General features: G+C 61.6%; 55 protein-coding genes and 1 pseudogene (1 of these 56 cut by a window edge). 18 read left to right on the forward strand and 38 right to left on the reverse strand.

Annotated elements, in window-relative coordinates:
- The 3 genes from VB734_RS08180 to VB734_RS08185 all read right to left on the reverse strand — a co-directional run.
- Nucleotides 1–269 (reverse strand): hypothetical protein (locus VB734_RS08180; protein WP_323243239.1); only part of this gene is annotated, 269 nt, incomplete at its 3' end.
- A 529-nt stretch (nt 270–798) separates the two neighbouring features.
- On the reverse strand, nt 799–1,002 hold the full coding sequence (locus VB734_RS14650) for a helix-turn-helix domain-containing protein (protein ID WP_261349856.1): 204 nt from the start codon (nt 1,000–1,002) through the stop codon (nt 799–801).
- A 1,398-nt stretch (nt 1,003–2,400) separates the two neighbouring features.
- Nucleotides 2,401–2,964, reverse strand: coding sequence for a pyridoxamine 5'-phosphate oxidase family protein (locus tag VB734_RS08185; protein WP_416223709.1), 564 nt, complete (start codon nt 2,962–2,964; stop codon nt 2,401–2,403).
- Nucleotides 2,965–3,226: 262 nt separating this feature from the next.
- Here VB734_RS08185 and VB734_RS08190 point away from each other — a divergent pair, with 262 nt between their 5' ends.
- Nucleotides 3,227–3,391, forward strand: a complete 165-nt coding sequence (locus VB734_RS08190) for a hypothetical protein (RefSeq protein ID WP_322781886.1) — start codon at nt 3,227–3,229, stop codon at nt 3,389–3,391.
- A gap of 83 nt (nt 3,392–3,474) precedes the next feature.
- Here the strand turns inward: VB734_RS08190 and VB734_RS08195 are convergent, their stop codons facing one another.
- Nucleotides 3,475–3,621, reverse strand: coding sequence for a hypothetical protein (locus VB734_RS08195; RefSeq protein ID WP_323243240.1), 147 nt, complete (start codon nt 3,619–3,621; stop codon nt 3,475–3,477).
- A 258-nt stretch (nt 3,622–3,879) separates the two neighbouring features.
- Here VB734_RS08195 and VB734_RS08200 point away from each other — a divergent pair, with 258 nt between their 5' ends.
- The 3 genes from VB734_RS08200 to VB734_RS08210 all read left to right on the forward strand — a co-directional run bounded on the left by VB734_RS08200 (nt 3,880) and on the right by VB734_RS08210 (nt 6,745).
- A complete protein-coding gene (locus tag VB734_RS08200; protein ID WP_322781885.1) occupies nt 3,880–4,017 on the forward strand; it encodes a hypothetical protein in 138 nt (45 codons plus the stop codon).
- Between the two features lie 331 nt (nt 4,018–4,348).
- Nucleotides 4,349–5,818 carry a hypothetical protein gene (locus VB734_RS08205; RefSeq protein ID WP_322781884.1) on the forward strand — a complete coding sequence of 490 codons (1,470 nt, stop codon included), beginning with the start codon at nt 4,349–4,351 and terminating at the stop codon, nt 5,816–5,818.
- A gap of 3 nt (nt 5,819–5,821) precedes the next feature.
- On the forward strand, nt 5,822–6,745 hold the full coding sequence (locus tag VB734_RS08210; protein WP_322781883.1) for a hypothetical protein: 924 nt from the start codon (nt 5,822–5,824) through the stop codon (nt 6,743–6,745).
- A 92-nt stretch (nt 6,746–6,837) separates the two neighbouring features.
- On the opposite strand, the gene brxL is transcribed toward VB734_RS08210, so the two are convergent.
- The 11 genes from brxL to VB734_RS08265 all read right to left on the reverse strand — a co-directional run bounded on the left by brxL (nt 6,838) and on the right by VB734_RS08265 (nt 24,512).
- Nucleotides 6,838–8,880 (reverse strand): BREX system Lon protease-like protein BrxL, encoded by a 2,043-nt coding sequence (gene brxL / locus VB734_RS08215; RefSeq protein WP_322781882.1) that lies wholly within the window; start codon nt 8,878–8,880, stop codon nt 6,838–6,840.
- A gap of 108 nt (nt 8,881–8,988) precedes the next feature.
- Nucleotides 8,989–10,425 (reverse strand): hypothetical protein, encoded by a 1,437-nt coding sequence (locus VB734_RS08220; RefSeq protein ID WP_322781881.1) that lies wholly within the window; start codon nt 10,423–10,425, stop codon nt 8,989–8,991.
- 15 nt (nt 10,426–10,440) lie between these two features.
- Nucleotides 10,441–12,765, reverse strand: coding sequence for a BREX-1 system phosphatase PglZ type B (pglZ, locus tag VB734_RS08225; RefSeq protein WP_322781880.1), 2,325 nt, complete (start codon nt 12,763–12,765; stop codon nt 10,441–10,443).
- A 3-nt stretch (nt 12,766–12,768) separates the two neighbouring features.
- Nucleotides 12,769–16,284, reverse strand: coding sequence for an Eco57I restriction-modification methylase domain-containing protein (locus VB734_RS08230; protein ID WP_322781879.1), 3,516 nt, complete (start codon nt 16,282–16,284; stop codon nt 12,769–12,771).
- 6 nt (nt 16,285–16,290) lie between these two features.
- Nucleotides 16,291–19,779 carry a BREX system P-loop protein BrxC gene (gene brxC, locus VB734_RS08235; RefSeq protein ID WP_322781878.1) on the reverse strand — a complete coding sequence of 1,163 codons (3,489 nt, stop codon included), beginning with the start codon at nt 19,777–19,779 and terminating at the stop codon, nt 16,291–16,293.
- On the reverse strand, nt 19,779–20,333 hold the full coding sequence (locus VB734_RS08240; RefSeq protein WP_322781877.1) for a BREX protein BrxB domain-containing protein: 555 nt from the start codon (nt 20,331–20,333) through the stop codon (nt 19,779–19,781). The genes brxC and VB734_RS08240 overlap by 1 nt, the downstream gene beginning before the upstream one ends.
- Entirely contained in the window at nt 20,330–21,142 is an 813-nt protein-coding gene (locus VB734_RS08245; protein ID WP_322781876.1) for a hypothetical protein, read from the reverse strand. Before VB734_RS08245 ends, VB734_RS08240 begins: the two co-directional genes overlap by 4 nt.
- A gap of 890 nt (nt 21,143–22,032) precedes the next feature.
- Nucleotides 22,033–23,010, reverse strand: coding sequence for a restriction endonuclease (locus tag VB734_RS08250; protein ID WP_322781875.1), 978 nt, complete (start codon nt 23,008–23,010; stop codon nt 22,033–22,035).
- Nucleotides 23,007–23,207, reverse strand: a complete 201-nt coding sequence (locus tag VB734_RS08255; RefSeq protein ID WP_322781874.1) for a hypothetical protein — start codon at nt 23,205–23,207, stop codon at nt 23,007–23,009. The genes VB734_RS08250 and VB734_RS08255 overlap by 4 nt, the downstream gene beginning before the upstream one ends.
- An 83-nt stretch (nt 23,208–23,290) precedes the next feature.
- Nucleotides 23,291–23,959 (reverse strand): alpha/beta fold hydrolase, encoded by a 669-nt coding sequence (locus tag VB734_RS08260; RefSeq protein WP_322781873.1) that lies wholly within the window; start codon nt 23,957–23,959, stop codon nt 23,291–23,293.
- A gap of 22 nt (nt 23,960–23,981) precedes the next feature.
- A complete protein-coding gene (locus VB734_RS08265; protein ID WP_322781872.1) occupies nt 23,982–24,512 on the reverse strand; it encodes an HD domain-containing protein in 531 nt (176 codons plus the stop codon).
- Nucleotides 24,513–24,693: 181 nt separating this feature from the next.
- On the opposite strand from VB734_RS08265, the gene VB734_RS08270 reads away from it, so the two are divergent.
- On the forward strand, nt 24,694–24,951 hold the full coding sequence (locus VB734_RS08270; protein WP_322781871.1) for a hypothetical protein: 258 nt from the start codon (nt 24,694–24,696) through the stop codon (nt 24,949–24,951).
- A 25-nt stretch (nt 24,952–24,976) separates the two neighbouring features.
- On the opposite strand, the gene VB734_RS08275 is transcribed toward VB734_RS08270, so the two are convergent.
- The 5 genes from VB734_RS08275 to VB734_RS08295 form a co-directional block, all read right to left on the reverse strand.
- Nucleotides 24,977–25,180 (reverse strand): hypothetical protein, encoded by a 204-nt coding sequence (locus VB734_RS08275; RefSeq protein ID WP_322781870.1) that lies wholly within the window; start codon nt 25,178–25,180, stop codon nt 24,977–24,979.
- A 212-nt stretch (nt 25,181–25,392) separates the two neighbouring features.
- Entirely contained in the window at nt 25,393–25,677 is a 285-nt protein-coding gene (locus VB734_RS08280) for a DUF167 domain-containing protein (RefSeq protein WP_322781869.1), read from the reverse strand.
- A gap of 203 nt (nt 25,678–25,880) precedes the next feature.
- Nucleotides 25,881–26,084 carry a chlorophyll a/b-binding protein gene (locus VB734_RS08285; protein ID WP_322781868.1) on the reverse strand — a complete coding sequence of 68 codons (204 nt, stop codon included), beginning with the start codon at nt 26,082–26,084 and terminating at the stop codon, nt 25,881–25,883.
- A 121-nt stretch (nt 26,085–26,205) separates the two neighbouring features.
- Nucleotides 26,206–26,412, reverse strand: a complete 207-nt coding sequence (locus VB734_RS08290) for a hypothetical protein (RefSeq protein ID WP_322781867.1) — start codon at nt 26,410–26,412, stop codon at nt 26,206–26,208.
- Nucleotides 26,413–26,807: 395 nt separating this feature from the next.
- Nucleotides 26,808–26,963 carry a hypothetical protein gene (locus tag VB734_RS08295; protein ID WP_322781866.1) on the reverse strand — a complete coding sequence of 52 codons (156 nt, stop codon included), beginning with the start codon at nt 26,961–26,963 and terminating at the stop codon, nt 26,808–26,810.
- 226 nt (nt 26,964–27,189) lie between these two features.
- On the opposite strand from VB734_RS08295, the gene VB734_RS08300 reads away from it, so the two are divergent.
- Nucleotides 27,190–27,369: a hypothetical protein gene (locus tag VB734_RS08300; RefSeq protein WP_322781865.1), complete on the forward strand. Its 180-nt coding sequence runs from the start codon at nt 27,190–27,192 to the stop codon at nt 27,367–27,369.
- Between the two features lie 179 nt (nt 27,370–27,548).
- On the opposite strand, the gene VB734_RS08305 is transcribed toward VB734_RS08300, so the two are convergent.
- From VB734_RS08305 to VB734_RS08325, 5 genes are all read right to left on the reverse strand, one after another.
- Nucleotides 27,549–28,073, reverse strand: a complete 525-nt coding sequence (locus VB734_RS08305; RefSeq protein ID WP_323243247.1) for a GNAT family N-acetyltransferase — start codon at nt 28,071–28,073, stop codon at nt 27,549–27,551.
- A gap of 505 nt (nt 28,074–28,578) precedes the next feature.
- A complete protein-coding gene (locus VB734_RS08310; protein WP_323243241.1) occupies nt 28,579–29,157 on the reverse strand; it encodes a thermonuclease family protein in 579 nt (192 codons plus the stop codon).
- Between the two features lie 59 nt (nt 29,158–29,216).
- Nucleotides 29,217–30,032 (reverse strand): hypothetical protein, encoded by an 816-nt coding sequence (locus VB734_RS08315; protein ID WP_322781862.1) that lies wholly within the window; start codon nt 30,030–30,032, stop codon nt 29,217–29,219.
- A gap of 69 nt (nt 30,033–30,101) precedes the next feature.
- On the reverse strand, nt 30,102–30,374 hold the full coding sequence (locus tag VB734_RS08320; RefSeq protein WP_322781861.1) for a PIN domain-containing protein: 273 nt from the start codon (nt 30,372–30,374) through the stop codon (nt 30,102–30,104).
- 677 nt (nt 30,375–31,051) lie between these two features.
- Nucleotides 31,052–31,249 carry a hypothetical protein gene (locus VB734_RS08325; RefSeq protein ID WP_322781860.1) on the reverse strand — a complete coding sequence of 66 codons (198 nt, stop codon included), beginning with the start codon at nt 31,247–31,249 and terminating at the stop codon, nt 31,052–31,054.
- A gap of 604 nt (nt 31,250–31,853) precedes the next feature.
- Here VB734_RS08325 and VB734_RS08330 point away from each other — a divergent pair.
- Nucleotides 31,854–32,366, forward strand: coding sequence for a hypothetical protein (locus VB734_RS08330; protein WP_322781859.1), 513 nt, complete (start codon nt 31,854–31,856; stop codon nt 32,364–32,366).
- A 9-nt stretch (nt 32,367–32,375) separates the two neighbouring features.
- On the opposite strand, the gene VB734_RS08335 is transcribed toward VB734_RS08330, so the two are convergent.
- Entirely contained in the window at nt 32,376–33,125 is a 750-nt protein-coding gene (locus VB734_RS08335) for a glucose 1-dehydrogenase (protein WP_322781858.1), read from the reverse strand.
- 119 nt (nt 33,126–33,244) lie between these two features.
- On the opposite strand from VB734_RS08335, the gene VB734_RS08340 reads away from it, so the two are divergent.
- On the forward strand, nt 33,245–34,159 hold the full coding sequence (locus VB734_RS08340) for a LysR family transcriptional regulator (protein ID WP_322781857.1): 915 nt from the start codon (nt 33,245–33,247) through the stop codon (nt 34,157–34,159).
- A gap of 261 nt (nt 34,160–34,420) precedes the next feature.
- Here VB734_RS08340 and VB734_RS08345 read toward each other — a convergent pair whose 3' ends face one another.
- From VB734_RS08345 to VB734_RS08360, 4 genes are all read right to left on the reverse strand, one after another.
- Nucleotides 34,421–34,798 carry an AbrB family transcriptional regulator gene (locus VB734_RS08345; protein ID WP_322781856.1) on the reverse strand — a complete coding sequence of 126 codons (378 nt, stop codon included), beginning with the start codon at nt 34,796–34,798 and terminating at the stop codon, nt 34,421–34,423.
- A 79-nt stretch (nt 34,799–34,877) separates the two neighbouring features.
- On the reverse strand, nt 34,878–35,519 hold the full coding sequence (locus tag VB734_RS08350) for a thermonuclease family protein (RefSeq protein ID WP_322781855.1): 642 nt from the start codon (nt 35,517–35,519) through the stop codon (nt 34,878–34,880).
- Between the two features lie 47 nt (nt 35,520–35,566).
- Nucleotides 35,567–36,433 (reverse strand): class I SAM-dependent methyltransferase, encoded by an 867-nt coding sequence (locus VB734_RS08355; RefSeq protein ID WP_323243242.1) that lies wholly within the window; start codon nt 36,431–36,433, stop codon nt 35,567–35,569.
- A 248-nt stretch (nt 36,434–36,681) separates the two neighbouring features.
- Nucleotides 36,682–37,071 carry a hypothetical protein gene (locus tag VB734_RS08360; RefSeq protein ID WP_322781853.1) on the reverse strand — a complete coding sequence of 130 codons (390 nt, stop codon included), beginning with the start codon at nt 37,069–37,071 and terminating at the stop codon, nt 36,682–36,684.
- A gap of 159 nt (nt 37,072–37,230) precedes the next feature.
- Here VB734_RS08360 and VB734_RS08365 point away from each other — a divergent pair, with 159 nt between their 5' ends.
- Together VB734_RS08365 and VB734_RS08370 are read left to right on the forward strand one after the other, a co-directional pair.
- Nucleotides 37,231–37,551, forward strand: a complete 321-nt coding sequence (locus tag VB734_RS08365; RefSeq protein WP_322782693.1) for an MTH1187 family thiamine-binding protein — start codon at nt 37,231–37,233, stop codon at nt 37,549–37,551.
- 180 nt (nt 37,552–37,731) lie between these two features.
- On the forward strand, nt 37,732–37,914 hold the full coding sequence (locus VB734_RS08370) for a metallothionein (RefSeq protein ID WP_322781852.1): 183 nt from the start codon (nt 37,732–37,734) through the stop codon (nt 37,912–37,914).
- A 30-nt stretch (nt 37,915–37,944) separates the two neighbouring features.
- On the opposite strand, the gene VB734_RS08375 is transcribed toward VB734_RS08370, so the two are convergent.
- Nucleotides 37,945–38,265 carry a DUF302 domain-containing protein gene (locus VB734_RS08375; protein WP_323243243.1) on the reverse strand — a complete coding sequence of 107 codons (321 nt, stop codon included), beginning with the start codon at nt 38,263–38,265 and terminating at the stop codon, nt 37,945–37,947.
- Nucleotides 38,266–38,358: 93 nt separating this feature from the next.
- Entirely contained in the window at nt 38,359–39,141 is a 783-nt protein-coding gene (locus tag VB734_RS08380; RefSeq protein ID WP_322781850.1) for a DUF305 domain-containing protein, read from the reverse strand.
- Nucleotides 39,142–39,281: 140 nt separating this feature from the next.
- Here VB734_RS08380 and VB734_RS08385 point away from each other — a divergent pair, with 140 nt between their 5' ends.
- On the forward strand, nt 39,282–39,758 hold the full coding sequence (locus tag VB734_RS08385; protein WP_322781849.1) for a hypothetical protein: 477 nt from the start codon (nt 39,282–39,284) through the stop codon (nt 39,756–39,758).
- 87 nt (nt 39,759–39,845) lie between these two features.
- Nucleotides 39,846–42,059: a heavy metal translocating P-type ATPase gene (locus tag VB734_RS08390; RefSeq protein ID WP_322781848.1), complete on the forward strand. Its 2,214-nt coding sequence runs from the start codon at nt 39,846–39,848 to the stop codon at nt 42,057–42,059.
- A gap of 16 nt (nt 42,060–42,075) precedes the next feature.
- Here VB734_RS08390 and cadR read toward each other — a convergent pair whose 3' ends face one another.
- Nucleotides 42,076–42,492: a Cd(II)/Pb(II)-responsive transcriptional regulator gene (gene cadR, locus VB734_RS08395; protein ID WP_322781847.1), complete on the reverse strand. Its 417-nt coding sequence runs from the start codon at nt 42,490–42,492 to the stop codon at nt 42,076–42,078.
- Nucleotides 42,493–42,714: 222 nt separating this feature from the next.
- Here cadR and VB734_RS08400 point away from each other — a divergent pair, with 222 nt between their 5' ends.
- Genes VB734_RS08400 through VB734_RS08410 form a run of 3 tightly spaced genes read left to right on the forward strand, consistent with a single transcriptional unit; the run spans nt 42,715 to nt 45,803 of the window.
- Entirely contained in the window at nt 42,715–44,025 is a 1,311-nt protein-coding gene (locus VB734_RS08400; protein WP_322781846.1) for an Nramp family divalent metal transporter, read from the forward strand.
- Between the two features lie 29 nt (nt 44,026–44,054).
- Nucleotides 44,055–44,675: a class I SAM-dependent methyltransferase gene (locus VB734_RS08405; RefSeq protein ID WP_322781845.1), complete on the forward strand. Its 621-nt coding sequence runs from the start codon at nt 44,055–44,057 to the stop codon at nt 44,673–44,675.
- 39 nt (nt 44,676–44,714) lie between these two features.
- Nucleotides 44,715–45,803 (forward strand): DMT family transporter, encoded by a 1,089-nt coding sequence (locus VB734_RS08410; RefSeq protein WP_322781844.1) that lies wholly within the window; start codon nt 44,715–44,717, stop codon nt 45,801–45,803.
- Here the strand turns inward: VB734_RS08410 and VB734_RS08415 are convergent.
- Together VB734_RS08415 and VB734_RS08420 are read right to left on the reverse strand one after the other, a co-directional pair.
- Nucleotides 45,772–45,978 (reverse strand): hypothetical protein, encoded by a 207-nt coding sequence (locus VB734_RS08415; RefSeq protein WP_323243244.1) that lies wholly within the window; start codon nt 45,976–45,978, stop codon nt 45,772–45,774. The two genes, VB734_RS08410 and VB734_RS08415, sit on opposite strands and share 32 nt — an antisense overlap.
- Nucleotides 45,975–46,487, reverse strand: a complete 513-nt coding sequence (locus VB734_RS08420) for a hypothetical protein (RefSeq protein WP_322781843.1) — start codon at nt 46,485–46,487, stop codon at nt 45,975–45,977. The genes VB734_RS08415 and VB734_RS08420 overlap by 4 nt, the downstream gene beginning before the upstream one ends.
- A gap of 266 nt (nt 46,488–46,753) precedes the next feature.
- Between VB734_RS08420 and VB734_RS08425 the strand changes: the two genes are divergently transcribed.
- From VB734_RS08425 to VB734_RS08435, 3 genes are all read left to right on the forward strand, one after another.
- Complete coding sequence (locus tag VB734_RS08425; protein ID WP_322781842.1) at nt 46,754–46,939, forward strand: hypothetical protein; 186 nt, start codon at nt 46,754–46,756, stop codon at nt 46,937–46,939.
- A 489-nt stretch (nt 46,940–47,428) separates the two neighbouring features.
- Nucleotides 47,429–48,376 (forward strand): hypothetical protein, encoded by a 948-nt coding sequence (locus VB734_RS08430; RefSeq protein ID WP_322781841.1) that lies wholly within the window; start codon nt 47,429–47,431, stop codon nt 48,374–48,376.
- A 391-nt stretch (nt 48,377–48,767) separates the two neighbouring features.
- Complete coding sequence (locus VB734_RS08435; protein WP_322781840.1) at nt 48,768–54,722, forward strand: DUF4011 domain-containing protein; 5,955 nt, start codon at nt 48,768–48,770, stop codon at nt 54,720–54,722.
- Here the strand turns inward: VB734_RS08435 and VB734_RS08440 are convergent.
- The 3 genes and pseudogenes from VB734_RS08440 to VB734_RS08445 form a co-directional block, all read right to left on the reverse strand.
- Nucleotides 54,719–55,524: pseudogene (locus tag VB734_RS08440) on the reverse strand (IS1595 family transposase); the annotation flags it as partial. The gene VB734_RS08435 and the pseudogene VB734_RS08440 overlap by 4 nt on opposite strands.
- A gap of 84 nt (nt 55,525–55,608) precedes the next feature.
- Entirely contained in the window at nt 55,609–55,920 is a 312-nt protein-coding gene (locus VB734_RS14655; RefSeq protein WP_416238048.1) for an IS66 family transposase, read from the reverse strand.
- A 91-nt stretch (nt 55,921–56,011) separates the two neighbouring features.
- Nucleotides 56,012–56,104 carry the 3' end of a galactose oxidase gene (locus tag VB734_RS08445; RefSeq protein WP_323243245.1) on the reverse strand. 186 nt of this gene lie beyond the right edge of the window, so 93 of the gene's 279 nt are visible here — the last part of the coding sequence; its start codon lies off the right edge, out of view; the stop codon is at nt 56,012–56,014.

The raw sequence follows: 56,104 nt of genomic DNA on the forward strand, positions 1-56,104 counted from the left end.
GGCGTGGGCGGCGCCAGCCGTCGCGCGAGGTCGGCCTCGGCCTCGGCGATCGAGGCGCCCATGACGGCGGCGTTCAGCGTGACGGGGTTCTGGGGCCCGCAGTTGGAGCAGATGACGAGACCGTGCAGCGCGTAGGCGGCGGGCGAGGGCTCCAGGGTGCCGGCGTTGCAGCACGGGCAGGGGCCGCAGTCCTGGGGGGCGATGCCTAGGACCTGGGGGTAGAGCTGAGCCCAGTGGCCCTTAGTGGAGGCGCGGAGGCGTTCATTCATGACCACACCTCCCCGGTGCGGCCCGTGCCAGCACGCAACGGACGCGCTACGGTGTTGTCATTCATGACCCACCTCCCCGGTGAGGTTGTGGGCTTGGCCCTCGGGCCTGGCTATCCTGTGCACAACAGGTTTCGTCATCAGTCAATCAATCCGGTGTCAGCCGGTGCGAGTTGTTTCTGAACCGCTCCCCGATGTGGCGTCGGGAGAGCGGTTTTTTTGCTGTCAGGCCCCTGGCGCCCTCTTGCTGTACCGGCGGTGGGAGGATCGAACCGGGGCGGCATCGCCCAGGCCGACGCCCTGGGCCACCAGTCCGGCGCGGATCAGTCCACTGACGGTGGTGGCTTGGCTGGCGGCGGCGCCAGTCGCTGGCGTTGCCCCCATTGCGTTGTGGCACCGGGAGCTGCCACTGGGGTGGTTCTTTGGACTCGTCCCGGGGCGCAGCTGCGCTCGGTGGTCTGGTCTTTTCCACTATTCACTCGCAGCGTTGCTTCTGTCCCTGTTGCACTGGACGGCGGAGGGGGCTCTCTCCTCAGGACAAGACGCGCCGCGAGCGCTTCGCCAGCGTTTCTTCAACGCTCTCGCGGTTCCAGAGCAAAGGAGGACGCTGCGTCCCGATCCCAATGGCTCGGTAATGAATGCCGGCTCGTAGGACACCGCTTTGACGAAGACGCCGCAGGGTGGCATCACTGACGCGCAGCAATTCCGCCACCTCTCGCGTGGTTGAAGTAAACATCCTGATTGGAAGAAACAGCTGGGCGGGCCAGATCGACCTGCCACGAATTAACTGTACCCCAATCAATGCACCTGCAAGCAGCAAACAATGGACGAGTTTCTCGGATTTTGACTATTTCGTTTCCATTAATGTCTTCCGACGAGGTCTTGTACTTTCGATTGCAGGCGTAGGCCGTCCAGCCGCCTTCCGCGCACCTGCAGGTGGGTAGTTGGGCTTTGGCCCGACAGCTCGCCCGCTTCTCTCGGGCTCAGCTGCAGTTCCAGCCCGAGTCTGAGGGCCAAGGCATGGCGCAATCCGTAGAGCCGCAGGTCAGCCGGCAACTCAGCGGTTACAGGCGCTGAATGATGCGCTCACAGAACAGAGAGTTTTCGCGTGGCCTGGACCCACGGCGCCCTGGCTGGAAGGTGGAAGGTCCAGCTATCGAGCCCAGCCCAAGCAGGTGTTAGGGCCGGCGGCGTACGGGTGTTGCCTGCCCCCTGGCGGTCTGGTGGCCGTGGGTCGAACACCGCGAGGCAAACGAAGGCCACCAGCTTGTGAGGGGGTTGCTGGCGCCAGACCGCACGGCAGAGGTCATGAAGCTTGAGCCGCGCGGCGCTCTGCGGTGGGTAGCTCTATCTCAAAGAGCGCTGGCAACCGGAGCCACGCTGCAGAAGAAAGGACCCGAAGCACCCCTCTTCACATTGGGGGAAATCCGGGGAAAGGCCTGCAGGGTGCTTTGGTGGACCCGGCCGATCTCGGTAGCCTTTGGGGAGATTGTGTCGGATCCATCGTGCAGGTAAGTGTTTCCGATCTAGAGCTGTGCGAGCGCTGCAAAGCAGCTGGGATGCCTGAACCCTCGCCGCAGGTCCATTCGTCCCACATCAGGGATCGGCTGACACCCGTTACTGACGAGCAGCTACTAACCCCGAGGGATCTTGGCGGGCATGGAGGTCTGATCCCCGGTTACTCTGAGAAACGCATCCGACAGTGTGCGGGCTGGTCAGTCGAGCATCACGCCCCACGCCGTGATCCCTTTCTGATCCTTCGGCACGACAGCGAGAAAGAGGGGCATCCCTACCTCTACATCGACGGCCCAGGTCCCAAGAAGTATTGGGACCTGGTGGAGATCGTGAGCCACCCGCCGCTTGGATCACTTGGGCGCCCTCACAGGGCTGCGGAATGGCGGTTCCGAAGGCTGCGACAGGTTCTCGAAGTCTGCTGAGTTTGGCTGGATTCAGCGGGAGAACCAGCTGAGAAGTCCACAGCCCGAAGTCGCTGGGGGGGATCGGATTGGCTTGCTGTAACGATGGCTGGGGAGCTTCAAGAACCCCATGCTCCGGGCATCTCACCTCCTTCGGCGGGCCGGTTTTCAACGCCCTTGCGCGGCCACGCACGCAGGGGACACCTGCTGGCATCCCCTCAGGGATTCAGACACTCCTCGCTCCAACGGCCTTCCCGGCGCCATCGACGGCGCTGATGTGGATGACCGCCGAGCTCCAGCAACTCAACCTGCTCGAGACCGATCCGCAGCAGATGGAAATGCTCCGGCAGCGCAGTGTCGTCCACGAGCTCAGCCGGGAAAGACGCTGCGGCATCAAACGGTGCTCCGGGTTCGGGCCAACCCCAGAGAGCACGACCTTCGGGGGAGAGCCGTTGCCGCTCGTCCAACTCCACTTCAGTGGGCAAGTTCAGAACCGCACCGCGCAGGCGGAATTGACAGCGGGCCTTGGGCAGCAGCCAGCACAGCTCCACGGCGGGCTGCTGCCGGAGCTCGACCAGTTTGGCGCTGCGGCCGTCAGTGAGCAGATCCAACGCAGCGCCATCGGCCCAGCCACGGAACACCAGGGTGCGCACCCGTGGTGTTCCATCAGCGGCGACGGTGGCGAGCTGCAACCACCGCGCCGCTGGCGAGCGGCCTTCCCGTTCGCGGGCAGCGCGCAAAAGGGGCCGCCATGGCGGCAGCGCCGTCACGCCGTCTGCGATTGGCGGCGGTTCAGGGCCAAGGCCAGGCCACCGATGGCCGCCAGGCCCAGGGCGCCAGAGGCGGCCAGAAACACGAGCGTTTGCAGGGCCAGCAGGAACAATCCCAGCGCGGAAGCAGCCTTGATCTCTCCCCCGTCGCATCGGCGAGATCGATGCCGCCCTCTAGGCCCAGATGCAGCACCCAGGGCCGGTGCTGCAGGAGCTTGAAGGCCTGCTCGCGCAGCACCACTGATGGCAAAGGAGGGTGAGCCACATCGCGCCCATGCCCAGCAAGCGGACCAGCACCAGGGCCACCAGCAAGGCGAAGACCAAGCCCGCCGCCAAGGCCAAACCCAGCCGCCGCAAGGCCAGGGGCAAGGCCGCGGCGACCGCTGAGCTGCCAATCCCCTCGGCCGACACCCTCAGCCGTCAGCAACGCAAGGAGTAGGCCCGCTGGCAGGCCGAAGACGACCTCCGGACCCTCCGCCACGCTGAGGAGATCCGCGCCCAGCCCTCACGCCTCAAGGGCGCTCAGCAGCTCGCCACCATCGAGATGCAGGCGCTCCAGCGGATCAAGAGGCCGCTCTGAGCCGGGATCGCCTGCCCAGCGACGGCCGATAGCGCGAGCGGATCCGCCGAGCCGCCCGCCGCCTTCTGCGCTGGCGCGAAGCCGGGCAAGGGCCAGCCACACCCAATGGCGGAGCGCAGCGGAGCCCTACGAACAGCCCGACTGGATGGTGCAACCCTTGCCAAGGCGCGGAGCATGGCAGGGCCTGCGGCATCGACCCCACAGCGCAGCCAATCGCCCGGGGAAGACCACCGCTGGTGCGATCGATGGCCGCGGTTATGCCATTGGTTGCCCGCCGCTGTCGCTTTAGTTGATGGCTGATCGGGCCGGTCAGATCAGGCTGGTGGCAAGCGATTTCAGCCACTGCCGTGCTCCGTATCCACGGCGACCGTGACAGCCTGCTGGCAGCCCTGGCCGCCCACTGGACCGACCGGCAGCTTTACATTCCGTCGATGCTCAAGCCCGTGGTGCGACCGATTCGCCGTCGGCTGCGACCTCAGCGCTGAACCGCCTGTCGCAGTTGATGGCCTATGGCTCAGCCCAGCCCCACCAGCTGCCGTGGAAGGGTGGTGAAAACCTTCATCTGGACACCTTGTATGCCGTCAGGCTGAACTACATCTGCGTCGGGGGAGCGCTGAGAGAAAGGCTCTAGAGGTCGTTGAGCCGCGATGCCATCTCAGGCTCGAATCACATTCCAGTGCTGGAGCGGGCTGGGCACGGGTTGGGCGTGGGGACGATGTGACCCCTGATGCCCACAGTATGACGCAAGGCTGAGACCTCATGGCCAAAAGCCTCCCAGGCAGGCCAACATGGATCGAGCACGTCGCCGCGCGCGAGATGGCCTACCTCGTTAGCAAGGGCTTTCTGGATGCAACCCAGGACTGCTTCGAGAACGCCATCACTACTGGGATCCTGCAGCTTGCAAATTCACACCCTGACCTTGACCGATTCAGTGGTCATGCCTTCCTAGACAAGAAGAAGCTTTGGACCAGAACCAACAAGGGCTTCTGCGTCCGCTTTTCACCGCAGTTCACATGCATGACATCGGCTCTTGTCCGAGGAGACGCCGAGATCCCGGATTGGCTGCTACAGCGACTTCGCCAGATCTGTCAGACAAGTATTCAGATTGCGTTGCAGTTTCAGAGGACTTGCCTGGCTCAACACCTCTACAATGCCACAGAGGTAGACGAAGACTCCCTAGAGATCCTCGACGGTCATCAGCTGAGCCTGGAGAGAGGGGTGACCGCAGGCATTGCCTATCGAGCTGGGACAGAAGCAGTGGAACGATCCAACGATGCAGCGCAAATCCTGAACGACCCATTCTGGAACAGAACACTTGAATCGACTAATGCTCCAGGCAACGGACTGGTCACCAATCTGGGAGAGTTAAGCGGCAATCCAAACTGCCAGGGGTTTGCAGCAGAGTTCCAAGTCATCAATGGTTTCAACGCGCAGGCTGCAGCAAGTGAAAGCCCCTATCGAGCTGTGAGCACCGAGTCCTTTGGCGGCAGCACATCGCAGAACTCTCCTGATATACAGATCATTGACTTGAGAACAGGTGATGTTGTTGATGAAATCCAGGTGAAATCAGGTGGCAACGAGTATGTGAGCAGCTCCATTGATAACAACCGTTACGGAGATATGCATAAGCTGCACAACCTGGAGGCGGGCACGGTAGATGGCGGCAGCCAGACATACACGTCACCGGACCAACGGGTTCAGGTTTCTTTCACCCAGGAAGAAGCACAACGGATTGCCCGCGATCCTCACGGCTATGTCGATGATCAAAGAACAGAAGTGCAGCATCAGATGATGGGAGAAAAGGTAACTGGCGTAGCCCATACACTCACAGCAGGTGCAATGGCAGGAGCCGGAATGAGTGCCGTGGGTGGCTTTGCGGAATGCCTAGGCGCGATCGCAAGAGGAGATAATGCCCGATCCGAGACGATCCTCAAGTCGATTCCGGATCGAGTAAAGGACGGTGCAATGCGAAGCCTAGGCCGTGCTGGTTTCATTGCTGCAGCACAGGCCCTGGTAGGCGCAAACCCCTTGGCAGCGGGGGCTGGTGTTGTTGGCGTCGACATGGTTCGTTGCTTCGGCTCCGTGCTCAATGGTCAGCAGACACCGGAAGAGGCGTTCCGCGATGCGACACCCAGAACCCTCGGAACAATGGCAACAGTGTCGCTATGCATGGCGAACCCAGCGGTAGCCATTGGAATCATCGGCTACAGATTTGCCTATGGTTTTATCTCCAGCTACGCTAAGGCAACAACTGATACGACCCTCAGCCTTCGCACAGCCAGCTGAACGATGCTGCTTCGCTTTCTCGACTCAATCCTCCCTGGCTCGGGAGCCATCATCAAGTCAGCAGTTCGAGCGGTCCAAAGGGGCGTCGAATCCTTTGTCCAGTCCTTGAGAGAAGATTGGGCAAAGTGGACGTCAGCTCAGGCAGGTGTAAGTCGCCCTTCAGAAGAAATCAGGCACTCCATTCGTGAGGCCGATGGAGAGATTACTGATCTGGAACGCAAGCTATGGCGTGATGGCCAGCTGAATCACGCTGATAGGGAGCGACTCGAAAAGCTCCGAAAAACGGCTATGGAGCTGGCTGAGGAGCATCAACAGGCGCGGTCTGAAGAAACAACATCCGAGATTCTGGAGGAGAGAAGCGAAGCTGCGGCCACCTCACTTTCGCAGGATTATCTGCACATCCTTGACTGGTCACGAGGACCTGCAGTCCGAATGAAGCGGTGCCCGAGATGCAAAGCTCCGATGTATCTCAATAGGCGCAACAATCCAAAAGCCAGTATCCTTACCATGCAGGACTACTTCTGGGCCTGCACAAACTTCTACATCCCCAAAGGCATGCCAGGGCGATGCGATGGAACTCTGTCATTCAGCGAACAGGACTTCGCGCTGTTGCATAAAGCGGGCATACCCGAGCTGGAGATCACCCGAGAGCAGTTCAATCTGATTACTGCCCAGAAGCCAGCTCTCAAGGTAATCGAGAAGAAGATGAGCCAAGTTGTCGGCGCGCAAGATATTGACGTGAACTGTCCTGTTCACGGCCTTCCACTAATACTGCAGGAAAAACAAACAGCCGAAGAGGGAAATATCCTTGACTACTACTACTTAAAATGCCCACATATTGGCTGTGGCCAGACGCGAAAGCTTAAGGATGCAGCGCAGCTCGCCTCATTTCTCACGCGAGTGACAGGTGAGGGTATTTTATCTTGATCCTAGCGACCAGCCCGAGTTGCTGAAGGTCTGGGCTCAGAAAGCTCATTGAATTGCCAAAGTACACTGCGGCCATTACCGGGACAAGTCGACTACTCCTCTAGCCCCTTAAAAACTGCATCCTCAGGATCCTTGTAAAACTCGATCGATATCTTGGTCCAGAGGTCGTCCGGTAGATCGTTAAGCCCCCGGCGTGCCGAGACGGGCATCAGTAGCACCTTGGCCTGCTTCTCGACAGCCAGTTCGGCGATGGCGACGGCGTTGGGGATCATCTCGACCGAGCCGCCCAGGTTGAGGGAGCCGAAGATGATCGTGCTGCCACGGGTGTTGCGCTCCAGCAACCCACCCACAAAAGCAACGAGGATCGGCAAACCGAGGCCGGCACCACTGCGGTCGTTGTCCATGGCGCGCAGCTGGATGGAGAACTCATGGCCGCGTGGGTCGCGGTCACCCACCAGTCTCTTGGCTCGGGCGTAGAGGTTCTGCTCGCCCACCTTGGTGCTTTCACGGAAGGCAGGTGGCACGGGCTGGTTGAGGATCTTGACCCCGCTGCCGGGCCCCACGGCCACCTCGATTCGGTAGAGGCTGGGGCTGGTTTCGCCGGTTCCGGGGCTGATGGCCCACACCTGGCCAGGCGGCAGGGGATCTCCATCAATGGCGTCGTCACTGTGGAGCTCGGGCGTCGCCACGAACTTCTCGACCCCATCGAGGCCCAGGGTGTAGCTGAAGTGGGTGTTGCGGAACTCGCTCTTCAGGCAGCGCTTCTGCTGCTCCTTGACGCGGCGGCGTGATTCCAGCGCCAGGCGCACGATCCATTCGAGATCCTCGTCTGGGATCTCCATCTCGGGATCTGGGAACAGCAGCTTGATCAGGGCGCTCACCGTCTTGTTGACGCCCTCGATGTCGCGGCCGCTCAGTGCGCCGCCGAGGTGCACACGGTTCTGCATCGCCGCCAAGCGGCTGCCATCGCGCAGGCGGCTCCAGCATTCGCTGAGGAAGTCGCTCACCAGGCCGAAGTGGCTGGTGAGGTGCTCGTTGGGGTTGAGCTTGGGGAAGTTCCACCCCGGGGCGTAGGCGTGGATGCGGTCCTGGAAGGCCGTGTCGTCGCGCATCTCGCGCGGCAGGGGGCTGAGCAGGTGGCCGATGCGCTGCTGCTGCTCAACATCGACATCGAAGTTGCCCACCATCACGATCCCGCCCTCGGCGCGGATGCTCTCCTTGCCGCGGCTGAACTCGCCGGAGGCCATGTAGCCCTTGAGGATATTGACGCCGTCCTTCTGATCGAACGACACCCCTGCCACCTCGTCGAAGCAGACCACGTCGTATTGGCAGACCAGGCCGCGCTGGCCGTTGCTGTTGTTGACGAACATCTTGGCGACGGTGGCCTTGCCGCCTGAGATCAGGTGCGAGTAGGGAGAGATCTGCTGGAACAGGTGGCTCTTTCCTGTACCGCGTGGGCCCAGCTCCACCAGGTTGAAGTTGCGCTCCACGAAGGGAGCCATGCGGAGCAGCACCACCATCTTGGCCCGCTCATCGAGGGCGGTTGGCTCCAAGCCGATCGAGCGGATCAGGAAGTCGCGCCACTCGTCGGTGGTGAAGGTCGAGCGGCCCTTGGCCAGGATCCCCAGCACGTTGGGGTTGGACATCTGGATCGGCCGCAGCCCGGCAATGCGGAACGGCCGGCCGTTGCGCTCTTGGGCAATCACCGGGTCGTACTCCAGCGACACCTCGGCATAGAAGCCATCGGTGAGCATGCGCTCGTTGGCGCGAACCAGCTCGTCGTCGATCTGGGCGTCCTTGATGGCCAGGCTGGGCACCTCTGCCGCGTAGGAATCGGTGCGGGTGTCGAGCCGGGCCCGCACGATGTCGATGATCTTGACGCTGCCCTGATCACGGGAACGGGCCTTGAACAGCTCCTCCTCTCCGGTGCGGACGGTGCGCCCCTGGAGTTGCTTCTCCACGATCTGCAGGCCTTCTTCGATCTCGGCGGGATCGGTGCTGGCGCAGTAGCGACCCAGGAGGAACTCCACCACGTAGGTGGGCACCGGGTACTGGCGTGAGTATTTGCGCACCAGATCCTTGCGGACCAGGAAGCCATCAAAGGCCATGGCACCGAGATGATCGAGATGGTCCATCGGGGAACAGTAGTACTTTGGACTAGATGGGAGAAGGGGTCTGAAGAATTTGGCAGGCAGCTATAATTGATAATGTACTTACAGAGTGAACAGGGCTTCCGCGTTGAATCATTCTTCTTCTTCGGCGTATGGGTATATCCAGGCCCCACGAACAATATTGCAGACTGCATGTATGGGGCCAACTGCTAGGCCTTGTTCGATCTGATCATGGATTTGACCCTGCAGCTTCGAATCAAGACTCTCCCATACCTCTGCATCGCTAATCTCAAAGCCGTTGCTGCATACGTCGACTTCTATGACCTTGGAGAGTTTTGCAAGGTAGGCTTCCTTGTTTCTAGAGCTGTCGCCAAGGGCACATCTGGCTTGGACAATAGGACGCCAATACGCGCTTAAACTGTCAATCCAAACACGAAATGTATTATGGGACATCTCCATGTACCGAGGATATCTAAAGCTCTTTAGCAGCTCCCATTCATGCGGCAAGCCAACTTCGAACGGATTTTGCGGCAGTGCTTCTTTTGTTGGGGCCAGTATCTCACCCTTGCGTAGTATCATTAGGTAAGCCTGCGCATCATAACTTCTCATCGGCCGGTCTTGTGAATATTCTGGCGCTTGAATCCCCTTAATTCGTCCTTGATTCTCGCCGAGCCATTCCGCATGCAGAAGCGAGAAGTCAGTCTTTTGGGAGATTGGCTTAGAGATTAGTTTTATAGCCTTTGAGCTGAAGTCAGCACATGCCTCGCTGAGTCGGTGAGCATGGTCATCAAATTTTAACGATAGCTCGCCAGCAATGTCCTTGGAAAAGTTGTAGTCGCCTGACTTTGCCTTGATAATGGAGAACATTATATAGATCTCAGGATGCCTGCCCAAGGGAGGTATCAATTCATCAAGCACATTGGCATGATCAGAGATCACCTCTGGGTCTAAGAGATCGACAGGCCTGCAAGAGGCCAGCAAGATCGCTGATTTTCTGAATAGCAACTCAATTGCTCTCTCGGCAAGCTCTTCTGATGACAGGCGTTTCTCTGGCCAAGAGCATGTGTCGGCGCGATCATAACCTGAGCCCCACTTAAGTCTGTCAATGGAACTCTGGATGACGGCGAAGAAGCTCGTTGTATCAATCTCCGCTATCGTTTTTGCAGGGATTGATGCAATAATCTGCATGGCATAGTTCCATTCTTGTCTTTGCTGGTTACGCTTGTGATTGTGATCTGCAACCTTTTTGTCGAGAAGTGATGGGGTTAGTTCTAGGCGAAAAGCGAGCTCTGCCCATTTCTGCGGGACACTGAAGAAGTCAGAGTTCTCGGCTATGAGATTGACTGCTGCTCTCTGGTGGTGCCAGCTGGGCCAAATGCCAAACCTGAACCTTTCTGCTTCCATTCCCAAGTCAAGCCAGGTCTTAAGCCCTGCCTCCATGCAGCGAATCCACAATTTAAATTCTTTCGGCTGGAGCTTGTAGTTTTCGGTGCTTCTCAGGTAAGGAGCATCACTGGATATACCCATCAATGAGAGGGTCTCTAGGTCCGTGCTCGAAAGTGGATACATGGACTTTCTCGATAATCAGGCAATCCGAGTCTTTTTTTGGAATGCCACTTTCCCCGTCGCGTCTAGCATAACTGCGACAAGAGACACGTTTATCAATTCCGCGTCTTCGAGTAGCAAGGCTGCTTGACCGTTCTCAAACTCTTTTCGAGATATAGCAGCCGAAGGTCCGTATGCAGACTCAACTCTGAGATCAGCTCTCATTCCTCGAATTACACCTATGGCTTTGATGTAGCACCTCAGCCCCTTCCAGCTGATCTCGGAGATGGCAGCTGCAGGGGCACTGCTAGATCCGCCAGAGACCACCAGCACGGGGGTGAGGCATTCCTGCAGGCTGATGCCGCCATGGGCATAGGAGTAGCTGCCGCCTGTGTTGAAGCAGGCAGCGCCGTTGGGGGTGGCGAACTGCTCGCCGGGGTTCCAGCTCCAAGTGGCGGTGGGCACCGGCACCTGGGAGTCACCCTTGATGGCGGCGCAGCGGGCCCACTTGCTGGCGGTCAGGTGCTTGGGCAACTCGGCGGTGGGCAGGCCATCGGGGCAGAACAACCAGCCGTGGTCGGTGACGACCTTCACCGAACGCCAACCGGCATCGAGGAGCTTCTGAATGCGGAGAGCCAGCCGTTCGATCTCGTCCTGAATCACCCGCGGCAGGTCGTTCTGGAGTTGATGGCCTCGGTGATCCAGGTCGCCGATCTCCAACCAGCCGCGTGCCTCTGGACCAGCAGGGATGTTCAACTCGTCATCGCCCAGAACCGTGTAGCCCTGAGCGGTGAGTGCCTTGCGCAGCTCAGCTGCACTCGTGGGCTTGCCGGAGCCGAAGGATGGAGCGAAGTCTTCTGGCAACGACTGGCCCTGGATCTCGCCGATCAGGGGTGTGATGGCGGGCTTGGCCGTGGCCGTGACGGTGGGCAACCCCGCCCAGCGGGTGGTGAGGCTGCCGGTGATGCTCATCACCTCCAGCTCTTTTTGGAGCTGCCTGGCCACGTCGTAGCGGAGGCCATCGGCAAACAGCAGCACTTCTCCGGGATCGGCGGTAATGGCGCCTTGGTCTGCAGGAGAAGGCAGGCCACTGCAGGCGACGGCTTTCTGGAAGCGGGTGGCGGTCTCATCCAGCCAGGGACGCAGCAGTGCTGCCACCACCTTGCGCACCACGTCTTCCTGGGATGTGCTTGCCATCGCCAGGGCCCGCCAGGCGGAGAGGTCTGCCTCCCAACCATCGGTTGTGTAGAGCGCGATGAAGTCTTCAGACGTGCTTCCCACTAGGGGCTGATCGGCACGCTGGGCCAACAGCCCAAGCGGTTCCAACAGCTTTGCCATGGGTGAGAGCCCGAGCTGAGCCCAGATCCAGCTGCGCCGCTCGCGGTGCTTGGCCTCCAGCTCCCGCACACACCGACAGGCCTCGGGATGCGATTTGCCGCTCAGGCCCTGGAGATCGGCAAGCACCTGGTCCTCACAGGTGGCGTTGTGGGAGGGCCAGCGGGAGAGGTCTTGAGCGCCGACGGCCAGGCCCATCTGCTCCGGCTCGATACGGCGCAGCAGCTCGGGAATGCCCGGGAAAGCCGTGGGGTTATCGGCAAAGCGCTGCCAGACTTTGTCCCAACCGCCCTTCCCCTTGGTTAGTCGTTCGGCGGCTGAAAGCTCACCGTCTTTGGCAGGATCGAACTTGAGCTCCTTCTTCCAGATGGCGGTGAGCGCACTCCAGCGCTCACGTGCGCAGCGCAACTGGAACGCCTGGGGATCGGCCATCCACTGTAGCAGGTCGCGGGTAGGGTCGTCAGCCAGCAGGGCGTCGAAGTCTTCTGCCTCCAGCCGCTTGCCGCTCAGCTGGTCGATGGGCATGCTGGCCAGTTCGGTGAGGGCACGGCTGAGTGCTGTCTTGGTGGCTTGATCTCCAGCCAAATCGAGATTCAGGGCATCGGCGGAGCTGAGGAAGGCGGCCAGGGTCCAGTCGCGCCCATTGCGCTGGAGCCAGAGGCTCCCGCGAAACATCAGCTCGATCAGGAGTTCCAGGGCCCAGGGGCAACCCTCGCCTGCCCGCAGCTCCTGCCGGCTAACGCCCGGGAGGTAAATCATCGGCACCTTTCCGACAGCAGCTTCATCCGCCGGCAAGCTGCGATCCACAATGCAACGCAGCCAGAGCGCCGGACCCTGCTGGTGATCGGGGTCGTAGTCACCCAGACAGAGCAGCTCAGGCAACTGCTGCCGTAGCAGAGGAATCAGCGGTTTCCACTCGCTGCGTGGATCAGTCCAGAGGATGGCAACCGGCGACTCTTCCGCATCGCCGTGGACGTTGCAGCCGCGCAGCTTTTGAATCAAGAAATCGAGCAGGGTGCGTGCCGCCATGGATCAACTCTCACCCCGATGACGAGCCCTGGCAGCCTCCTTGGCTGCACGGTTGTAGTGAAGGTCGTTCCAACGATTGCCATCGAAGCTTTTGCCTGCTGGGACTGGTTGATAACGAGGTTTATTCCCTTGATCAACCGTAATGTCAGGTGGAGCGCCATAGTTGGCGCATTTAGTTATGTCCGAAGGGTTCATGGCTGGATCAGTCTCGTCCCATCCCCAGAACCATGGAAAGTCTTCTTTGGAGCGCATCGGTTCCTTGCCGCGGTCTTTAGTCCACTTGATCGCGCCTGGCTTGGCGCGCAAGATGCCAGCTCCTGCCTTCCCTCCTTTGCGTAGCTGGGCGCTGAGGAAGGGGCGGATGTTGAGGCGAACACCGTCATTGATATCGGGATCCCAGCCGATCGCTTGTTGATGCAGTGGCTTCCAGCGGACAAAGAGGTCATAGGGAGGTTCCCCATCGAGGATCTTCTTGAGCTGACTTTGGAGATCGAGGGCAGCGGCAAGCCGATCGTCGGCACCGTTGATTCCCTCGGACTGATCGAGCTTCTGACGATCGATCCAGTCGCCTAGATAAGTGTAAGTAAGCTGCTCAAGAGTTTTACGACCCTGACCTTTGGGAGCAGCGAGCTTGTGGTAATTCACGAGGGCGCTGAAACCGTTAGGATTGCCATCCCAGATTTGCCAGATGAAAGGACGCGATTGAAATAGCTTGCAGTGCTCGGCAAAGAAGCTCTGGCGCAGCCATTCGCCTAGGTCGGTAGCGGCTCTTCTGGTGTCATTGGCCACTGCTGTTTCCAGCAGGAGCTCACGTTCTTTGGCATTGCTCCACTCATTGCCAAAGGCTGCAGAAAGCAGTCCACGAAGACGATCAGCCGCTGCAGCTTCTCCACGAATGGGGGTCAGGCACACGATGCCATCTTCATCTGCCAGTGGCTCCAAGCCATCTGGACCGAGCGCAGGGCAATCGGGAAAACTTGAGCCGACCTGGCGTGGCCAAAGAAAACCAATAAGCCGTGCCACGGCCACGTGCAACGACTGACTTGCGCCTGAAGGATGCCCACTGAACAGCCATTGCGTTGCATCAGAAGAAGCTGGCTTAGGTAAACCTTGGGGGTATTTGTCCTCAGATATACGTTTCCAGTGGGCTAGATCAAAGGGAACCTTGACAAGCGTAGCAGTAGTTACCTTTAATGCCTGGTCAATCTTCCTTACTTCCTTGGTAAATTCGTTCGACGCCATGAAGGTCGCAATAGCAGCCATATCCTTGCGATCCTTCGGGATAACTGCACTGCCATTCATGTTGAAGAACTCGCCCGTATATATGGTTGCGGCAAGCTCTCTCATTTGACCAACGAAAACTCCGAGCCTTCCAAACGCAGCCTGGCCTTGCACGCGCGCTTCAGGACTGGAAGCAAGTGGGCCATCGCCACCGTCCCAGCGGAGAAGCTGGCTCCGCCCCCCATAGGGAACGGCTTTGTCTACAATTCCCTGGAAAAACTCCCATCTCCCGCTAATGGATGAGATCTCCCAAAATGTGACGACATAACGTGGATTGTCACCGGTAGTTGTCCCTTGAAAGGCACTGGAATACTCCTCAAGAAGGGAGCCGGTGACAGCTCCTGCAACCGCGATCCGGGAGTCAGGGTTTGCAAGCTGAGCCTTCTGATCCAAGAAGAGTGTCTGGGAATTCTTTAGAACTTCCTTCTTCTTGGAAATCGGCCTTGCCTTTAAAGCATCCATACCCATAAACGCATGGCTCGGCAGTGGAGCCTGTTTAGAAATAGAGAACAGGACTGCAACTGGCCCACGATCGCCAAAGCTTTGCCAGGCATCCTCTCCAAGAGTCACGCCAAAGTCAAACTTATATTGCTCAAGCAGAGCACCTCTGAGCTGCTTGTAGCTTGCCAGGAACCACCAGTGCTGCGGCGAAACTAGCGGAGCGGAGCCGCCAGGATGCAGAAAAGCCATGGAGCGTTCTATGAAAGCTGCTGCAAGATCAGCCTTGCCAAGAGAGTGATGCGCATCGCACCACTTTCTGATTTGATCACCCTGCTTGCCGCGCCCCAAGAAAGGGACATTGGTAGCAATCAATGTATATTGCCTCGATAGAATGGCAACGGCCTTGGAGATCCCGCAGGCTGCAACCGCGATTTCATGACCCAAGCTATCTTTTGAGCCTTCAACAGGCATTCGCTCAAGGATGGGTTGGAGTTCTTCAAATCCAGCTTCTAATAAATCAGTCTCGCTGTCACGAGGGTTGATTAGGCTGCCCAATACCGCTGCCTTTTCGAAGAGTCGGTAGAGGCGCACCATGCCATTCCTGATCCGTTCGTTATCGCCAGCCAAAGCCAACCACTCAGCCTCGCTGGTATTGGGAGATAGGCCTGAGCAGGCCAGATTCATCGCCGGCAGCTTGCAGTAGCTCACGCGCCGCCATGCGGCTAATGCGAGGCTAAATGCCGCAATCTGAGTGCAGCGCGGGTCTATTTCTAATCCGTACAGATTGCCGTCAATGACGTGCACCACTGCAGACTTTTCGCTCAGCCCTTCTTCTTCGATCCGCAGCGCCACCAAGCGCTCGAACATCGCGACCACGAAGTGTCCGCTGCCCATGCAAGGATCAAGGCATTTCAGTTCAGCCGCAGTTCTGGGCCAGCCTTCAAAGGTTCCAGCCGCCGGTGCCCACTCGCCATCGTCTGACTTCACGAAACGCAGGTAATTCCAGGGGCAGCCCGGAAGGGCCACGGCCTGGCGCAGGTCTTCCTCGGTTTGGGCAATTCTGGCCAGGTGGGGATTGGCAGCCAGTACTTTGCCGGCGTGCCAGGCGCCGAGGGTGTTGTCCAGCAGGAAGTCCACCATGTAGTCCTCGGTGAACAGCTGCGTGACCGGGGAGAGTTCATCGGCGCCGATCTTCACGCCAGAATCGTTCACCTCTTTTTTGCGCTTCGTCTGCCAGAACTGATAGGTCCAGCCCAGGCTGTCGCTAGCGGTAAACACCTCAGTATCCAACCCCGCCACCAGGGCCTTCAGTTGTTGGCGGATCTCCAGGGGCAAGCTGAGCACCAGCACCGGATCGTCCGTGCGGAAAATCTCCGGCAGCATTTCTTGGGCGAACTGTGCGGCCAATCCCCAGAGATCGGTACCTTCCTCTGCAGCGAGCTCTTCGCATTCATCGAGGCTGATCGACACCCCAGACGTGGGTTCGTTCAGCAGCTGGTTTTCGGCCAGAAAGCGAGCGAACAGCATCCGGTGCCAGTGCTCATAGGCCATCTCCCGCACCAAGCGATCAATCGCCTGTGTTCCCTTCTGGGCGTCGCGTTGATCCCCCAATTGGCGGCCATGGGCGCGCAGGCGATTGCGCAGTTTGCGCTCGTCCTCACTCATTGAGGAGAACGGCTCGCTTGCACCGACTGTCAGGGCGGTGAGGGCATCCCGCGCCCCGCGCTCGGCCAGCTCGCGGGCCTTCACCACGGTGGTTTCGAGGGTCTTACGCAGATCGGAGGGGAGGGCGGGCATTGGGAATCAGTTGATCTGGATCGGACCGTTTTGCAGGGCTGTCAGCAGCTTCTGGCGCTCCGCTGCCCACCACGCATCAAGTGCTTCTGGGTCTTTGAGTACCCCGCTGCTGAGCTTCAGGGCCTGAGTGGAGGGTTCCAGTGCCTTAGCCGCCGCTGTGCGGGCCTTGGCAAAACGGGTTGGCACGCTCTCGGCCAGCTCCCTTCGGCTGGTGATGGAGCGCTGTTGGAGCGCTTCCAGCAATCGGCTCCGATCCACGGGTTCGGCCGATGGGGGTGTTGCAGGCAGCTGCAGGGCCTGGCTGATGCGGCTGCGCTCGGCTTCTGGCAGGCCCCGCCACTCGGCACTGGCCTGCAGTTGCTGCAGTTCCGCTGCCACCACCTGGCTCACCTGTTGTTGGGCCTGTTCCAGCTCAGCCGTGAGTGCCTGCTCCAGTTTCTGGAGCAATGGGGCCACAAAGTCGGTGGTGGGATCCAGCAATGAGCGCTGGCCTTTGATCGCCTCCACCTGGGGCTCCAGCTCCTGCTGTACGGGAAGTCCTTGGGCCTGGTGCAGCAGAGCCTGCAGTCGTTCCCAGCCAGGCAGGCGTTTTTGCTTCAGATCCACCAGGCTGCAGGCCTGATCCCATAGCGCTTGAAGCTGATCCTTGGCATCAAGGATCGCCTTGAGCTGCTCAGGGCCGCTCTTTTGCCGCAGCTCCTTCAGCAGGGTGGAGCTCACTGGCGAGGGCAGCGGGGAATCGCCACCGGATTGGAGAACCTTGTTCTCGATGGCATCGAGGAACTCGCATGCCTTGGCTTCTTCCTGTCCCGACAGGGCCGTTACGCCGGCAATTCCATAGACACCCCGGACTGCCAGTTTTTCCTTGGTGGTGAGACGCACCTCCTGCAGGTAGAAGCGGGCTTTTCCAAGGCTCTGCTGATCGAGCTGGCCAACCGCGATCGGATTGTTCTGGCTGTCCTTGGCGCTGAGGGTGCCATCGCGGTGGAGGGCCAGCAGCACTGCATCCATCGCATCCTGCGGCCAGCCATAAGGAGACACCCGCAGCTCTGCCCGGATGGCGCTGCCCTCCTTGCCGCCGCCGATGGCGTTGATCACCTGACGAGCCACCGGATGGCTGTCGTTGGAACCTTGATGGCCCACAGCCGTAAGCGGCGCATCGCTGCCCTCTTTGGCGCGCTTCACAGCAGTGCCCCAGCTGCCGTGATCGGCCTTGGGGAACTCGGGGAACAGCCGGGCCAGCGATGCCTCTGAGGCTGCGGACTGCAGCTTCTCGCTCAGCTTGGTGCCATACTCCTCAATGCCGCCGCCCTTGAGCACCAGGGCGTTGGCGATCACGTCGGCGATCAGCTCGTTGCAGTCCTCTTCTGCGCGGCTGAGGCGGCTTTGCATCGCCTGCCGTGCCTCCAGGCCCTCCGGCGTGGAGGGGGTGCCGTAGTGATCGAGCACCCGGCGGGCCGCCGTGGCATCGATGATCCGGTTGCGGAGGTCTTCCGCATTGCGGCGCGGCAGGAATACGTGCAGCACGGGGTCGTCGGCACCGGCCTCGCGGGCGGAGTCGCGCACCTCCTTCTCACCGCAACCCCAGCCGTCACGGATCCACACCACCACCTGCTCGTGCGAGGGGGCCGGCGGCTCGGGATTGATCCACTGGACAATTGAGCGCGGGATCTTGGCGTCGCCTTGCAGCAGGCGGATGGCCTTGAGTTCCTTCTGGAGCTCCAAACCGAGACGCTGCTCGCGCTGGGTGGTGACTTCGGTGTCATCGTTGCGAACCGCCTGGCGCTTCTCCTCAAACAGCCGCTGCCACTGGGCGCCTTCCGTGGTCTGCAGGCGGTATTCCACTTGCCCCTGCTCGGCAGGGATCGGCATCACAACACCGTCCTCTGCCATCGCCTCCAGTAGGCCGGCGATCTGATTGCGCAGCGGTCCGCTGTCCTTGCGCAGATCCGGCACCATCAGATCGGCCAAGGTGCGGGCCGTGGCGCGGATCCCTTTGTCGGCGCCCTGCTCACGCGGCAGCCGGCTGATCAGGAAGGCCAGCCCGCAGAGGCTTTGCTTGAGCTTGCCCTCCTCGCTACCGTCATCGAGGCCGGCGATGCGGTTGTTGAGCTCGTTGAGCAGCACGCCAGAGTTCACCAGGTCGGGCCCCATGGCCTGGAACAACACATCTCCTGTGATCACCCGGCCCAGGTCTTCTTCTGCGATGTCTTTGACCGCGTCAAAGATGATCCGTAGTTGCGAGCGGAGTTGGCTGTTGGTGCCGGCCACATCGACGCTGCGGAAGCACTCCTCCCAGAAGCGCCGGCGCGTGGGCAGCAGCGGGTAATCGGCCACTGCCACGTGGCGGTCTTCCGTGCGCTCCTTGATCAGGCTGCCTTCTAGCTGCTTGGAGACTTCACCGGCATTCGCCTCCAGCACCTGCTGCACTGCAGCCTGAGCATCGGCACGTTTCTGGAGGATCACCTTGCGGATCACCGTTTCCACGTCGGTGTCCGACAGCTGCACCGTGACGCGGAAGCGATCCTTGAGCTTCTGGAGCTGCGGCGTTTCCGAGGACAACGCCGACTGACCGGACGCCACCAACATCACCCGGCTGTCGAGTTCTGTTTGCAGCGCCTCGGCCAGCTCCACGAAGTCGGTGGCCCGGTCGTTGGAGTCGCCGATGTACTGCTGTACCTCATCGAGCACGAGCATCGTGTGAGGCAGCTCGCCACCATCGGGTGCCAGCGCCTTGCGAGTCAGCTGCACGAACTCGGCGGTGGGGATGTCGCTGTCGCTGTTGGGGAACTGCTGGCGGATTACGTCGCGTGCTTCCCGGTTGCCAGCGGCAAAGTCGCGGTCCTGCTCCAGCACGGCCCCGGCGATCACCGGGCTCACGTAAAGCTCATCGAGCTCCTCTAGCCAGCGGCTGCCTTCTGCCTCCACCGCGGAACGCACCGCATCGAGGTAGCCCTTCTCCCGCAGCCAGAAGCAGAAGCGCGCCTGCGGCACCTTCTCGGGCATGCCCACCGCCTTGAGCAGGATCGCCAGCACGGTCTTGCGCACGGCGTCTTTGGCGCCGGAGGGCATGGCGCCGCTGGCGGCCATCAGCGGTTTGCCGTTTCTGGCTGCGAGGGTGTCGAGCTCGCGGAACTGGGCCTTCACCCCATCGGGGAGCTCCAGCACCAGATCCCGGGCCCGTTTTCCGTGTCTCACCTCGGTGTTGGCCCACAGGTGGCCGAGCATCTTCTGCAGGTGCGACTTGCCGCTACCGAAGAACCCCGACACCCACGTAGCGTTCTGGCGTGCCTGCCCCTGCTGGGACAGATAGCTCTGCAGGATCCGCTCCATTGCCTGGCCGTACTGGCCGTCGCACACGAAGGTGCTCAGCTCGCCTTCCAGCTCGCGCCGGGCATTCTCATCGTCGAGCGTGGTAATGCGTGCCTGGCCGTTGTTTGCCAGTGGGCTGATGCGCGGGTCGCGCTGCAGGGTCTGGAAAATCTGTTGGTTCATCACACCGCTCCTGTGGGATGGCGGGTGATGCCCACCGCCATGTAGTTCCAGCCATCTCGGGCATCGAGCAGCCGGTAGTTGTTGCCTTCCTTCTGGCCGGGGAAGAACACGACCAGACGGCCCTGGATCTTGCCCTCTATCTCCTTAATCACATCGGAGAGCCGAAGGAACCCGAAGAGGCTTCCTGCCCCCAGCAGCGCCACCACGTCGTTGTCGGTGGCCTGGCTGAGCTGGGCCTTGATCAGGTCTGCCACGTGGCGCAGGAAACTGGAGTCCAGCTTGAGGCGGATGTCGTTAGGCCGCTCGAAGTACTCCTCGCGGTACTTCATGCAGCCCATCCACTCCGCAAAGGCGGTAGTGAGGTCTACCAGCTGCCAGCCATGGCCTGCAGTCTTGGTGGCCTGTTCGAACTCCAGCAGCTTGGCTCGCAGGTGCCGCTCCAGCTCCTTCTCGTAGACCAGCATCACCACCCGGTTGGCCGCGGGCAGACCCTGCTGCCAGGGCACAGCGATGTGATCGGCGTAGCGCTTTGCGAGCTCGTCGATCCGGCTCATGGTTGGTCGCCCCTCTGCTGAGGATCGAGGCCACTGGGGTCGATGGCGACTACCCCAGCGCCGTGGGAGAGCTTGAGCAAGCCCAGGCGCTTGGCCTGCTGTGCCAGCTCCAGCAGCCCCGCGCTGGAGCTATCGAGCGCAGCCGCCCAGGGGGTGCTGAGCAGGGCCTTGCCCCGCTTGCCGATGGCGTAGCCCAGCCACAACGCCAGGGCCAGGGCCACCGGATGGGGCTTCAACGGTTGACGCAGTTTCTTGACCTTGCCCTTGAGATGACCGCTCTGGGTCCATGTGCTGGCGGTATTGCGGGCCACCGCATCGAGCACCTTGGCGCTGAGTCGGTCATGGGTGAAGCCCTGGACCGCCGCCACCATTTCGGAGCGCTGCAGCAGCTCCCCCTGGGCCATCCCCATCACCTGACCCGTCGTAGCCATCAGTAGCGGGTCGCGGGCCAGGCCGTTGAGCAGGGCCAACTGGGGGTGAGCCGCCGGATCCACGGCCCAGAGACGGCGCAGCACCCGGAACAGAGGCTTGCTGGGATCGAGGCCGTGCAGGGCGGTGAGCCGGGATGCCGTTTCCTTGCGGGTGGAGAGGGTTCGCTTGCCCAGCACGTTCTCCTCCACGATCGCGGCCCGGTACGCCTTCGCCGGAGCGTCAGCCGGAACCGCTGCCAACAGAGCTTCCAGCTCCTGGAGCATCAGGGTTTTGCTGGTGTGCGGGCCGCTCTCGGCCACACGGAAGCCCAGCGCCGCCAAGTCACTCCTGGCGCCGGCGACCTTCGGTGGCCTTGGTCTGGAGCGGCGGGCGGGCATGCAGCGGAGAATCTGGGCTGCCCTGGGAGGTCCCTGGTGTAGACCGCACCGAGGTTGTCTGCGCATGCAGCTCAGCAGCGGTCTTGCGGCAGTCTGCCTGGTGGCAACGCCAGCCGCTGCCTGGCTTGTCTGGGCAGCGGCTGGCATGCGGAAAGTATGCGCTACATGCATAGTTTTGAGACTGCTCCTCCAGGTCTGCCGTGGTGGTCGAGTAGCCACCCTTTCAGCAGACTGGGCTTCGAATCCGATTGATCACATTAATCTGCATTGGCAAGTCATCATTGTCCCTCTGGCGACTCGCCTGCCGCAGGTGGCCATATACTTTCATTCCTGCCAGTCCAGTTACCCCACCGACAACGGACAACGGCACTCCTTAAATCGCGACATTGATCTTCCCGGAGGCCAAGCATTTGGAGAAATGGCGACAAAACCACAGGGATGAGAGGGACCAGGCATGGGGCTTGATCCTGAAGATCTGCGAAGCACGGTCCGACTGGGATGAATTAGACGACTTGCAGACCCTTAACGACTCGGCATTCGATATCTTGGAGGGTGTCCTGTCCGCATATTATTCACTAGAAGAAGTGCTAGCCGGCTACGAAGCGATGGCATCTATCAACGCAGCCTCATATGACGCGGAGACTGAGGTTATAGAAAGCCTAATGGACGATCTGCGCGAGCGTTCAAGATGCCTGGTCGACTATTATTCTAAAGTTCTTTCAGCGCTTATGAGCCATTAGGACTTGAGGGTCTGGCAATTTCGTGAGCGACAGGCCTGAGAGGCGCCCCATTGCCAAGACTTTTGCTTCAAGTTAAGTGCCATCCCGCTCAGCCATCATCCAGATCCGTTTCAAAGGCAGATCATGCTGGATTTCCTCGGGCAGCTGGTCCTAGTGGGAGAAGAGCTTCTCCAAAAGCTCCTTACGGCTCCAAAGTCGCACCCGAAAGAAATCCCTTGCCAGCTCCTTCTTAACATTGGGCCTGAAGCCGCTCCAGCTCACGAACAGGCGGGTCTCAGCTCCGAACTTCTGGCCGGTGCCGATCAGCTTGTCGACCGTCGGCCGATCCACTGGCTCGGATCCTGACTTCACCTCCACACAGATCTTCGGCTTGCCGAAGCCGAGCTCACCACCTCCCGCCAGGATGTCTGCGCCGCCGTCAGCCCCCTCAGAGCTGCGGTAGGTGGTGTAGCCCTCAGCTCGCAGGATCGCCTCCACCAGTTTGGTGAGGCCATGCCCCTTGAAGCGGGCCTCAATCAGCCGCTCGACCTGATCGCCGGCGAGCTCCTCCAGGTTGACGTTGGTCGCTTCGCTGAGATCGCTGATACTTTCGCCCGTGCCTACCTGCTTCGGCATGGCGATACTCGCGCCAGCGTTCTCTGAATGCCATCGGTTGGCCCCCATGGCCCTCACTTTGACTTCGGCGTCGTTGCGCTGGATGCGGCAGATGGTCAGGAACGCCCCAAAGGAATAGAGGAGGTCTTGCGGGATGCTGCTCCTGGGGATCAAGCCACTGAACCGTTTGACGCTGCGCCAGTGGAAGTAGGGATTCGGACCCTTGGACTCAAAGTGATAACCACTGGTGATCTCACCGAAGTAGATGCCCGACTGGAGCTTGGTGGGCATCACCACCCAATCCCCCACTGCCATATCGCGCCCGAATGCCCAGACCTGCGCCGACCAGTTGATCAGGGCCTTGGGCTTCTCCTCCGGATAGCACTCAGCCATGCCAGCAATGAGCGCCTGCATGTCGTGTAGTGCGGCGAGGTCGACATCCAGGCCCTCCCAAGCGACGTAGCTCCGGCCCTCATCAAGAAACTTCTGCTCGTGCTCGCCGCGGGAGCCGGCGCGGATCAGCCAGAGGGTCATGAGCTCGGAGTAGATCCCATATCGGTACCCTGATTCTGGGATTCATCGAACAACGGCCCCAGCGGCACCACCGCGAGTTGGCCCTGCTCCGCCACCTGCAGTCCGGGTGGGTTGGCCTGCTCCGGCCCGAACAGTTCAGCGGAGGGGGCCTCCGCTCCCAGCGGCAGTGGATCCTGGCGGTAACGATGGCGAGGCATGGAGAGACCCCTTCGAGGCGGCCTCCAGCATGGAAGAGCCGATCGGCCTCGCTGGTGCCGATCTCCTTCCAGAAGACCAGGGCTCAGCAAAAGAGGCGCTCACGCAGGAAATGATCGCTCAACGCCACCGCCGTGGCCCAGTACTCCGCCTCGCTGAGGCCGGAGCTGCGGGTTGGCTTAAAGCTGTGGTCACCGCTGGGGATCCATCGCAGCTGCACCTGCGGCGAAAAGTTGTAGGTCTCTACCTCCCCCCGCCGCCCGAAGCTGTCCCGCTCCCCCTGCAGGATCAGGGTTGGAGTCCGCAAGGCGGCCAGGTGCTCGGTGCGCAGCTGCAACGGCTTGCCAGGCGGACGGAAGGGATAGCCCAGGCACAGACAGCCGCGCACCCCATCGCTGGCGGCCAGCTCATCGGCCAGCAGGCTGGCCACCCTCCCGCCCATCGACTTACCACCGATGAACATTGGAAGCTCAGGCCGGGAGGCCTTCTCCAGCTGTACCTGCTGGCGGAACGCCTCTTGCAACACCGGCATCCGATCGGGCCCCTGGCGGCGCTCCAGGATTCGCTGCCGGGCCATGTATGGAAACTCGAAGCGCACCACCCGCCAGCCCGACTCGGCCAGTCCGCTGGCGATGGCCGCCGTAAATGGGCTGTCCATCGGTGCACCGGCCCCATGGGCCAGCAGCACAGTGGCCGGCGCGGCGTCGGGACCGTCGATCAGCCGTGGGTGGAAGGTTGGGACCTCAGCCGTCATGGGCTGACCTGCTCCGGTGCTTCTACGGTCGCTCCAGATAGCCCGCCGCCCACACCGCCGGAGCAATCCCGTAGGGCACGATCCGCCGGTAGGCCTCACTGGCGAGGATCTCCTTCACGGCCTCTCCGAGGAGCTCGGTGGAGCGGCTGGCGTGCAGGCGGTGGGTGAGGGTCTGGTGGATGCTCAGCAGGTACCAGGCGGCGCCATCGAGCCCCGCCCGAAAGCGCTCCCAGCTGGCGGGATCGCGGCGGCCATCGAGCACCATGTCACTGGCGTTATGGGCCTTGTCAGCGGCCGTCACCAGCAGGGAGGTCTCGCTCTTGTGCTCCAGCGAGGCCACATAGCGCGTCTTGCGCAGCAGCCAGGGTTCCTTCGCTGCTCCGGTGCGCCCTTTGGCGATGTCGGTGCAGTCGCGCACGATGTCGGCCACGGGCTGCCCGAAACGCTCAGAGATCGAGGCCTCGTCCTGGCCTGCGTCCTCGATCGCGTCATGCAGCAGGCCGGCGATGGCCTGATCCTCGTCGCCGCCGTCTTCCCACACCAGACCGCTCACGGCAATCAGTGGGAGATGTAGGGCACCGGCTTGCCTTTGCGACGCTGATCACGGTGCAGTTCCTCGGCCCACACGAGGGCGCGGCCGTAGGCGGGTGAGACCAGCGGCATGGATCTCCCTTCCACCTGCTCTCCGAGTCTCACCGTTGCGGCAGCAGACTCCGATCGGCTGCCTCCCCGTCATGGGCGTGATCCTGCTCACCATTCTCACCGTGCTGCTGGGCTTCGGGCTCGGAAAGGGCGTTCCGCGGCTGGTGCAGCGCTCGGGCAGCCTGGCGCGACGTTCCCGGAGCACCCAGCTGGCCTACGGGACTCTGCTGCTCCTGCCCTGGCTGGTGGGGATCGCCCTGGTGGTGCAGCCGCTGCGCCCAGAGCTGCTGCTGCCGGCGATCGGCTATGCGGCAGGGATGTGGCAGGGCCGTCGCAAGGCCGGTCTGTAGACGGCAACGATGACCGGCAGGCAGCTCAGCGAGGATCCCGGCCAGGACAACCCTGCTCAGGGACTTGCCCCTGTGCCTGCGGGCCGAACAGGGGGCCCAGATCCTCCAGCGCCGAGTGCTCCTCCAGTTGCCTGCGCATCGCGTCGAGCGGGCCCTGTGGCTTCTGGTGCAGAGGTGAATCGAGCGAGGCTTTTCCCTCCTGCTCGTGGTGGGTATCGGAATTGAGCATCGGCACGGAATCTTTTCCCCCAATGGGAAGGGCGCCCCGAGTCGAGCGCCCTACTGCTTCGCAGAAGCCAAGGGCTAGGGCCGGTTGCTGGGTTGTGGCTCGCGCCGCCCGGGTCGAGGTCCCTGATTCAGTACTAGATCCGCTGGCTCGCCCTGTCAGTACGGCAAGCCGATCACAGCCGCTGTGCATCAGCACCAGAGAGGCTCTGCTCATCACTGGCGGCCACTCACCTCCAGAAGGGCACATCGCACCTCATCCACCGAGAACCCTTCCACGGCGATCCATTTGCGCCGGCTGCGCTGGCCACGCACCAGTGCCACCCTGCTGGGAGCGACACCAAGTCGCTCGGCGACGAACCTCTGCAAGGCCTCATTGGCAGCACCATCAACCGGCGGGGCCGTCAGGCGGATCACCACCGCGTCATCCTTCAGCCCCACCACCTCGTTACGACGGCTGCGCGGCTGGATCCACAGGGCGATGCTCTCGCTGGCCGTCATTCGTCCCATTCCACTGCCTGCCGAGGATTCCATCGACAGGCCGCTGCATAGAGGGCATGGGGATGATCGTCAGCGGTTGTGAGGCTGCCGCTCCCTCTCGCAGTGTGAACGCAAAAAGCCGGCGCCATCGGTGGAGGGCCGGCCAGGGGAAAGGGTGATCGTGGTGGCCGCGAACGTTGACGGATCGCAGAGAACGACCGGCCTCAACGCTGGGAGAGAAGAGCGAGATCGGCGATCTGCTTGAGGATGCCATCTCCGCTGAACGCCTCCACGATCAGACCGATCGTGAACCCCAGCATCGCGACGCGTCCGTTGAGACGCTCCGCACGTCTGAGCTCATCGTCTCGGATCTGCTTGGCGGCAGTGTTCAGGAACCAGGCGTCGTTGGCTTGAGTGGCTCGCGTCATGGGAATCATTGCGAGTACAACGAAACATTACGAATGTCGCCGGCTGATTGACGTAAGGAGCGATACCTAGTCCTGATCTGAGCACAAACTCTGGTCTCGGGCAGGTGGGTCGGTCTGCCTGTCAGAGGTCACCTCCGCTCCGGCTTTCGATGCGTTCCTTCACCGCTTCCCACACCACCCGGTAGGCCAGGCTCTGGGCGGCGCTGATGGCCTCAGCAGCAGGGTGCATCCAGGCCACCTGGCAGGCCAACGCCTCGAAATCCTCCGGGACCACCGTCAGGTCCAGAAGCTCCAGCGCCGTCGCCACATCTGATGGATCGGGAACCATCGACCGTCTCCTCATAGGTCCGGTCAGCAGGTCCGCCGCTGCTGATCCTTGCGGCGATGGTCGTTCCTCAGGCCGCCATTGGGACATCGGCCTCGCAGCCGCTCTCCAGCTCTTCCCAGACCCGCCTGTAGGCCGCGGTCTGCACGGCGCTCCATGGCTGGGAGGCCGGGTGCCGCGCCGCAACCCACCGGGCCAGGTCCTGCCGACTTCTGGGTGTGGTTCTCAGTCCCAGGGCGGCCAAGGCCTCATGGAATTCCGTTGACGATCCCATGGCAGTCATCAATCGACTGGTGATCCCTGAATGTTCGCGACGGCCGCCACCTCTGCAAGAGGGGATGCCGATGGCGGTGGGGATGCTCATGGAAGGCGTGCCCCACTGTCAGGTAGGTCAACAATCAGCGGCACTCCTTCTCCTGACGGTCCACTTCGGAGGACCAGGGGCCGCAGTTGACCCAGCGCACCATGCCCACCTCCACGTCGGTGAACAGCACAAGACCGCCGAGGAAGAGAAGCGCGACCGCCGTGCCTGAGAGGAGGTTGCCAACTGTCATGGGACCAGCGTTCTGGTCAAACCATTGTGCTGCTGCAGCGATCCATCACCCAAGCTCCCCCTGCTGAGGCAGCAGGAGAGCGCCTTTCCCATGCCATGCGGCCAGGACGGTGACTCACGGCACAGCTTGGTGTATTTAGCTACAGACAAATCAGCGCTGCACCTTTATCGAAGAAGCTTATGGTTAAGTTGCGGATCAGTTTTTCCGCTTCTCCCAGTCCCGCCCAATGTCCAAAGCCTCCACCAACCCTGCCCGCGAACAAGCCCTTCGGGACTCGCTGCTCGTCCGTTTTGCCTCCGCTGCCGCAGCTGGCAACATCGACATGAAAAAGGCCCTCAACCACGAAGCCACCTACTTGGGCATTCAGCTCAACAAGATCGACGGCTCGACGTCTGGCATCCACTGAAGCTGGAGCAGGCAACCACATGCCTCAGCAAAGCTGCACTTAACTTTGCACTTCACGAATTCCAGTAATCCTCAAGGCTGTTGTGCCGCATTGAATCTGAGGGATTTGAGTCATCCCTTGAATATCTCCAGCGCCAAGTGCACGTCTGCCCCCTGGAGTCAGTCGCAACGGCACCACTCTCATGTGGCAGGCCCCTCCACCAGCCCCTGAACCATCACATAGGCATCCATGTAGCCCAGTTGCTTGTGGCGAAAGGCCCCCGGCAGAGTGCCGACGACCTGAAAGCCGTTGCGCTGCCAGCAGCGGAGGCCGGCCGTGTTGTTGCTCACCACCAGGTTGAACTGCATGGCCCGAAACCCAAACCGCCGGGCCGCCCGCAGCGAGTGCTGGCAGAGGCGGCTGCCGATCCCCTGGCGGCGGCAGTGATCGGCCACCACATAGCCCGCGTTGGCCACATGGGCACCGAGAGCCAGGGAGTTGGGCCTGAGGTAGTACGTGCCCACAAGGGCACCGGTCGCATCCACGGCCACCATCACCGCGTGGCTCTGCTCCACCCAGGCCACCCGGGCCTCGGCTTCCGTGATTGCCGGGTCGTGGGGGAAGGTTTCGCCGGCGCGGAACACCGGCTCCAGCAGCGACCACACCCCTGGCCAGTCGGCCGCCTTGTAGGGGCGGATCTGCAGAGGCGATCGGGAGGAGGTCAGAGCAACGCAGGTGTGGCCTGGTGATTGTCACCCCAACAGGAAGGCGCCCCGTGGGGGGCGCCTTTGCACCGGTTGCGGCGGTCACTTCCTCACACCAAGAACTGCCGATCGGGTGTCTGTGGTTCACGCGTCGCCTGTCTGGGGCCTGGCAGGGAAGGAAAGGAGATCACGTCTGGGAGAAGAGATGCTCGGGGCTTGACCTTCTCCGCTGTGATCCCGGCTCGGGTTATGCAGCCCGGGGTGTCAACACGCGGGAAACAGAACTGACGTATCGCTCTGTGCGGCTACGGGATGACGTTCGCGCTGCGTCATCAAGTTCACCTCTTGTGTGTCGCATCGTTGGCGCACCTCCGCTATGCCACCGGCTCGGGTGATCCCTGGCCGGACTCTGTTGGAGGGTGAGGGTCGGGTTGGCTACCGGGCCTCCCCTCAAGTTCAAAGTACGCCTTCTGTGCGGCTGCTGGGGGCTGCTGGAGTACCTGTTCCCGTCCCCCCTAAAAACCAGTCATCGCAACGATTCACAGGCCTCACCATCGCCGTTGCTGTCGAGATAGGTGTGTCCCTGGCGCAGCAGCTCCTGGGCACGGGCATAGGAGCTGATTTCCCTGCAGAGATACCTCCGGCCGCCAGGGGTGGTGCCATCGGGGATCACCGCGGCACTGTGGCCCCGGCGGAAGTCCCAGGGGCGGGTGATGCCGCCCTCCACCTGCCAGACCCCGTAGCGGTGTCGGCTGGCGCGGAACTCGGCTTCGAGATACTCCTTGGCATCGCAGCCGCCCAGGTATTGCCGATAGGCAAAGGCCTGACCGTCTTCCACCATCACCAGGTTGAGGTTGATCTCACTGATCACCTCGGCCACCGTTCGGCCGTTGCGGTCGGTGGTCTTGACCTCGAGCGACACCTCACGGCCAATCGGCAGCCGCTGCTGCAGATAACGGCGCGCCTGCTGCCCGTAAGGACTCTGGGCCGTCTCGGGGGCATCGATGCAGGCCAGCCGCACGGTGATGGCCTTGCCGGCCTGGCGGACACGGATCGTGTCGCCGTCGCCGATCGAGAGCACCGTGGCGGTGCGCGTCTGCCCCATAGCCGGCCACGCCAGCAAGGCCCCAAGACTCACGAGGCCGGGGAGGACGGCCCTACGCATCAGGGGCGGATGGACTCCGCAGGAGCGGTGCGCTGCAGCAGGAGTTCCAGCTTGCGATCCTGGCGCTCCAGCACGGCAAGGAAGCCGGCAACGGTGATTCCCAGCACGATCAGCCAGGCCAGTGAAGCCCATGCCACCAGCTGCCAAGGGTTAGGGCCAACTGCGGCCACTGGAGGCCTCCACGCGGGCACAGGCGCAGGTTCAGGCCACAGTGATTGCCCAGAATCACCATGTTGCTGGGGGTTAGGGCCAACTGCGGCCACTGGTGGCCTCTCCGCGGGCACAGGCGCAGGTTCAGGCCACAGTGATTGCCCGGAATCACCGTGCTGCTGGGGCTCCAGATCAAGCATGAGGCGCAGCAGGACTTCCGGGGTGGCCGGCACGATTGCGGAACTGGACTTGGCATCACTGAACCGGCCAGCAAGGAGCTCACGGCAGCGCTGCAGTCCGCCGCCGGCCCAGAACAGGCCCCAGGCGCGCTTGTCCATCTGCAGTGCCACCCAGCGGTGGGGGCGAGCGTCGTTGCGGATCAGCTGAGCAGCCTTGGCCAGCGACCAGCTGCGGCCTGCCGCCACTGAGGTCTGCGCCTCCAGCAGCAGACGGCCCTGGGGATCGCGGCTGTAACCCGTGGCCACCTTCAGGCAGAACACATCGATGATCTGCACCCGGCTGCTGTGCCGCCGAGGCTGCTGACCTGGCGACCAGAACACGAGGGCCTCGCCTTCTGTGCTGATGCAGTCGTCGGTCTGGTTGTTGGTGGGCATCGTGCTCGCAGGCGGGGTGGCCGCAGCTGAGAACTGGGGTTCTGCAGCCATTCAAGGGCAGGCTTTGGGTGACCGTTCCGGATGCTGTCTTCTGCGCCCTACGGGCTGGAGGGCATGGGATCAGCCGGGGCGGTTCAAGCGCTTCAGTCGCAATGCGCTCACCGAGGCGATGGCATCGAAGTCGGCATCGAAGCTCACCACCACGGCGTCGTGATGCATCGCCACGGCAGCCACCAGGAGATCAAGGCTGAGCACGGTGCGGCCAACCTGGCGGCAGGCCTGGCCCAGGGCGATCGCTCGCTGCCATAGATCCTGTGGTGTGGGCAGGCAGGGCAGGGTGGCGAACTGGGCCTCCAGCAGGCGAGCCTCCTCCGGCCGGGCCGAGAGCAGCACTGAGGTGGGTGGGATGCCCCCGCTTGTTGGCGTGATAGATTGTATTTAAGCAAAAACAAAAGGATGGATTGGCGTATCCCTAATGTTTCAGGCTCTGCCGCTGTCGGCCTGTTTTGTGTGACCCCATTCATCGCTTTTTTTGGAGCAATGGATCAGTCTGCGAATGCAGCTGTCTACGGATTCCGTATAACAAGTAGCTTTTCAGCGGACAAGAGCATACGTATAACAGATAGCTTTTCGGCGGATAGAAGCGTGAGGGTGGCTGGTAAATGCGCAGGCAGCGGCTATGATCTGCCATCGATCCGTCTCACCGACAGCTTTTCGGCAGACGAGACATGGAGAGTGACCGACAGCTTTTCGGCTGACATGTCCATCTGTCTGACAGGTGATATCGAAGAGTGGGTTAAACACACGAACTAATCTGGTCATCGGCATCTTGTTGCCACCCTCCATAGGCATCGCGGAATCACTCGGATTTGTCATTTGCTCAAATCATGCCAGCGTGCAGCTTCAATAAGTGCTCTTCCCGCCAGGTCTTCAAGGGTCGCTGTTATGCTGGCGGCTTAAACATGAACACCTCTTCTAGTGCGCGTTGGTCCGGCCGCTGACCTTCGGGTGAGCCGGAGGAGCCCTGCCATTTCCATCGGCTCTCTAGAGGCTGGTGTCAAGCAGCAGCGTCATGAGGCGATCTCTTGAGCCCGCTGCCGCTCGTGCTCATGGTCAGCCTCGAAGTTCTCCAGCTCCACGCCCCATTCGCCGCTGAGGAAGCGCTGGGCGATCTGGGCACGCCGCCGCTGTTGCAACGCCTCCTCCATCAGGCGGCGGATCGCGGGGCCCTTCTTCCGCTCGCCCGAGAGATCCAGGATTTCAGCCATCTCTGTTTAAGAAAGCTCAACGGTGACTTTCATGATTTTCACCAAAGAGAGTCTGACTCCAAGGCCAGCATGGCGGACCTGGCCGCCTCTTGCCTCTGCTGTTGCCTCCCGTAAATCGAGCGGCCCAGGCCCAGCCTCTGGAGTGGGTGGGCGGCCAGGGTTCAGCCGATGCGCAGCTGCCGCACAAACTGAGGAACTTGGCTTGCTTCACGGTTGGGCGTGGGCCGGTGCGTCGCTTGCCGGGCGGGTCTGGTCGATCGTGCCGAGGTGCTCCAGCTCCACCACTGCAGCGCCGCCTCCTCCCGCTCAGGCATAAAGCCCTATTACCCCAGACGGCTGGCCGACCGGTCCTGAGTCCATCGACACCGGGAGGCTCCATCGATGGACGACACCCCCCCTGAGCAGCAGCGAGGAGCGCGCTGACGATCCGGCCCCTGCTCCAACACTCTCATCGGATCACTGGCTTCCCTGGCGTGTGACGCCGTCGCCGTCTATTGCATCGCCTCAGGTGCCCCGGACCCATCGGGAAGTCCCACTGGAAACCTGGCCCCAGGTGCCAGCGTCAGCCACTCCGCCCCCATCAACCAAACTTCTTCAGAGCCCGGTGGCCTCGTCACCGGGCTTTGTCGTGCTCACCCTTGCCATGCCAGACCTCGCCGATATCCACCAGGCCCTGGTCGAGGACTACCGCGAGTCCTTCGAGATTGCGGCCGGCAAGCTGATGGCCCAGCCCAGCTGGACCCTAGAGGCCACCGTGGTGCTCACGCACCTCCACAACGGCGCCGTCACGATCGGGCCGGTGCGGAGCCTTCCCCTCTTGCTGGATCACCTCCCGCCAGAGCTGGACGAGTTCGTGCGGCTGCAGGAAAAGGGGGTGCCCTTTGAGGAGGCCTATGCCCAGTGTCTGGCCGAGCAGGGGCAGGAGTTCGTCGATGCCTGCGAAGCCGCCAAGCGCAGCAAGCCGCTCGTCACCCACGACAATCTGGCCGAGCTCACCGCCCTCTCCCAGAAAGGGTTTGCTCGGGAGCCCCGCGAGCTACTGGCGCTGGCCCAATGGTCCGACCACGTCAGCGGCTTCCTGGTGGCGTGTGAGCAGCTGAGTGGAAGTCAGGCTTGAACCAAATGATCACTGGGCTGTGTAGCCGCCATCGACGGCGATGCATTGGCCTGTGAGGAAGCGCGCCTTGTCGGACGCGAGGAAAAGGATGGTCTGGGCAATCTCATCGGCTGATGCGGCCCGCTTGGCGGGCATCATGTCGAGCAGTCCTGCCCTGGCCTCTTCATTGCCGCCGGTGAAGCGCGTCAGCATCTCAGTCTCCACGGGGCCAGGTGCAACGGCGTTGACACGCACCCCTTCGGCCGCCACTTCAAGGGCCGCCGACTTCGTCAAGCCTTCGACCGCGTGCTTGCTGGCGACGTAGATCGAAGCGCCGGCCATGCCGACCTGGCCTGCGATGGAAGACAGATTGATGATTGAGCCGCTGCCCTGCTGCAGCATCACCGGCAATTCGTATTTCAGGCACAGCAGCGTGCCCAGCACGTTGGTGTCGAAGGTGGCGCGGTAGTTGTCCGCGGTCTGCACGCTGATCGGGCCGACCGCACCCTCTATGCCGGCGTTGTTCACGGCCACGTCCAGCCGCCCGAATGTTTCGACCGTCTGGCTGACAAGAGACTGCACCTGGGCTTCATCGGTGACATCCGCCAGCAGGAACTCGGCCCGGGCGCCAAGTGCGCGCAGTTCGGTGGCCAGGTGTTGACCTGCCTCCTCGCGCCGGCCTGAGACGACGACGTTGGCTCCTTCTCTGGCAAAGGCCAGGGCAGTGGCGCGGCCGATGCCGGCCAAGGCGCCTGTGATCAGAACGGTTGGGGTGGTCATCGCGAACTCCGTCAGGAGAGGCATTTGATGAGCTGAACTCTGATTGATGAATGGAAACGGCGGTAGCCAGGAACTTGGACTAACATCCATTCCAGAATGGAATAAATGAATCGGGATTCATGGATCGGTTCCTGGCCATGCAGACCTTCGTCCGCGTCGTTGAGACCGGCAGCTTTTCGGCGGTGGCGCGCGAGCAATCCAGCACGCAAAGCGCCGTGAGCAAGCAGATGGCGTCACTGGAGCGCCACCTGGGCGCCAAGCTTCTGACCCGCACCACGCGCAAGCTCTCGCTGACAGATGTCGGCGCGAACTACTACGAAGACGCGCGACGGCTTGTGGCCGAAGTGGCTGAAGCAGAGGGACAAGTGCGCCGGGGCGAACAGCAGCTGAGCGGCTGGCTGCGGGTTGCATCTTCAGTGGGCTTTGGCGGACGGGTTCTGCGCCCTCACGTGCGCAGCTTCCTGGCAGCCCATCCGGAGGTGAAGATCGACCTGAAGCTCAACGACGGCTTCATCGATCTCGTCGAGCATGGCATTGACGTGGCCGTGCGCATCGGCAACCTCGGCGACAGCACGCTGGTGGCCAGGCGCATCGGCAGCATCCGCCGTGCCGTGGTGGCCAGCCGGAGCTATCTGCAGGCCGCCATGGGCGGGCGGCCGATGCCCCTGATCCCGGAGGACCTCAAGCAGCACCCCTGCATCGTCTACACCGAACTGCGCAGCCGCAATCTGTGGGACTTCATCACTCCCGATGGATCCACCGTCTCCGTACGCGTGGAAGGTCCGCTGCAGACCAATGCCTCCGACATCGTCCGGGCCGCGGTGCTCGACGACGTGGGCATCGCCTATTGCCCGACCTGGCTGGTACAGGACCTGATCGAGAGCGAAGAGGTGCAGGTGCTGCTGCCTGAATGGCAGACGATGCCTCTTCCATTGCATCTAGTGAGTCCACCCGAACGACTCAACGCTGCAAAAGTGCGTGCATTCACTGAGCACCTCTCCAGCGCACTGGCCTGTTGCTCAAGATGCAATTGAATGCGTTTGGGCGGTCGCTGCTGCAGCTGCACAGAACATTTCCCAAAAGCCCAACAGGTCGCACGTCGCGGCCAGTCCCTACACCTGAAACAACTACTGAGGCACGAGCCACCCCAACGGCTTGCCACCAGGCAGTTAATGCCTGCAACTGACCTAGCCGCCGTTGGAGGGATGAGACCACCCAGGGCTATGTACCTAGCGGCTGCCTTCGATTGCCAGATCGAGGGCCTGCCAGCAGCCAGCCTGAGGCGAGTGTGACCCTCACTCCTCCTCTTCGGCCTCACCCACCGGTACCAGGCGGATCTGCTTGCGGCCCAGCTTGATCTCGAACTCATCGCCCGGCTTGAGGCCCAGCAGTCCGGTGTAGGCCATACCCACCAACAGGTTGCCGTTGCCCTGCACCTTGGCGATGTAGCTCAGACTGCGGCCACCTTGACCCTTGCCCTTTCCATTGCCACCGTTCATGCCAAGGCTGACACCCTTGGCTTCCAGCAGAGCCTCATAGAAGGCGGTGAAGTTGAGCCTCTCGCTGCCGTCCTTCTTGCTGCTCACATATCCGGCAGCGCGGACCAGATCGGACTTGGAGGCATCTCCCAGCTCCTTGACTTTGGCGAGCAGGTCAGCACCGGTGAGGGCCATGAATGCCACGAGTTGATGGATTAAAGCTTACGTCCTGGCTGATGGTGGTCTTGACAGTCTGATGCAGCTGGCGGTGCCTTCATCGGAGGCTCTCGCAGGCTTCGCCATCACCATTCCCGTCCAGATACGTGTGACCTTGACGCAACAGCGCTTGGGCCTGCTGATAGGAACCGATCTCCCTGCAGCGACACGTCCGGCCACCAGACATCGACCAGGTGGCACTCGTTGCTCGACTGGACGTTCGGCCCCGGCGGAAGTCCCAGGGGCGGGTGATGCCGCCGGGCACCCGCCACACCCCGTAGCGACTGCGGGATGCCCGGAACTCGGCATCCAGGTACTCCTTGGCGTCGCACTGGCCCAGGTACTGGCGGTAGGCGAACGCCATGCCGTCCTCCACCATCGCCAGGCCGAGATTGATCTCTCCGATCACCTCGGCCACGGTGCGGCCGTAGCGATCCACCGTCTGGGGCCTCAGCGTCACGCTGGAGCCAAGCCGCAGCCTGCTTTGCAGGTAGCTGCGGGCATTAGCGCCATCGGGGGCCTGAGCCATCTCGGGGGCATCCATGCAGGCCAGTCGCACCGTGATCCGTTGCCCTCCCTGCAGCACCCGGATCGTGTCGCCGTCACCGATTGAGAGCACCGTGGCGCGATCGTCCTCCGCGTGGACCATGGCCGCCAGGGACATGCCCAGCAGCAGAACCGCTACCTGTCCAGCAGCCATGCTCAGAAGTCGGCCAGGCAGAAGGGGGATCCGCAATAGGTGCCCCCTCACTGCTGCAGGTGGAGTTCTTCGATCGCCTCGCCGGCCTTCCTCCGTTGCGCCATGAGGTATCCGGACGTGTAGGTCAGCGGCACCGATTCCCCGTGCAGCCGCTCCAGCGCCTGTCTCAGCTCAGCCAGCAGAGCTTCCCGCACCGCCGGATCGAGGGCCAGAAACGGCGAGTAGGTGGTCAGAAGGGTGAGGTAGTCGTCAATCGTCAGGCGGCTCTCCACCACACACCGACTCTCGTGAGCTCCCTGATAGAGCGGAGACTCCAGCAATGGTTGCCCCAAAACCGCGAGAATCCCCGCCACGGTGGCCGCATCTTCATATGGGCGGTCCAGCTCAGGAGCATGGCGGCGGTAGATCGTCCGCAGTGCCTCATGGGTCTGGACCGGTGGCTGCAACTCCTTGTTCCACAGAAGGATCAACCAGCCGTTCTGCCGCAAGGCTCGGGCTGCTTTCGGATTGGCGATCTCCGGAGGGATCCAGTGAAACGAGCTGGCGGCCACAACCGCATCGAACTGCTCCTGGTGAGGTTTCCATTCCTCCAGAGAGGTGGTGACCACCTCGACGTTTGGAAATCGTTGACAGGCCTCCTGGGCGAGCAGACAGAAATCAGGGTTGGGCTCGATGGCCACGATCCCGCAACCAAGCTCCGCGAACGACACCGTGGCCGTGCCTGGTCCACAGCCCACCTCAAGAATCGTCGATGTTGCCGTCAAACCAGCCCGCGCCACCACCGCCTCCACCAACTGCTGCGGATATCGGGGCCGGGTGGCGGCATACGCCGCGGCGGCCGGCGAGAACCAACCACGGCGCTGCTCCACGCTCTGGGCCGCATAGGTGGCGATGGTCTCCTTGATTTTGGCCACGGGATCCATGGAGCCTGAGCGGTCGAGGGATTCGCCCCCAGGCTGTAGCAGGTAGGCAGCTGCAGTTGACAATCAGAACCCAGTTGCCGACCTGCTCCGATTGAGAGCCCTGCGCACGAACCTGTATTCGCGTGACGTCAGCTGGGGCCATTGCCAAAACCAGCACCAGAGCGAGAAGCAGGCTCCGGCTCAGGAGCATCGCCCCAGCCTGCGGGCTGCGGTCCCGCACGATTGTGTACCCACTCCACTCAGGGGCGCGGCTCCAGCCCCTCCAAGGCAGTGCGCAGCTCTCCGAGGAACTCCTCATCCACCTCGGTGGCGCTGAGTTCCTCGCCCACCAGGTCCTGGATCAGGGGGTAGAAGCGCACCTCAAACCATTTGCGGAACACCGGGTAGGTGCGCTCAGCCGGCCAGGTGCCGCTGTCTCGATGCCAGAAGTCGAGCTCCGCCTCGAAGATGTCTGCGTAGACCTCCTCGAGGATCTCCTCAGCCTCCTCGTCCGTGTCGTAATCAGGGATCAGGTACAGGCAGGGCTCCCGGGCCCCGGCGGCCTCGACATCCAGATCCAGTTGCCTGGCCCACTCGAGCAGTTGCTCGCTGGGGTAGATCCCCACCGCACAGCGGTTCACCACGGCCATGGCCCATCCGGCGGCATTCCCCAGACGCTAGGCAGGGCTTCCTGAGCGCGAGATGGCACTGCCGGAGAAGCCGGCGGGCATGCCAAATCCCCTCTCGGCCCTTGGGAAGCGGTGCCCGGAGGATGGGAACGTCTCAACGAAGCCCCCGGAGCCACGTCGATGAAGGTGATCGTCGATCTCTGCGTGGTACCGATCGGGGTCGGCGTCAACCTGGCGCCCTACATCGCTGCCTGCGAACAGGTGCTGCTGGACGCTGGCCTCAAGATCCAGCTACACCCCAACGGCACAGCCATCGAGGGTGAGTGGGGCCCGGTCTTTGCTGCGATCGCGGCCTGCCATCAGGCGGTGCATGCCATGGGCTGCCCCCGCATCTACACCACCGTGAAGGTCAACACCCGCACCGATCGGGACCAGACGTTGGAGGAGAAGATGGCCAGCGTTGAGGCGTTGCTCCAACAGCTGCCGCACAGGGACCAATGAGAAGGGCGCCCCGTGTCGGGCGCCCTTGGGCCGGTTGCAGGGCTTGGGCTCGCGCTGCCCTGGTCGAGGCCTCTGATTCATTAATAGATCCGCCTGCCTTGCTTGTCAGTACGGCAAGCCGTTCCTCCCAGGCGCTGGCGACACCAGACTGGTTCCAACGGCACTGAGCAAGGACAGTCCATGACCACGACCCTGGAGAGACCCGCCACGCTGCAGTGCGCCTGCCCGGGCTGCCACTGCACGGTGCAAGCGGACAGCCCGTTCCGCAACGGCGCCCTGCTGTTCTGCAGCGACGTCTGCGCCAAAGGGCACCCCAACGGTGAGCCCTGCCACGCCGGCTGTGGCTGTGAAGGCCATGGCTGAATCGGCTCCTCCTTCTGCAGAGCTCCCCGGCTAAGCCGCAGCGGCCTCGATGATCGCCGTTGTGGAGGCCTCCACCGCGCGGGCCACCTCCTTCAGGGAGGGATCGGCCGAGAGGCCTGCAAGCATCGCCTCGGGGCGGATCATGCCGATGCGGGTCGTGCCGGCTTCTGTGTAGACGGAGATCCGGCAGGGCAGAGCCATGTTGAGCGCCATCGTGGTACTGAGCACTGCGGCGGCCTGGTGGGGGTTGCATACCTCGAAGATGCGGCACTGCTCCGCAAACTTCAGGCCTTTGCTGCGCAGGGTGTGGCCCAGATCATGCACGGCCAGCACGCCGAAGCCCTGGTCCACCACCGCCTCCTGGAGGGCGCTACTGGCCTCCTCGAAGGATATGGGCGTGTCGAGGATGAAAACGGGTCCATGGGTGTGATCAGCAGGTCGGTGTCAGGGTGTGCCGTACCAGCTGCGGTACCACTGGGTCATCTGCTCGATCTCCCGGCTCTGGGCCTTCACCATGGCCTGTTGCATTGCCCGCAGCTGCGGATGCTGGCTGTTGGTCTGGGCCATCGACGCCATCATCACGCCCATGCGGTGGTGGGGAATCATCTGCTCGATGAAGGCGCGATCGAAATCAGGGGCGTTCTTCAGCCACTCGACATCGGTGCCCATCATCCCCATGCCCCTTCCAGGGCCCCCCATCATTCCGCCCCTGCCGCCCATCCAGCCCCCCCAGCCGGAATAGACACCACGGCCATAACTTCCCCCCCAGGCAGGCACATCACCGCCGAACCACTGCCGGTACCAGATCCGCATCTGGGCGTTTTCCTGGGTCTGGCTGGCCTTGATGCTCTTGGCCAGCTCCTTGATTTCGGGCCGCTTCACGCGGGTGAGGGCGAGATCCGCCATGGCGATCGCCCCCTCATGGTGGGGAATCATCATCACGATGAAGCGCTGATCATTCGGGCCCATTCGTCCGGCCCCGTCCCACCCCATGCCGGGCCCAGGCTGCTGCCCTCCGCCCCGGCCCTGGGCAAGGCAGGGGCTGTTGACGAGCAACGCCAGGGCGCAGGCTCCTCCGGCCGCCAGCTGAAGAACCACGGTGGATCGCTTCCCTGGGGAGCGATGGTGGACCTGGGCCATGGATCCGGCCTCCAAGGCTGCGGGTGTCTTGATCTCCACCCTGACCACGCCGGCATGGTCCGAGGGTCCTTCGGGGGATTGCTTCACGGATCCACAGCACTGCCGACGGATCAACACCCTCAGGTCCGGGCAGATCACGGCGCCATCCATGGCGGGATCGCTTCTTCTGAGCCCCATGAGGAGCGGCTGAGGCTCGCGAGGGGGCTCACCCCCAGGACAATCTTCTGATGCAACGGGTTCAGGAGGGTCACGGCGATAGCAACCGCAGGCGCAGGCAGCGAACCGATCCGTTCATGCGCCACATCCTGACCCTCTCGCTGGCCTGCTGCTGGCTGACAGCTCCGGTGCTGGCGGCTGAAGTGGAGGCGTGTCAGAACCTGCTGGATCAACGCAATGCCCTGGCCGAGCAGGCCATGAAGGCCGAAATCGCCCTGGTCCGCACCATCCGTGAACGGATCTGCCCGGTCCTCAGCCAGCAGGCCGAAGGGGCCAATGCCAACGACCGCAACGAGCTGACCATCGACTACCAGGCCCTGATCGAGTGCCGCCACAAGGCGGAAGAACAGCTGCTGCGCAGCCAGCGGGTTTTCTATGTCAACCGCCAGCAGTTCAGGTTCTACACGGCGGCTGGAGCCAAGCTGGCCCGGCAAGCCGATGGGCTGGATCAGGAGTTGCGGGATCGGGAGTGTTCCTATCTGCGTTGACCAACAGCCTGCGGGCACCCAGTGCCGCCCAGACCCTTGACCCTGAAGTGACTACAGGCTGTTTGCTGGGGTCTGGATGACAGGACCATGGCGGAACATTGCTGCAGCAGCGGAACCAGCGGACAGAAGGCCGGAGCCACCACGGAACCGCAGCCGGAGCCGGCAAGCGGCAGAGAAGCGCTGTTTCGGATCAGCGCCATGGATTGCGCCACCGAGGAAGGCGAGATCCGCCATGCCCTCGCAGGTGTCGACGGCATCCGCGGCCTGAGGTTCCTGCTGGCCGAGCGCGTTCTGGCGATCGATGCCGAAGCGGCAGCGCTCAACTCAGCCCTCGCTGCGATCCGCCGGCTGGGATTCAACCCGGAACCGATCAGCACCGATCAGCGGTCGTCCGCGGCCCAGACCCGCGCTGAACGGCGCCGTGAACGGCTCCGCCTGGCGGGCTCCCTGGCGCTGGCGATCACAGCGGAGCTGCTGCATCTGGTCGTTCCCCCCTTCCCGGGCCATGAGCTGCTGGAGATCGGGATCGCCATCGCCGCGATCGCCCTGGCGGGCTTCTCCGTGTTTCGCAAGGGCCTCGCGGCCCTGCGCCAAGGCCGGCTCAACATCAATGCGCTGATGAGCGTGGCGGTCACGGGCGCCTTCCTGATCGGCCGTTTCCCGGAAGCCGCCATGGTGATGGCGCTCTATGCCGTGGCCGAGGCGATCGAAGCGCGGGCGGTGCAGCGGGCCCGCCAGGCGATCACCAGCCTGATGGCCCTGGCCCCCGATGAGGCGGAGATCCGCCAGAGCGATGGCCGCTGGCAGCGCGTGTCCGCCAGTGCTGTGGCCATCGGCGATGTGGTGCGGGTCCGCCCGGGGGAACGGCTGCCGCTCGATGGCACGGTGCTCAGCGGCGAGAGTGCGATCAACCAGGCCCCGATCACCGGCGAAAGCCTGCCGGTCGACAAAGGGCCAGGCGATGAGGTGTTTGCGGGCACGATCAACCAGGGCGGCGGCCTCGAGATCCAGGTGACGGCGCCCGCCTCGCTCAGCACCCTGGCGCGCATCATCCAGGCCGTGGAAGAAGCCCAGGCCTCCCGCGCCCCGATCCAGCGTTTCGTCGATCGCTTTGCGGCCCGCTACACCCCGGCGGTGTTCGTGGTGGCCCTGGCGGTTGCCCTGCTGGCGCCGCCCTTGCTGGGGTTCACACCCCTGCAGGCGATCTACAAAGCCCTGGTGCTGCTGGTGATCGCCTGCCCCTGTGCGCTGGTGATCGCCACACCGGTGACGGTGGTGAGCGGCCTGGCCACCGCCGCCCGGCGCGGCATCATCATCAAGGGCGGGCTTTACATCGAGGAGGCCCGCAAGATCAAGGTGCTGGCCCTCGACAAGACCGGCACGATCACCCTGGGTCAGCCCCAGCTGGTGGCCTTCTCCCCACGGCAAGAAGGGGCAGACGCTGGCGCTCTCAAACAGTGGGCCAGCAGCCTGGCGGAGCGCTCCGACCATCCGGTGTCGCGGGCCATGGCGTCAGGACTTGATGGTGACCGGCTGGCCGTGGAGGCCTTCGAGGCCCTCCCCGGAAGGGGGGTGCGCGGTGTGATCGCGGGGCGGCCGCTGATGCTGGCTAATCACCGCTGGATCGAGGAGCTGGGGCTTTGCTCCAGCGACCTGGAAGCATCGATGCAGGTTCACGAGCGCCAGGGCCGCTCGCTCAGTCTGTTGGCGGATGAAAGTGGCGTGCTCGCCCTGATCGCCGTCGCCGACACCGTTCGGCCCAGCTCGGCGGCCGCCATGGAGGCTCTGCGGGCCCTCGGCGTCACCCCGGTGATGCTCACGGGTGACAACGCAGCCACCGCCGGTGCGATTGCGGCCCTCGCCGGCATCGAGCAAGTGCGGAGCAACCTGCTGCCCCAGGACAAGCTCGAAGCGGTGGCCGATCTGCAGGCCCGCTATGGATTCACGGCCATGGCCGGCGATGGCATCAACGATGCGCCGGCCCTGGCCCAGGCGGACATCGGTTTTGCGATGGGGGCTAGCGGCACCCACATCGCCGTGGAAGCGGCCGATGTGGTGATCATGAACGACGATCTGATGCGCGTACCGGAAACAATCGCCCTCTCTCGCCGCACCTTTCGCATCCTGCGCCAGAACATTGCGCTGGCGCTAGGAATCAAGGCCATTTTTCTGGTGCTCACCGTGGCCGGAAATGCCACGATGTGGATGGCGGTTTTCGCGGACATGGGCACCAGCCTGATCGTGATCGCCAATGGCCTGCGGCTGCTTCGCACTCCCACGCTTGGCAAGATCAAGGGCTGAGTGTGGTCAGAAACGATCAGATCTGAGCCTTGTCGATTCGAGCCGAACGGTTTAACTCCATGAGGATGGCGCAGGTCTTCACCTCATCAGGTTGCGGACAAAGCCCTCTGAGATCCCGCAACTGATGCTGAAGCTGGCGTAGTTCATCGACCCGCACATCGACCTCGGCCATCTTCTCGTCCAGCAAGGCGTTCACAGTCCGGCAGCTGCCGGCTGGTGCGTCCCGCGCCCCGATCAGGATGCGGACCTCCTCCAGGCTCATATCAAGGCTGCGGCAGTAGCGGATGAAGCGCAACTGCTCCACATGCCGCGGCGAATAGAGGCGGTAGTTTCCATCCGTGCGCTGCGGCACCGGCAGCAAGTGCTCTCGTTCGTAATAGCGGATGGATTCGATCTTTACCCCGGTGGACCGTGCCAATTCGCCGATCTGCATGGATTCATCCCCTTGGGTTGGCAAGTCGGGCGGGCAAGACTCCCTGGCGCAACGCTAGGCCCTTGACCCTGAAGCCACTTCAGGCTGTTCGATGGCTGGATCTCTTCCTCTCGACTTCTGAGCTGGCGGTAATCCCTTCCCCATGGCGGGCTCAGGCCAGCCATGCCCCAGCACGATCTCAGCCACCCTCGCCTTACCCTCCAACTCCGCTGGCATCGCTTCGTGCCTGATGCACCGCTCGGCACCGTCTCTCGCATCGACGCGCAGGCCGTGGAGGTGCCCGCCGGCCTGGGCATGCTGCGAACCTTCCTGCGGGTGCTCGGCCCTGGCTACCTGGTGGCCGTCGGCTACATGGATCCGGGCAACTGGGCCACCGACCTGGCGGCCGGGTCCCAGTTCGGCTATCGCCTGCTGTGGGTGATCGGGCTCTCCAGCCTGATGGCGATGGTGCTCCAGTCGCTCTGCTGCCGGCTGGGCATCGCCACGCGGCTGGATCTGGCCCAGGCCTGCAGCCAGCTTCTGCCGCGGTTCTGCCGAATTCCCCTCTGGCTGCTGGCCGAGGTGGGCATCATTGCCTGCGACCTGGCCGAGCTGGTGGGCAGCGCCATTGCCTTGCAGCTGCTCTTTGGGCTGCCCTTGCTCTGGGGGGTGGGGCTCACGGCCGCCGACACCCTGCTGCTGCTGGCTCTGCAGCGCTTCGGGATTCGGCGGCTGGAGGCCCTGGTGATCGCCCTGGTGGCTCTGGTGGGCGGTTGCTTCGCGGTCGAGATGCTGCTGCTCCAGCCCGACTGGGGCCAGGTGGGCCAGGGCTTCATCCCCCAGGCCGCGAGCCTCAGGGACGGGCAGCAGCTGTTTCTGGCCGCCGGCATTCTCGGGGCCACGGTGATGCCCCACAACCTCTATCTGCATTCTTCGTTGGTGCAAACCCGCCGTTGGATCGGCGGGGTGCGGGCTCAGGCCAGGGCCCTGGCTTACAGCACCTGGGACACCCTGATCGCCCTCAGCCTGGCCTTTCTGATCAATGTCTCGATCCTGGTGCTGGCCGCCGGCAGCTTCTACGGACGGCTACCGCAGCCAGTCACCGACCTCAGCGAGGCCTACCGGCTGCTGACGCCGATGCTGGGCACCTCCCTCGCCAGCGTGCTGTTCGGGGTGGCCCTGCTGGCGGCGGGCCAGAGCTCGACGCTCACCGCCACCATGGCCGGCCAGATCGTGATGGAGGGGTTCCTGCAGATCCGTCTGCCGGATTGGAAGCGGCGACTGCTCACCCGCGGCCTCGCCCTGATCCCGGCGATGACAACGGTGATCCTTTTCGGGGAACGGGCCACCACGAATCTGCTGGTGCTGAGCCAAGTGGTGCTGTCGCTGCAGTTGCCCTTCGCGGTGATCCCGCTGGTGTGGTTCTGTGGGCGGCGCGGCCTGATGGGCGAACTCAGAGCACCGCTCGCTCTGCAGGCCGCGGGCTGGCTGTGCGCCAGTGTGATTGTGATGATCAACCTCTCCTTGCTCAGCGCGGTGCTGCGGGGCGGCTGAACTGTTGACAGCAGCTTCTGCGTGGGCCCATGACGAGCAAAAACCACTGGGAGACGATCTACGCCACCAAGGCTCCTGAGTCGTTGAGTTGGTATCAAGCCCATGCCGATGCCTCACTCCGGCTGCTTCAGGCAGCCGGCCTGCCACTAGATGCGGCGATCATTGATGTGGGCGGCGGGGCCTCCACGCTTGTGGATGACCTTCTGAACCTTGGCTATCAACGGATCACGGTTCTGGACCTTTCCGGCACGGCACTGGCCGTGACCCGCGAGCGGCTTGGCGTTCACGCGGCTGCGGTGCAGTGGCTGGAGGCCGACATCCTCACGGCTACCCTGCCCGACCATGCCTATGAAATTTGGCATGACCGGGCGGTGTTTCATTTCCTCACCAGCCCCGCCGATCAGCAGGCCTATATCCGGGCCGTGCTGCAGGCGCGCAAGCCTGGTGGCACTCTGCTCCTGGCAACCTTTGCAAAAGATGGCCCCACCACTTGTAGTGGCTTGCCTGTGGTGCGGTACAGCCCTGAGAGGCTCCAGGAAACCTTGGGGACTGCATTTTTGTTGCTCGGGCATGAGCGGTCTCGCCATCGCACACCAGGCGGCGCGGAGCAACACTTTCTGTCCTGTCGGTTCCAACGGACTTCCCCATAGTTTTGCAATAGAGCCCGTCCGGTTGCTGTGGTGAGCCTGATGACCTCCCAGACGCGAGAACAGCGCCGCGGCTGGCTGTCGGGCCTGCTCGCTGCCGCGCTGTTCGGCTCCAGCGCTCCGCTGATCGGCAGCTTGAGCCACGGGCTATCCCCCGTACTCGTTGCGGGTGTGCTGTACGCCGGTGCGGCGTTGGTGCTGTTGCCCCTGGCCGTGGCCGAGGCCCCGACCAGCCGCCACGCTCCGATCCAGCGGCAGGATCTCCCCCTGTTGGGGCTGATCACCCTGCTGGGCGGCATCGGCGGTCCGATCGCCCTGGTCAAGGGCCTGGCGCTGCTCACCCCGGGGGCCTCGGCGCTGCTGCTCAACCTGGTGGCGGTGTTCACGGTGCTGATCGCCGTGGGGGTGGGGAAGGAGCATCTCGGCCGTGACGGCTGGACGGCGGCCGGCCTGACGCTCACCGGAGCCCTGGTGCTCTCGGCGGGTCCCCTGGGCGGCAGCCAATGGCAGGGCGTGCTGTGGATCGCCCTGGCCTGCCTGTGCTGGGGCATCGACAACAACCTCTCCCAGCGCCTCAGCCTGCGCAACCCCCTGCAGATCTCCGCCGCCAAGGCCCTCGGGGCTGCCCTGCCGATGCTGGCCGTAGCCCAGCTGCAGGGGCACCCGGTTCCGTTCATCTGGATGAGCGCCGCCCTGCTCGGCATCGGCAGCCTGGGCTATGGCGTGTCGATCTGGCTCGACATGGTGGCCCTGGCCTCCCTTGGCGCTGCCAGGGAAGCCGTGGTCTTCTCCACCGCTCCCTTCCTTGGCGCTCTGGTGGCGGTGGCCCTGCTGGGTTCACCGCTCAGTCCATTGCTTGTGCTGGCGGCGTCTGCCATGGCGGTCAGCACAGGCTTGCTGCTGCGATCCAGCCATGGCCACTGGCACCGCCATGCCGAACTCGATCACCAGCACCGGCACTTCCACGCCCCTGTCGGTGGCGATGCTCACCACATCCATCACCACCGACCGGAGGATCTCGCGGACATCGAGCCTGACCAACCCTTCTGGCACAGCCATCGCCACCGCCATGACCCGCTGGCGCATGAGCACCCCCACGTCAGCGACTTGCACCACCGCCATCAGCACTGAGCCGTCCGCTCTGCCTACGCCTCAGATCCGGATCAATGACCAGCTCTGAGCTGATCAGCTCCAGCCGCTGGTCGGTGCGCTCCCAGCGGGTCGGGCAAAAGCGCAGCACCTGGCAGTCGTCGCTCAGCCAGCCCTCCTTTGGCGTCAGGGGGTCACGAGGTGAGGGCCGGCTCATGCCTCGGTGAGTCGGGCCTCGATCAATCGGCAGCACTCCTGCACGTCGCTCGCGCTCTCCACCCCCTCGCCGAGCGAGCAGAAGAAGTCTCGCCACAGCGCCGGCACCGCCAGCAGGATCAGTGGCCATCCGCCGTTGAGTGCATGGGCGGCTTCTGATGCTGTGCCGGGGCCTCCGCCCCCGCAGATCACCACCACATCGGCGCTGAGCACGTTGATCACGTTGCGGGCCTCGCCCATGCCCGTGAACAGGGCCAGATCCAGTTCCGCGGTGTCTTGCCTGTTGTCACCGTTCCCTTCATCGGGCAACACCCCCACTACCAGGTGCCCCTCCACCCGAACGGCGCCGCGGCTGGCCGCCGCCATCACCCCCGCCGGGCGGCCACCGGTGAGCAGCACCCACCCCCGGGCGCTGATGCACTCACCGAGCTCTTCGGCCAGACGCATGGCCTCCGCTGAGGCACCGTCCCCCGCACCCATCACGCCCACCACCGTTCGCCGGTTGCTCATGCCACCTCGGGGCACCAGCCACGCTGGCGCGTCATGTCGTCGGTCCAACCCTGACAGCGGCGGGTGAGGTGCTCCCCATGGGCGAGCAGACCTTGGTGCAGCTGGCAGGTGAGCAAAGGGATGCAGTATCCCCCCGCGTGGTGCCGGAACCAGCGGCAGGTGAGGCAAGCCTGGCGGCTGCGGCTGGGTCGCCGGACACCAGCTTGAATACTCGATGGATCGAAGGGAGATATGAGATGGCACTCTGGTCCCGACGCGCTGATGTGATGGTTGAACCGGACCCTCGCGCCTCCCGCCTGAATGAACTGCGCCTGCGTCTGCCGGGCCTGGTGCGAGGGATTCAGGAGCCAGGGATCACACGCGAGCGGAAGTCTGAGCTGGCGGCCGAATATGAGCAGGTGCTCGGCGCAGTCCTGGCCCTGGCCGATGAATTGGACGTGCGCACCGAGTGAGGGACCCTGACGACCGCCTAGTCCGCCGTGACGCCATGTTGTTGGAGATGGCCAAGATCTTGGCGGAAATCCGCGCCCCCTCCTCAACGTCAGAGAGCGTGTGGAGCTGTTGAGCCACTTAGCGGAGCTGCGCCGGATCGTGCTGGCACTGGGCGATGAGGCGACGACTGACTGAACCACCGGAGCACTCGCTCACTACGCGAAAAGGTGTGTACCTAGACCTGATTCCACCTGCGGTCCAGAAACGCTTTCTAGGGAACCGTGGCCTCCATCTCATCCAAGAAGCGCTGGCGACGCGTCCTCTTTTAGGCGAAGAGCTGCTCGTAGTCCGTGATGCCCAGCTGGAGGGGGTCGGCCATCCGTTCCAGTCTCAGCCTTGGATCTGGAGTGATTTTAGTTGGTTTTTCAGAGGTTCCCAAAGACCAATGATTTAGATTGACATTTTGCATTAGACCTATTAGTCTGAGTCTCACTTTACACCGCTTGATTGTGAACCAGTCCACTCTACGCCTTAGATCAAGTGATAAACCTTGGCAATGGGCGGTCCTCTTTACCCTATTTTCTGTTGCCACAGTTCCCTTCTACTGCTTTACTCGCAAGACGTGGAAGCCATTTGTATATGTCTTCGCAAGTATTAGCAGCGCCCTCGTCCTATGGGCGCTTATTATCGGAATTATTGAGGGTTTTACTGTCGGCAACTACCAGGAGGCCCCAATTGCCGAATCCCTGCTATACATTGGGTGCATTGCGGCAATATATGGAGGCGGATACTACTCAGTCCACAGTCTACGAAAGAGTGCTGTAGCCACTATTCGCGGTTCCGCAAGTTCGGATGATCGCGATATTGCTCTAAGTCCAACTTCTGAAGCAGATCTGACTGGTTCAACTGACTCGGTTTCTCCACGCCAGGCAGCATTAACTTCATCCCAACGATTTGCTGTGTTGATTTCCAGTATAATCGTGCTGTTGATTGGTGGTTACGCTGTTCACACAACTACAGTGGAGGCGACAATCAAGGCGAATCCAGTGCTCTCGGCGGTCGCCAAAACAGGCACAGAAGTCAAGATAAAGCACTTCGATTGCGGTGATATATATGGATACTATGATTCGTCGATTGATACCCTTCAAATATGTACTGCTGTTCATGACGATCAACTCATAAGTTCCAAGGAGTCAACGATCAGGCATGAAGCGTGGCATTTAGTTCAGGCGTGTTCTGCGGTCAAGAGCAAGGATGATGAATGGGGAAGATTTGATCTTGTTAGTTCGCCCCTGCTTGCTACCAAATCGTTGACCGCTGACGAGAACAGATATATTTCGGAGAACTACGAAGAACGGCAACGATCTGTCGAGTCAGAGGCGCTTTTGGCTGAATCTCATTTGACAGACGGTCAGATAATCCAGGCGATTAAAGAGAAATGTTATTTTCCTGAATAAAGAGTTGCTCTCATAATTCTTTTGCGTCAACTGCAGTGAATCTCATGCCTTTCCGCCACCATCACTGTCAAGATAAGTGTACCCCTGCCTGAGAAGTTCCTGTGCACTGCTCCAGGTCCCATTCCCTCTACAGCATTATTCCCTGCTGCCGTCGTTGCATGGCCTTGTCGAGGACCGGAATTATAAACTAATAAACTGGACTAACATCAAGATTCTCCAGGCACGACTCCTCAAGGTGTGGACTAGACATCCTTGTCACCTTACCTGTAGGTGATTATGAGCGTTGTGCGGATGAGAAGCTGGCGACGTCTCCGCGCCAATCAAGCGACATATTGATATATGTGTTAAAGTAAGATGGAAACTAAGTCTAAAGACCAAGGAGCGCTAGAGGATGTCGAGAGCATCGACAGATGTCAACAGCTATCTTCTGCCCACGCTTGAGGGGTTTCGCAACAAACTTCTGGATCTGACGTCTAGGAATAATCTTCTCAATCTCTCGCTCACGAGCAAAAGAACAGCGAGGCTGATGCGATTTGTTGCTTGTGACCCTCAAGCGATACTCAACACTCTTTGCTCCGGATACACACTCGAGCTCAAGCCACTTCCCGATCCTCCAGAGGAGGAAGAGAAGATGTTGGAAGGACAAGAGTTCATGGCTGCACTTGTTCAGGCTCGGGAGCAGGATCCGCTCTATAAGCAGATTTTGGCCGATAGTTCAGGAGATAAAGATTTCAGCCCGGCGCTGGCCCAGGCAGAAGAGCGCATACGCTCGTCGGTGAGAGATGAATTCGAACAAGGCGGCAAAGGCAGTACGACGAAGAACTTGGCCAAATGGGCAGAAGCTCAGGGGATCAATCCCAGCTACGACTTGGCCATCGCAGACAAGATCCCTCCAAGCAAGAATGGATCATTGCAAGTTTTGCTACTCGCACAAAGGCTGGAGCGCCTCGCAGAGGGCATGCGCAAGAACGCACGCAGTTCGATCGAAGAAACAGGAAACAACATCCTCTACCTGGCCTTTGGTTGTCTGGAGTGGTCGGAGAAGAACAAGTCGTTCTTTGCCCCCTTGATCTTGCTGCCGGTCGAACTAATAAAATCCACCACCCGTGGTGGAGCCAAGAGTTTCTCTTTGCGGGGTACTGAGGATGCTCCTGTTGGCAATGTCACCTTGAAGGAACGCTTGCGGCGTGACTTCTTGATTGATTTCCCCCTGCCGAACCTGAACGAAGATGGTGGAGACCTGAAAACATACTTTGATCAGGTCGCTGACGCCGTGGCCGAGTTGGAAGGTTGGGCAGTACGCCCAAACCTAAACCTTGCACTGCTCAATTTCAGCGGTCTGGGCCTCTATCAGGATCTTGATCCCAAGATCGTCCAGTTGTCACCACTGGTGAAGGAACTATTGGCAGCAGAGATGACGGATGTAGAGAAGGACAGTGAGTTTGAGGATGTGGCAGATGATGCTTATGTGGATCATCCATCAATTGTTCAGAAGGTTCCGATCTTGATCACCCAGGCCGATGCCAGCCAATTCGCAAGCATCGCCGATGTGATGAGTGGTCGTTCAATGGTGATCGAAGGTCCTCCGGGGACCGGTAAGAGCCAGACCATCACCAACATCATTGCCAATGCCCTTTACTCCGGCAAGCGAGTGTTGTTTGTAGCCGAGAAGAAAGTAGCCCTGGACGTGGTCTACACCCGCCTGGCGGAGGCTGGTCTCAAACCTTATTGCCTGCGCATTGCTTCTGATAAGACCAACAAGCGAGAGGTCTATGACGAGCTGGGCGAGAGGCTACTGATGCCTAGGCCTAGCCCTCCTCGACGCGATGCGGCCCTTGGTGAATTCAACCAACTGCGTGATCAGCTGAATTCCTTTTCGGAGCTGCTCAACCAAAGTCACGGCGCTGAGGAGGAGAGTCACCAGGAGTTGCTCTGGGTTGAAGTCAAGCTGAAGAAGGAATTACAGGCTGCTAACCTTAATCTTGCTAAACTTAAGGTCGACTTGCCGTCAGCAACGGCCTATACGCGTCCACAAGTTGAGCAGGTTGCTGAAATCTATGGCGAGTTGGCCGTTCTTGTCGCCTCAGTGGATTTCGATGAGCTGTCTGACGTCTTCATGGCCATCGGGGTTCGTCCGGGGGATCCTCTTGGTCGTGATCAACTGTTCGATCAGGCCCAGCGATGGGCTGATGCCGTCAAGGACCTAACAGAATTAACGGGGCAAGGGGAAGACCTAACGGGTCTCTCCATTCAAGCTTTGCGCCATCGGGCCCGCGACGAAGCAGCAGCCATTTCGAAGCTCCCTGATCCATTGCCGAGTGAGCAAGAATCTCTGCTCCCCTTGTTCTCCAGTCATGAGGTTTTCGGAGTGGCCCAGGGTTTGTTGCAGGCTTTGCGAGCTGAGCAAGCCAGTGCAGACAAGCTGGCTTCCAGCTTCGTTCGGATTCCAGATCCGCTGCCCGACGCCGCCCATATCAGTGATTTCGTGGCTAGGTGGAACGGTTGGTCTTTGGGTCAGTTGGCCATGCCGCTGACAGCGGGTGAACGAGAGCTTCTGAGCCAGCGCCTTGAACTCCTGGGTGATCGGGTGGAAAGACTCCAAGTGGCCTGTGACTCGACAGGTGTTGGCCTCGGGGTTGATCAGTGCAACCATTCCTCCATTCGGTCCCTTGCCGCTGTACTTGATTATTTAAAAACTCTGCCTGATTGGGTGTTGGAGCATCGAGACCAGCCAGTCTGGAAGGCTAATTCCGACGAGTTGCAGGATCTTCTGACTCGCTTTGCCTCGTTGCACGAGCAGCGGAAGTCCCTAGGCCTGAGCAAGTCACCATTGGCTGAAACGAGCTCCTCGGCTCAACTCAGGCAAGCCTCCGAAGTTCTCCAACAGTGCAGTAAGAGGGGGATGGCAGCTCAGCTCCTGAGTTCATCTGCAGCCACGGAGTGGGGTCTAAGGATTTCTGGTGTCCAGGCGTTGTTGGACCGGATCCACATTGCTATTGAGCGGGGCATCGCGGGCAAGAGCCTCAACATCTTCACCATTGAGCAGTTGCTGGCGTTGCCAACTGTGCTTCATGCCGTTGCTGTCTTGAGGCCCAACGCCTTCCAGCATCGAGGCGGCCAGTTGTGGAATGCGCCCTTGGCCACCATGGTCTCCACCCTTGAAGCCAAGAATGAATTGGAGCGAACACGCAGTGAGCTTAATCACCAAGGCTTGAGTATCCCCACCGATGTCGATGCCCAGAAGCTGCGGGAGGAGGCTGAGGTCTTGGAAACGAGGAAGGGGGTACACAAGCTGCTGAGCAGCTTCGCCGGCTCCTACAAGCGAGCGTCCGAGCTGGCTGAGAGACTAGGGGCAAAGGAAGAAGTCCATAGGCCACTTGCCTTGCGGCGGCTTGCCGATTTTCTTGATCAGCTCGAGAGTTACCCGCTCGAGCTGGAGTCGCAATGGTGTTCAGACGGCCTGACCCTGAGGGAGGCCGTTGCCGTGGCCCAGGAGCTGGCTGCTTTCAAGGATCACCTCAGTAGTCAGGCAGCGACTGCCGTCTTTCTCCCTCTAGCTCGCACGGCACCCCTTGCTGACGTCAAGGCGTTGCTAACGGACTTTGAAGGCGGGCTGAACGGGGATCTCAATGCGCTGGTTACTAATGAGCTGTGGGCGGGTAAGGCCGTGGGGGGCATGTCGTTGGCTGAGCTGCGCAGTCAGCTCGAAAAAAGCCGTAGGGACCAAGAACTGTTGGAGCAGGCGAAACCCTATGCGGCCTGGGCAGTGGCCGCAGGCATCAAGGACGGGAATGAGATGGCGGGTTGGTTCGAGAATGTCCTGCGGTTCCAGGAGCTTGAGTCCATCTTCCCCAAAGCGGAGTTTGAAGCCATTGTTGGTCCAGCCCCTGATCTTCAACGTCTTCAGGAGGTGGTGACGGCAGCAGCGACCTACAAGGGACTGTTGAGCGCGGACCGATTGGGCAATCTGGACCCTCTACTTCTGGGCCTTCCCAAGCCAGAACTGGAGCGTATTAGCGGGCTTGTCGGTCGCCAGCTGATGCCTCTGCTGGGACAACTGTTGGCGGAAGAAGAGGTCGTCCCCCCGGGAGCGGAACAACAACCGATGGGTCCGTTACTGGTCGCGATTCGGCAGATCATCACTGACTATCACAAGCTGCTCAAAGACTGGGTAGCGATCGGTCTGCAGGACGGCTTGTCGAGAAGCGCCTTGCTCGAAACACCTCTGGATCTTGAACTCCATAGTCGCCGCCAGGCTGTGGTGATCAGTGCTACCTCTGATCTGCGTCAGGAACTGGGTCCTGATCTTGCCGGAACTCCACACGAAATGTTGCGGGCTGTGCTTACCTGGATTGTCCAACTCCGTGAACGGCGGCTTCCATTGTCCATGGAACAGCGCTGCCTGGAGCATGGCTCGGCTGGATACATCGGCACGGAACGCCTCCGAGGATTAGCTCTGGTCAGCACCGTCGAGCGAGAGGAGCAAACAGCCCTGCAGTTCGCCACAGTGGCCAAGTTCAGTCCGCAGCAATTGTGTGGCGACTCGGTGAAGGAGGTGGAGGGGTTGCTTCATGAGGAGTTGACCCTCTGGCTCGCGTCGCTACTTTCCCTGCGGGAGGCTTTTCCGCAGTGGGTTCGCTTCCATCAACTGATGGAATCTTTGCCAGGCAAAGCCGATCGATGCCTGGTGCAGGCGCTAATGGACGGGAGCATCCCACCAGCACACTGGAGCCCCATCCACCACTGGAACCTGGTGCGCAGCAAATTGGGCGAAATCTCAGAAGCCAGCCCTGCCCTCAAAAGTCTTCAAGCCGCTGACCAGATAAACCGGCGGAAGCGGTTTCACCATACGGAAGAACAGCTCATGCAACTCGATCGCGTTGAAGTGATCGCAAAGATCCACCGCGATCGTGACGAGCTACCCATTGGCATCGACCAGGGCCGACGGGGAGAGTTCACAGAGATGGGCCTGATTGATAACGAAACCAGCAAGCAGAAGCGGCATCGCCCCCTGCGCCACCTCTTCCACTACGCCGGCCATGCAGTTCGGGGCCTGAAGCCCTGCTGGATGATGTCGCCCTCCACCGTCGCCTCGCTGTTGCCGCGTGAAGAAATCGAACAGTTTGATCTTGTGATCGTGGACGAGGCCTCTCAGATGCCACCTGAGCGTGCCTTCGGGGTGATTAGCCGCGCTAAACAATGCGTCGTTGTCGGAGACCCCAAACAGCTACCACCTACCAGCTTCTTTCAGCGCAGCTCTTCCTCTGAGGAGACAGAGGAGTCTGAGGATGTGGACACTGAGGCCCTCGATGAAGAATCGATCCTCGATCTCTGCACCAAGAGCTTCAAGCCAGCGAGGAGGTTGAAGTGGCACTACCGCTCCCGCCACGGCAGTTTGATTGCATTCTCAAATCGTCAGTTTTACAAAAACCAGCTAGTTATCTTTCCCTCCTGTGGTCGTGATTTCGCCATCAACAGACATCTCGTGCAAGCCCCTCGCTATGTGAGGAGTATCAATCTGCCTGAAGTAAGTCTGGTATGTGATGTGGTGCTGGAGCAGTTGGAGCTACATCCGAAGCGCAGCCTGGGTGTTGTGGCCATGAACGAGTCCCAGGCAGAACAGATTGCCGAACAGCTGGAGACGCTGTCCATCCACCACCAGGAATTGCGCCGTCGTCTTGATCTGACCGATAGCAGCGAAGAGCTGTTCGTGAAGTCTCTGGAAAAGGTACAGGGGGACGAACGCGACACCATCGTCATTTCCACCACCTATGGCCCGTCGGAGCCAGGTGGTCCCTTAGCGATGCGTTTTGGCCCGATCAACCAGGGCGGTGGTCACCGGCGCCTCAACGTGCTTTTCACGCGTGCCAAGCACGGCATTGAGCTAGTCACCTCCATGGAGTCCAGTCAGATCCACCCCACAGCCACGTCCAGTCCTGGCGTTTATGCCCTGAAGGATTACCTCAAGTATGTGGAGACCAGGAGCCTGGATACGGGCCGCCAAACCGGACGCCCACCTGATAGTGAGTTTGAGGTGGTGGTTGCCGAGGCTCTTGAACGCCATGGCTATCAGGTCGAATGCCAGGTCGGGGTGGCCAACTACTTCATTGATCTGGCCGTACTCCATCCGAAGCAGCCGGATCGCTATCTCCTGGGGGTGGAGTGTGATGGAGCTACATATCACTCCGCTAGGGCTGCACGTGATCGCGACAAGTACAGGCAGTCGGTTCTGGAGAATCTGGGTTGGGAGATCTACCGGATCTGGTCAACCGACTGGTTTGAGAATGCTGAGGACGAAACCAGCAAGCTGGTAGCTCATTTAAAGAGCATAAGCACTCTTGATTAGGTAGCTAGCTCCGCACTTCTCAAGATGCGTTCCGGTCGAGCGCCGCAGCTGCAGATGGCATGAACCACGCGCTCGGTCATCGTTGCCAAGTCGAAGCGCCGGTTGAAGCGGTAATTGAAGGCACCCAGGTAGCGATCAGCGTACTTATCGAATTTCAGGGCATGGAAGGTGCCGCTGATGCTGGTTTTCAAGTTGCTGAGCACCGTGTTGATCCAGCGGAATTCCGGCAGTTCATTGGGATGACGTCCTTCCACGACCACAGCTTGATGGAGGCAACCGACTTCTGTCACGGCGCGGAAGCAGGAAAGCCCATCTGACATCACCTTACATCTTATCGCCAGTGAATCCTGTGCCCAGTCAGCGATGGCGGCAAACGAGAACGTGGCCACGGTGGCAAGCTTCACGTGCCTGGGGTGGCACGCATCATCGAGAGAGACGGCTGCCACGATCGGCACCTTGTTCTCTGATCCACGACCAGCTTGCCACCACAGCGTTCTCAGCCCAGGTAGGCATCATCCACCTGTACCTTTCCCCGCAGGACATAGGCCCCATCCCGCTCCTTCATCGCCTGCATGATCTTGTTGTGAACCAGCCATGCCGTGCGGTAGTTCACGCCGAGATGGCGCCTCAGCGCGAGTGAAGAGATGCCAGTCTTGGCCTGGCCCACCAGGTAGAAAGCGAGGAACCAGGTGGTCAGCGGCAACTTGGTCGCCTCCAGGATGGTTCCGGCCGTAAGGGTGGCCTGATGGCGGCAGCTCCGTCATTGATAGCGCTTGTGGCGCCTGCTATGGATCAGTCCGTGTACCTGTTCAGAGGGCGAGACGCCCAGGCACACCAATCCAACCTGGATCGTTGGCGATCGGGGCAGCGTGTTGGTCAGACGCCATCAGTGATCCGGTAGCAATGAGGGCATCACGCCACCGCGATGATGGGCAATCCAGGCCTGCTCCAGGACCTGCCAGATATCCCGGCCCTGTTGCCGCAAGGTGGTGGTGGCCGTGAGCAGTCGGCTGCGGCAGACGGCACCGTTTGCGGACTGGACGTCAAGGCTGTTTTTGCGCTGGTTGACCGACTGGCGCAGTGCTCTTTCGGCAGCGTTGTTGGTGGGTTCGATGCCGGGGTGATCCAGAAAAGTCCACAGGGCTCCTTGTGTTGCATGAGTTGCTGGCAGGTGCGCGCTGTCTGCGCTCTGAGCGATGACTCACTCCATGTGTCAACCGCTGACGCTGCGGTCGGTGCTCAGGTCAGGGCAGACAAGCAACTCGGCCCCGCAAGTGATGCCTGGCCGCTCATGCCACCTCAGGTGCCCAGCCCCGCTGGCGCGTCATGTCGTCAGTCCAGCCTTGGCAGCGGCAGGTGAGGTGCTCCCCATGGGCGAGCAG

The organism is Synechococcus sp. BA-124 BA4 (assembly GCF_034931165.1).

Coding starts and splice junctions, on each gene's coding strand:
- VB734_RS08260 (WP_322781873.1), bottom strand. CDS start 23,959: ATGACGGCTGAGGTCCCAACCTTCCACCCACGGCTGATCGACGGTCCC.
- VB734_RS08335 (WP_322781858.1), bottom strand. CDS start 33,125: ATGACCACCCCAACCGTTCTGATCACAGGCGCCTTGGCCGGCATCGGC.
- pglZ (WP_322781880.1), bottom strand. CDS start 12,765: ATGGCGGCACGCACCCTGCTCGATTTCTTGATTCAAAAGCTGCGCGGC.
- VB734_RS08425 (WP_322781842.1), top strand. CDS start 46,754: ATGGTTGAACCGGACCCTCGCGCCTCCCGCCTGAATGAACTGCGCCTG.
- VB734_RS08240 (WP_322781877.1), bottom strand. CDS start 20,333: ATGAGCCGGATCGACGAGCTCGCAAAGCGCTACGCCGATCACATCGCT.
- VB734_RS08210 (WP_322781883.1), top strand. CDS start 5,822: ATGCTGCTTCGCTTTCTCGACTCAATCCTCCCTGGCTCGGGAGCCATC.
- VB734_RS08230 (WP_322781879.1), bottom strand. CDS start 16,284: ATGCCCGCCCTCCCCTCCGATCTGCGTAAGACCCTCGAAACCACCGTG.
- VB734_RS08390 (WP_322781848.1), top strand. CDS start 39,846: ATGGCGGAACATTGCTGCAGCAGCGGAACCAGCGGACAGAAGGCCGGA.
- VB734_RS08405 (WP_322781845.1), top strand. CDS start 44,055: ATGACGAGCAAAAACCACTGGGAGACGATCTACGCCACCAAGGCTCCT.
- VB734_RS08245 (WP_322781876.1), bottom strand. CDS start 21,142: ATGCCCGCCCGCCGCTCCAGACCAAGGCCACCGAAGGTCGCCGGCGCC.
- VB734_RS08270 (WP_322781871.1), top strand. CDS start 24,694: ATGGGCGTGATCCTGCTCACCATTCTCACCGTGCTGCTGGGCTTCGGG.
- VB734_RS08250 (WP_322781875.1), bottom strand. CDS start 23,010: ATGACCCTCTGGCTGATCCGCGCCGGCTCCCGCGGCGAGCACGAGCAG.
- VB734_RS08410 (WP_322781844.1), top strand. CDS start 44,715: ATGACCTCCCAGACGCGAGAACAGCGCCGCGGCTGGCTGTCGGGCCTG.
- VB734_RS08350 (WP_322781855.1), bottom strand. CDS start 35,519: ATGGCTGCTGGACAGGTAGCGGTTCTGCTGCTGGGCATGTCCCTGGCG.
- VB734_RS08280 (WP_322781869.1), bottom strand. CDS start 25,677: ATGACGGCCAGCGAGAGCATCGCCCTGTGGATCCAGCCGCGCAGCCGT.
- VB734_RS08435 (WP_322781840.1), top strand. CDS start 48,768: ATGTCGAGAGCATCGACAGATGTCAACAGCTATCTTCTGCCCACGCTT.
- brxC (WP_322781878.1), bottom strand. CDS start 19,779: ATGAACCAACAGATTTTCCAGACCCTGCAGCGCGACCCGCGCATCAGC.
- VB734_RS08370 (WP_322781852.1), top strand. CDS start 37,732: ATGACCACGACCCTGGAGAGACCCGCCACGCTGCAGTGCGCCTGCCCG.
- VB734_RS08290 (WP_322781867.1), bottom strand. CDS start 26,412: ATGGTTCCCGATCCATCAGATGTGGCGACGGCGCTGGAGCTTCTGGAC.
- VB734_RS08415 (WP_323243244.1), bottom strand. CDS start 45,978: ATGAGCCGGCCCTCACCTCGTGACCCCCTGACGCCAAAGGAGGGCTGG.
- VB734_RS08360 (WP_322781853.1), bottom strand. CDS start 37,071: ATGGCCGTGGTGAACCGCTGTGCGGTGGGGATCTACCCCAGCGAGCAA.
- VB734_RS08190 (WP_322781886.1), top strand. CDS start 3,227: ATGCCCAGCAAGCGGACCAGCACCAGGGCCACCAGCAAGGCGAAGACC.
- VB734_RS14650 (WP_261349856.1), bottom strand. CDS start 1,002: ATGTTTACTTCAACCACGCGAGAGGTGGCGGAATTGCTGCGCGTCAGT.
- VB734_RS08275 (WP_322781870.1), bottom strand. CDS start 25,180: ATGCTCAATTCCGATACCCACCACGAGCAGGAGGGAAAAGCCTCGCTC.
- VB734_RS08315 (WP_322781862.1), bottom strand. CDS start 30,032: ATGGCTGCAGAACCCCAGTTCTCAGCTGCGGCCACCCCGCCTGCGAGC.
- VB734_RS08255 (WP_322781874.1), bottom strand. CDS start 23,207: ATGCCTCGCCATCGTTACCGCCAGGATCCACTGCCGCTGGGAGCGGAG.
- VB734_RS08295 (WP_322781866.1), bottom strand. CDS start 26,963: ATGACAGTTGGCAACCTCCTCTCAGGCACGGCGGTCGCGCTTCTCTTC.
- VB734_RS08420 (WP_322781843.1), bottom strand. CDS start 46,487: ATGAGCAACCGGCGAACGGTGGTGGGCGTGATGGGTGCGGGGGACGGT.
- VB734_RS08220 (WP_322781881.1), bottom strand. CDS start 10,425: ATGTATCCACTTTCGAGCACGGACCTAGAGACCCTCTCATTGATGGGT.
- VB734_RS08285 (WP_322781868.1), bottom strand. CDS start 26,084: ATGACGCGAGCCACTCAAGCCAACGACGCCTGGTTCCTGAACACTGCC.
- VB734_RS08365 (WP_322782693.1), top strand. CDS start 37,231: ATGAAGGTGATCGTCGATCTCTGCGTGGTACCGATCGGGGTCGGCGTC.
- VB734_RS08345 (WP_322781856.1), bottom strand. CDS start 34,798: ATGGCCCTCACCGGTGCTGACCTGCTCGCCAAAGTCAAGGAGCTGGGA.
- VB734_RS08310 (WP_323243241.1), bottom strand. CDS start 29,157: ATGGGGCAGACGCGCACCGCCACGGTGCTCTCGATCGGCGACGGCGAC.
- cadR (WP_322781847.1), bottom strand. CDS start 42,492: ATGCAGATCGGCGAATTGGCACGGTCCACCGGGGTAAAGATCGAATCC.
- brxL (WP_322781882.1), bottom strand. CDS start 8,880: ATGGACCATCTCGATCATCTCGGTGCCATGGCCTTTGATGGCTTCCTG.
- VB734_RS08385 (WP_322781849.1), top strand. CDS start 39,282: ATGCAACGGGTTCAGGAGGGTCACGGCGATAGCAACCGCAGGCGCAGG.
- VB734_RS08300 (WP_322781865.1), top strand. CDS start 27,190: ATGTCCAAAGCCTCCACCAACCCTGCCCGCGAACAAGCCCTTCGGGAC.
- VB734_RS08205 (WP_322781884.1), top strand. CDS start 4,349: ATGGCCTACCTCGTTAGCAAGGGCTTTCTGGATGCAACCCAGGACTGC.
- VB734_RS08340 (WP_322781857.1), top strand. CDS start 33,245: ATGGATCGGTTCCTGGCCATGCAGACCTTCGTCCGCGTCGTTGAGACC.
- VB734_RS08325 (WP_322781860.1), bottom strand. CDS start 31,249: ATGGCTGAAATCCTGGATCTCTCGGGCGAGCGGAAGAAGGGCCCCGCG.